We start from the raw sequence: 56,634 nt of genomic DNA, 5'->3' as shown, positions 1-56,634 counted from the left end.
CGTACCGCGCACGACATAGGTCACCTCGTCACCCGAGGCACCCCCGGTGGCGTTGAGGTCGAGCCGGTCGAGGATCCGGGTGGACTCACTGTCCTGCCAGTCGTCGGCCGTCGACGCCGTGAGGAACTCCTTGGCTGCCTGCCGGTTGTTCGCCTGCGACGTCGACGCCAGGTAGAAGTCCCGCAGCAGCAGGTCCGGCGGTTGCCCGTCGGACGGCTTCGGCAGGTTGCCGGTGTCGGGCACCGACACATAGGGCGACACCGCCTCCGGGGTCGACTCGCCGGGAAGCGTGGTACAGGCGACGAGCCCGCCCGCCATCACCGCGGCCATGAGCAGACCACCGACCTGACGCATACCGTCAGCGCGCGTCATCGTCACCCTCCTCCGAATCCGTACCGGACGCCGAATCCATGTCCTCCGCCTCCTGCAGGGCGGTACGGAGCTCCTCCTCAGTCAACCCCTCGAAGGCGCTGAGATCGACCCCGAGGTTCTCCACCGAACCGGCGGTGACGTCGACCGAGTCGAACCGGTCCACCGGCGCGGCGGAGTTAGCAGGCTCACCGTCGGCACCGGTGCCTTCGACGACACCGTCGGCGGAGTCACCGGCCTCGCCGCCGTCCACCCCGTCCGAGGTGTAGACGGTGTCCGCCGCGGACTCCTCCACCGGGCCGGCCACCGAGAGCCCGTCCGACACCTCCCGGGTGCCCGTCACGACGTCGGCGGCACTCTCGTCGCCGGCGGTCCCATCGGCGACATCAGCAGCATCGAGGACCGTCGCATCCCCGCCCCGGTCCACCTCCAGCGGCAGCGGCGACGTCCGGACCTCCTGACCGGGACGGCGCGGCAGCGTCAACCGGAAACAGGCACCGACCCCCGGCTCGCCGGTCGCCTCGAGACGTCCGCCGTGCAGCTGGGCGTCCTCCTTGGCGATGGCCAGGCCCAGCCCGGTGCCACCGGTCTTTCGTTCACGGGACGGGTCCGACCGCCAGAAACGGTTGAACACCAGGTCCGCCTCGCCCGGCTTCAGACCCATACCGTGGTCGACGACAGTCACCGCCAACGACTCCGCACCGCGACGCATCGTGACCCGCACCGGCCGGCTCTCACTGTGGTCGATCGCATTGGCCAGCAGGTTACGCAGGATACGCTCGACCCGTCGCGAGTCGACCTCCTCCATCACCGGCTCATCCGGCAGGTCCAGCTGGATCTCGCAGCCGACCTCCTCCGCCAACGCCCGCAGCTGCCCCATCGTGGACTTCACCACGCCGCGGACGTCGATCACCTCACGGGAGAGGTTCGCCACGCCGGCGTCGTGGCGGGAGATCTCCAGCAGGTCACCGAGCAGCATCTCGAACCGGTCCAGTTCCGCGTTCATCAGCTCCGAGGCCCGGCGGGTCACCGGGTCGAGGTCCTCGGAGTTGGCGTGGATCAGGTCGGCGGCCATCCGCACGGTGGTCAGCGGCGTGCGCAGCTCGTGCGAGACGTCGGAGGTGAACTGCTGCTGCAGGGAACCGAACTCCTCCAGCTGCCGGATCTGGTACGACAGGTTCTCGGCCATCTCGTTGAAACTGATCGCCAGGCGGGCGACCTCGTCCTGGCCGTCCACCGCCATCCGCTCACGCATATGCCCCGCCGCGAACCTCTCGGCGATACGCGAGGCGGTACGCACCGGCACCGTCAGCTGCTGCGAGAAGACCCAGGCGATGACCACGAGGAGCACGAGCAGCACCACCGCACCGGCGAGCAGCAGACCGCGCATCAACGCCATCGTGGACTCCTCGTTGTCCAGCGGCATGACCAGGTAGAGCTCCAGGCCCTGGATGTCGGACCCCACCGGTGTACCGATGATCAACGCCTTGTAACTGCCGGCGGCACCGGCCACGGTGGTGTACTGCACCGACACCTGCCCCTGCCGCACGAAGTCACGCAGCGTGTCCGGCACCGGCGTGACCTCGGGGCTCGAGATGTCCCCGCCGGTCAGGTCGGAGGCGATGATGACCGGTTCGTACACCGTCCCGGCCGTCCCCTGCTCCGACTCCGAGGAACGGTCGCTCAGGGCGGCTCGCGCGTTGTTGATCCGCATCTGCGGCGACATCGCCGAATCGGTGTTGCGGATCTGCTCCTCGACGATGCTCCGGGCGCGGTCGATCTCGTCGGTGGCGGCGTTGTACTTGGCGTCGAGCAGCTGCTGACCGACGAAACTGGTGAGCACGAAACCGAGTGCCAGGATCACCAGCAGCGACGAGGCGAAGACACTGCCGATGACCCGGAGCTGGATCGACGTGCGCCAACGCTGCGAGAGCTTCTCGGCGAACTTGCGCACGAACCTGACCGGCCGACGCAGGAAGATACGCAGTGCGTCGACGAAACCGATGTCCCCGAGCTCACCGCGGGGGGCACGGCGGGGGTCGGCAGGAGCACCGGAGTCGCCGGGGCCGCCGGAATGACCGTCGGCGCCGCCGAGCCACCCGGTGCGCGACCGTCCGCGTCGGCCCTCACCGCCGTCTTTACCGTCTCTGCCGTCTCTGCCGTCGTTGACCACGGGCAGCTCCGGCCGTCCGAGACCGCCGCCACCGTGAGGTCTGCCGGCGTCGACACCGGTCTCGTCCCGTCGCCCGTCCCCTGACGTGGATGCCATGGGTCGCTGTCCGCCCTACTCCCCGGTCTTGTAACCGACCCCTCGGACGGTCTGGATGATCGCCGGGTTGTCGGGGTCCTTCTCGACCTTCGACCGCAGCCGCTGGATGTGGACGTTCACCAGGCGGGTGTCGCTGGACTTGCGGTACCCCCAGACCCGCTCCAGCAGCTCCTCACGGGAGAAGACCTGGCGGGGCCGGGAGGCCAGGGTGGTGAGCAGCTCGAACTCGATCGGGGTCAACGAGATCGGCTGGCCCTTACGGGTGACCTGGTGCCCACCGAAGTCGATCGTGAGGTCGGCGACCTTCACCGACTCCGGCACCTCCTCCGGGGACCGACGCAGCCGGGCACGCACCCGCGCCACCAGCTCCTTGGGCTTGAAAGGCTTCGGCACGTAGTCGTCGGCCCCGGTCTCCAACCCCAGGACCACGTCCACGGTGTCCGTCTTCGCCGTGAGCATCACGATGGGGACCGTCGAGAACTCCCGCACCGCACGGCACACGTCGATGCCGCTCATGCCGGGGAGCATGAGGTCGAGGAGGATGAGGTCCGGGTCCTCCTTCTCGGCGGCCTCCACGGCCTGCGGGCCGTCCCCCACCACAACCGTGTCGAAACCCTCGCCCTGCAGGACGATCGTGAGCATCTCCGAGATTGCGGGGTCGTCGTCGACGACGAGAACTTTCTCTGCCATGGGGTTCAGTCTCTCACAAACCCGCCCGGCAGGTGGCCTACGCCCCGTCGACCGCCCCGTCGCCGGCCCCGTCACCGCCGAGGACGACCGTGTCGACGAAGGTGCTGACGGCGTCCTCCAGGTCCGCGGGGTCGCCGGAGTTGTCCAGCGTCCACCAGGGCGACCGCCACTGCGCCGCCGCGAGACCGCGGTAGGCCTCGAGGGTGCGTGCCTGGAGGCCGCCGTCACGCTCGTAGGCGTCGGCCGCGCGGGTGTCGTCGCTCTCCGCACGGCGGGAGACCCGCCCCGAGGCGACGTCGTCCGGGACGTCGACGAGCACCTGCACGTCGGGAACCGGACAGCCGAGGTCGGTGAACTCGAGGTCGTCGACCCACTGCACCACCTCGCTGGCGGCGGCGTCGCTGCCGTCGACGCCCTGGCGCGCCGCCGAGTAGGCCGCGTTGGACGCGACGTAGCGGTCGAGCAGCACGACGTAGCCGTCGGCGTCGAAGTCGGCGAGGTCCGCGGCGACCTCCGCACGGTCCAGGGCGAACAGCGTCGCCATCCCGTGCACGGAGTCGACGAGGTCACCCATCTCCCCGTGGAGTGCCGCGGCGGCGAGCTGGGCGTGCACGGACTGCTCGTAGCGGGGGAACGCCACCCGTGCCACCGGGATCTCCCGGGACAGGAGCTCCGCCTCCAGAGCCGAGACGCAGGTGTTCTTGCCGGCGCCGTCGATCCCCTCGAATGCGATGATCATCAGTAGCGGTAGTGCTCCGGCTTGAACGGGCCCTCGACATCGACACCGATGTACTCGGCCTGTTCCTTGGTCAGCGTGGTCAGCTCCCCGCCGAGGGCCTCGACGTGGATCCGGGCGACCTTCTCGTCGAGGATCTTCGGCAGACGGTAGACCTCGTTGCCGTAGCGGTCACCGTTGGTGAACAGCTCGATCTGGGCGATGGTCTGGTCGGCGAAGGAGTTCGACATCACGAAGCTCGGGTGGCCGGTGGCGTTGCCCAGGTTGAGCAGGCGCCCCTCGGACAGGACCACGATGCTCACCAGCTCGGCGCCGTCACCGTCGGTGCGGGGGAAGGTGAACTCGTCGACCTGGGGCTTGATGGTGGTCCGGGCGACGTCGTCGCGGTGCAGCAACGCCGCCATGTCGATCTCGTTGTCGAAGTGGCCGATGTTGCCGAGCAGGGCGTGGTTCTTCATCTTCCGCATCTGCTCGAAGGTGACGATCCCCAGGTTGCCGGTCGAGGTGATCACGATGTCCGCCTCGCCGATGGCGTTGTCGACGGTGACGACGGGGAAGCCGTCCATCAGCGCCTGCAGGGCGTTGATCGGGTCGGCCTCGGTGACCTTCACCCGCGCGCCCTGGCCCTTGAAGGCCTCGGCCACGCCCTTGCCCACGTCACCGTAACCGCAGACCAGCACCGCCTTGCCGCCGACGAGCATGTCCGTGGCACGGTTGATGCCGTCCAGCAGGCTGTGGCGGGTGCCGTAGCGGTTGTCGAACTTGGACTTGGTGACCGCGTCGTTGACGTTCATCGCCGGGAACGGCAGGGTGCCCTGCTCGGCGAAGTGGTACAGGCGGTGCACACCGGTGGTGGTCTCCTCGGTGACACCCTTGACGGCCTTGGCCGCCTCCGTCCAGCGGGTACCGTCCTCGCCGAAGACGCGGGCGAGCATCCCCAGGAACGCCTGGTACTCGTCGGAGTCCTCGTCCGTGGGCTCCGGGACGATGCCGTTGCCCTCGAACTCGCTGCCCGTGATGACCGCCATGGTCGCGTCGCCGCCGTCGTCGAGGATCATGTTGGGCTTCCGATCGCCCCAGTCGAAGATCTGCTCCAAGCACCACCAGTACTCGTCGAGGGTCTCGCCCTTCCAGGCGAACACCGGCACACCGCGGGGGTCCTCCGGGGTCCCGGCACCGACGACGACGGCCGCGGCGGCCTCGTCCTGGGTGGAGAAGATGTTGCACGACGCCCACCGGACCTCCGCACCGAGCGCGGTGAGGGTCTCGATGAGCACGGCGGTCTGCACCGTCATGTGGATCGACCCGGCGATCCGGGCCCCGGCCAGCGGCTGCTCGTCGGCGTACTCGCGTCGCAGCTCCATCAGACCGGGCATCTCGTACTCGGCGAGCCGGATCTGGTGACGACCCGCCTCGGCGAGCGACAGGTCACGCACCTTGTACTGGAGGGGGGTGCCGTTGGCACCAGCGCCGTCGTGGATGTCGACGGACGGTGCGACGAATGCTGCCATGGGGGTGATGCTCCTCAAGCTTCAGGGGACGGGGATGACGGTCAAGCCTATGCGTCAACCCTATCCCCGACCCCGCCGATCCGCTCACGGAGGGTCGTCACTGCTCAGCTCAGCGCCTCCACCGCGGTCTCCAGGCCGTCGGGGGCGTCCTCCCCGGCGGCGTCGAGTTCCGCGTCGAGCAGCTCCAGCGCCGCCTCCTGGAGGGTGTCGGGGCACTGGCCGATGCCCGCACGGATGAAGGGGTGCTCGTCAGCAACCGACGCCGCGGTGAACGGGGCCCCGGACCAGATGGCCGCGACCGTGGCCGCGCAGAGGCCGTTGATGTAGTCGGGGTCCACGGCCCGCCCCTCGTCGGCGGCGCCGGAGTCCAGCGCCAGCGTGCAGGCGTCCTGCAGCGCCCCGAGGAGCGCCTCGCCCTCCAGGTCGTCGCAGTCGGCCAGGAAGTCGGCGTTGCCGTCGTCCGCGAAGACAGTTTCATCCCAGGTGCTCATGTCGTTCCCTCTCCAACTCGTATGGTTCACCTGAGAATAGTCTGCCCGGGTCGACACGTCTCCCCCTACTCCCCTGCCCGACCGCTGAAACACCACTAAGATCACGGTTTGATCTCGTTTTCGCACCCCGCACAGCGGGGCGACACGCCGCCACAGAGACCCCTCGGCCACCCCGCCGACCGACGGCGGGCACGCTAAAACCCCACGGCAACACCGCATTGCCGTGAAACTCCGTAACGTTCAGGGCTTCCGCTGCGTTGGGTTGGGTGATAGGGTGGCGCCTGATCGTGATCTAAACGTTATTTTTGCCCGGTCGACCACCTCGGACGAAAGGAGGGCTTCCCCGTGGACTACGAACTCGAACCCGAGCGGCCCGCAGACAGTCCCCCCACCGCGGACGACCGCTCCACCGAACACCACGAGTCACTGCTGCGGGCGGAAGCCGCCCGCGCGTCCCGGGCCAACCGCGTCCTCGGCTCGCTGGTCGTCGCCGGGTTCGCCGCCGCCACGGTCCTCGGTATCGTCACCTGGCAGAACGCCTCGTCGAACCAGGACGGCCCGGCTTCCGTCGAGGAGGCGGTGGCCGACGGTTCACTGGCGACCTCGGCCGAAGCGTCCGGCGGGGCCTCCCGGGACGAGCGCACCTCGGTCACCCCGTCCGCGGACTCCGACGCACGGGGCACCGGTCGCGTCGACCCGGCCCGGCCGGACAGGTCACCGGACGACCACGTCACCCCGTTGACCGCGGACCAGTACGCTCCGCCGAACGCGTGGAGCGGTGACCGGTTCGTCACCCCGAGCCCGTACCCTGCCGACAGTGCAGACGGTGCCGACAACGCAGACGGTGACACCGGCACCGACGGCACTGGTGGCACCGACGCCACGCCGGGCAACGGGAGCGGCGACTCCGACCTGCCCTCCATCAGCGACCTGCTGCCGTCCATCCCGGGCATCCCCACGGTGCCCGGCGGTGACGACTCCCCGACCACCGGTCCGACGGACGGGACCACGGAACCGACCGAAAGCACCGAGGACACCGAGGATTCCGGGAACTCCGACGGGGACTCCGGGACCGCGGAGGCGACGGAACCGTCCGAACCTGGCGGGCCCGCCGACCCGTCTAACGAGAACACCCCAGGCACGCTCCCCGGCAGCGGGTCGACCTCCACCGGGTCGCCGGACTCGACGGGCGACGACCGGGACGCCGTGACCGACACGACGGGCCCGGCACCCCGCTAGCGGCCGCCGACCGTCGCCACGAAGAAGTGGCCGTCCCCCCGGGCGCAGACGCCGGACGCGGACGCCGGCACCCAGGCAGCCTGCCCGGGTGCCAGCCGCAGATCCGTCTGGTCCGGACCGGTGACCTCCACCCCGCCCCGCACGTCGAGCACGATCGCCGGTCCCTCGACCTCGACCGTCCGGCCGTCGTCCACCGACCGCAGCCGGAACTCGGGGACCGGCGCGGAGAACACCCCGTCACCGTCGGCGAGCTGTACCGGGTCCGGGGTCGGGGTGAAGTCGACCACCTTCATCAGCTCAGGCACGTCCACGTGCTTGGTGGTCAGCCCGCCGCGCAACACGTTGTCCGAGTTCGCCATGACCTCCACCCCGGTCCCCCGCAGGTAGGCGTGGAGGTTGCCCGCCGAGAGGAACAGGGCCTCGCCCGGTTCCAGCACGACGTGGTTCAGCAGCAACGACACCAGGACCCCTGCGTCCCCCGGGTACTGCCCGGCCAGGTCCACCGCCGCCCCGGCGGGACCGGCCATCCAGTCCTCCGTCCCGGCGTCACGCTGCAGCAGGCCGGTGCACGCCGCCACCACCGCGTCGATCAGCTCGACCCGGCTGTGGGCAGGCAGGGAGATCCACGTGGTCACCAGGGCACGGAGCCCCTCGGAGTCACCGGCGGCACCCTTGAGCAGTTCGGTGTAACGGTCCAGTTCCGGGACGCCGAGCGCGTCGAGCAGCTCCCGGGTCTTCTCCACCGGGCGGAAACCGGCGAGCGCCTCGAAGCGGGTCAGCGCGACGAGCAGCTCCGGCTTGTGGTTGTCGTCCCGGTAGTTGCGCACCGGTGAGCCCGTGGGCAGCCCGGCGGCGTTCTCGCGGGCGTAGCCCTCCTCCGCCTGCGCCTTGGTGGGGTGCGCCTGCAGGCTCAGCGCCTGGTCGGCGGCGAGCAGCTTCAGCAGGAACGGGAGACGGCCCTCCGGGGCGGCGTCGCCGAGTTCACCGCGGGGGTCGACAGAGATCCGTTCCAGCAGGTCCGTGGAGTCCGCCGGCAGGGTGCTCGGCCCCTCCGGGTGAGCGCCGAACCACAGTTCGGCCTCCGGGCGGGGGCTCGGCGACGGTCGCCCGGTGAGCTCCGCCAGTGCCGTCCGCGATCCCCAGGGGTACGGGCGCAACCGCCCCTCCATCAACGCGATGTCCGTGCCACCGACAGCGGCACCACGGACACTGTCCGAGGACGTCGTCTCAGGCACGGATCACCTCCAGCGCCCGGTCGAGAATCTCCCGGACCCGGGCGTCGGTCGCCGCCTCCACGTTCAGACGCAGGAGCGGCTCGGTGTTCGAGGCCCGGACGTTGAACCAGGAGCCGTCCTGCAGCTCGACGGTCACCCCGTCCATGTCGTCGGTGCCGACGGTCTCCGCCGAGAACGCCTCGACCACGGCGGCGGTCCGGCCGGCCTGGTCCGCGACCTCGGAGTTGACCTCGCCGGACGCCTCGTAGCGGTCGTAGGCCTGCTTGAGTTCGGACAACGGACGGTCCTGTCCGCCGAGGGTCGCCAGCACGTGGAGGGCGGCGAGCATGCCGGAGTCGGCGTTGAAGAAGTCCGAGAAGTAGTAGTGGGCGGAGTGCTCGCCACCGAAGACGGCATTCTCCTCGGCCATGCGGGCCTTGATGAACGAGTGGCCCACGCGGGTGCGCACCGGTGTGCCACCGTGTTCACGCACGATCTCGGGCACGGCCTTCGAGGTGATCAGGTTGTGGATGATCGTCGCACCCGGGTGCTGACCCAGGTAGCGCTCGGCGATCATGCCGCAGATCGCCGACGGCGAGACGGGGTCGCCCTTCTCGTCGACGATGAAGCACCGGTCGGCGTCGCCGTCGAAGGCGATGCCCAGGTCCGCCCCCTCGGCGACGGTGAACTTCTGGAGATCCACCAGGTTCTCCGGTGCCAGCGGGTTGGCCTCGTGGTTCGGGAACGTCCCGTCGAGCTCGAAGTAGAGGTCCCGGACCGACAACGGCAGACCGGAGGCCTCCCCCAGGACGGCCGGGACGGTCAGCCCGCCCATGCCGTTACCGGCGTCCACGGCGACGGTCAGCGGACGGATGTCCAGGGGCACCAGGTCGTGGAGGAACGCGGCGTAGTCCGCCAGGACGTCACGCGAGGACGCCGCCCCGGGCTCGTCGTCGTAGGCGGGAACGCCCTCGACGAGCATGTCGGTGATCTCCGCCAGTCCGGTCTCCTGCCCGACCGGGCGGGCACCCGAGCGGCACAGCTTGATGCCGTTGTAGCGTGCGGGGTTGTGTGAGGCGGTGAACATCGCGCCCGGGCAGTCCATGGTGCCCGAGGCGAAGTAGAGCTCGTCGGTCGAGGTCAGACCGAGTGCCACCGTGTCCAGCCCCTGGCTGCGGACGCCCTCGGCGAAGGCCTCGGACAGGCCCGGGGAGCTGTCGCGCATGTCGTGGCCGACGACGACGCGGCTCGCCCCCTCCCCCCTCATGAGCAGGCCGAAGGCGGCCCCGGTGTCGCGGACGAGGTCGGCGTCGATGCCGTCACCCACGACCCCGCGGACGTCGTATGCCTTGATGACGGAGGCGATGGCCTCCCGGTTGCGCTGTGTCATGTCAACTCTCCTGGTGTTCTGCGTGGATCATTCGCCGTCGTAGTGCACTGCGCGCAGGTGGCGCTGCGGGGCACGGCCCGGAAGGTTCCGCCGCGAGGGGTGGTGGCCGGACGGCTGCGGGATGTCGGTACGCCGGACGACCCGGGACACTGGCTGACGCTGCGCCGAGGCACGGGAACCGCCGTCCACGCCGTCGGTCAGGTACGGTGCGCCGGCGCCGTCCTCCAGGGCCGCGGCGAGGGCCTGCATCTCCTCGTCGGTGAAGTCCTCGTCCGCGATGTCGCCCCCGGGGCCGGTGAACGCCGGGTCGGCGAACGCGGACAGCGGGACGGTCCCCTCCCGGGGTGCGTCCTCGGTCCGCTGCAGCCCCCAGCCTTCGGGCACTGTCAGCCTGGAGAGGTGACGGTCGCACAGATCCCAGCTGTGCGGGTCGTCCCCGGGCTCCAGGGGGTTCACGATCGCCGTGCGGGCGGCGTAGTTGTATCGCAGGGTCGCGATCGCACGGTTGCCGCAGCCGGGCCTGGAACACTGTCGGTAGTCAGTCACGGCCACCATCCTAGTCCGGTACCCGACCGGAGTGCCGGACGGCTCCTCGACCCGCCTGTCGCACCCGGTCTCCCGGCGAGTGGCGGACTAGGATCGGTGGAATGACGCGCCCCACCACCCCCGCCTCACGCCGTGAACCGGCACCGGGCCACCCCACCAAGGCGCTGGCCCGGGACACGCGCGGCCACGGTCTGCGGGGTGTGCTGATGCCGAAGCTGCCCCGGTACGCCACCCGCGCCGAGACCTTCGACGCGGCGGTCCTGGACGCCTACGCCCCGGTCCTGGAACGGTTCGGCGACCGGCTCGACGGGCTGGACGTCGCGATCGACCTCGTCCCCAGGATGAGGTTGGACTCCTCGTCCGCGCACTGGTCGGACGAGGTGGCCGCCGACGGGCCGGTGCCGTTGGGTCGACTGGTCCCGGCAGGCGTCGACGAGACGGGCTCCCCCACGCGCCCGCGGCTGATCATCTTCCGCCGGCCTGTCGAACAGCGCTCCGGTGACCGGATCGAGACCGAGGAGTGGCTGAGGTTCGTCATCGCCCGTTTGGTGGCGACCTACCTCAACGTCGACCCCGGGATGGTCGACCCCGCCTTCCGCTGGGACTGAGCCGGCGGGGCCCCGGTCAGCCGAGACGCTTCTTGAGGCGTCGGCGCTCGCGCTCGGACAGGCCACCCCAGATGCCGAAGCGCTCATCATGCTCGAGGGCGTACTCGAGGCATTCGTCACGGACACCGCAGGCGCGGCAGATGCGCTTGGCCTCGCGGGTGGACCCGCCCTTCTCCGGGAAGAATGCCTCAGGGTCGGTCTGGGCGCAGAGCGCCTGCTCCTGCCAGTCCTGTTCGACGGCGTCGAAGAGGAGGTCGAAATCCTCGGTCAGGTCCGAGAAGGCGCTGGGCGTGTAGTCGTCGACACCGCCACGGAGCAGGTCCGGGAGTTCGCCGGACACACCGGTGCCGTCCGCCCGGCCGGACCGGGTTTCGTCACCGTCCACGGCTGCGGACCCCTCCGAGAAGGGACCACGAAAGGCGTCCGCCGGGTTGTCCACCGTTGTCTCCTCACCGAAATCCGCGACGCCGGTCTTTCACCGGCCTGTGTTCACACGGAAGATTACACACGGGCAATTCCATAGCGTCAACCTTCCGACCAGGCAGATTAACCACATCAGTCACACCAGTCACACGGGTTACGTCATTTCGGGCCGCGTACGTATTCACAGCGTCCTGACAGGCACGATATGGGCAGGTATTTCCCCGGGGAGACCACTACATGTAGAAGATGAAGGGCCGCATCGGGGGTCGGAGGCACAAGATATCGAAATATTTTGATCCACGGTGGCCCCGCCCCGTCCGGGGGTCAGACGTCGCTGGAGAAACGCAGGCCTCCGTCGGGGAGCGTCACGCCCGGCCACACCCGGGCACCGCCCTGCAGCTCACAGCGGGCACCGACCACGGCGCCCTCCCCCACCACGGTGTCGCGCAGGTGGGCGCGGGCACCGATGCGGGCGCCGGCGGCGACGACACAGCGCTCCACCGTCGCCCCGGCCTCGATCTCCACACCGTCGAAGACCACCGAGGTGTCCACCCGGGCACCGGCACCGATCTCGGCGCCGCGGCCGATCACCGTGCCCCCGAGCAGCAGCGCCCCACCGGCGATGGCGGCCGACTCGTCGACCAACGCCTCACCGTTGCGTCCCGCCAACAGCGGCGACGGGGCGATGCCGCGCACCAGGTCGGAGGAGCCGCGGACAAAGTCGTCCGGGGTCCCCAGGTCGCGCCAGTAGGCCTGGTCCACGTGGCCGTACAGCCGGCGCCCCTTCTCCAGGAGGTCGGGGAACACGTCGCGTTCCACCGACACGACCCGGTTCTCCGGGATCGACGCGATGATGTCCCGCTGGAAGACGTAGCACCCGGCGTTGATCTGGTCGGTGGGCGGATCCTCGGCCTTCTCCAGGAACGCCTGCACCCGTCCGTCCTCCGCGGTGGGCACGCAGCCGAAGGCGCGCGGATCCGCCACGCGCAGCAGGTGGAGGCTGACGTCGGCGTCGTTGTCGACGTGGGTCCGCAGCACGGCGCCGAGATCCGTCCCGCCGAGGATGTCGCCGTTGAAGACCATCGCCCGGTCGTGCCGCAGGTACGGCAGGACGTTACGGATACCGCCGCCGGTGCCGAGGGGGGAGTGCTCGACGACGTACTCGATCTCCAGGCCGAGCTCTGACCCGTCGCCGAAGTGCTCCTCGAAGACCTCCGCCTTGAACGAGGTACCCAGGACCACGTGCGTCATGCCGGCGTCCCGGATCCGCCCCAGCAGATGCTGGAGGAACGGGTACCCCGCCACCGGGAGCATGGGCTTGGGGATGGAGTTGGTCAGGGGGCGCAGACGCGTGCCCTTACCGCCGACGAGGATCACGGCGTCGGTGTCGGCGGCCAGACCGTTGTGCGTGTCAGGGGTCGAGGGTGAGGAATTTTCTCGTTCGTCTCTGTTCACCCTTGGGAGGTTATCCGACCGAACTCAGTCCGACGGTGAACGGCGCGCCCGCTGCGCCAGTGCGACCGCCACGGCCCCCCTGAGTTTCAACCCCGCCCACAGGGCGAGCCGCACCGGGGCCTGCCACCAGGCCGACAGCCGGTCCGCCTGGAAACGGTAGGCGCTGTCGTGGTGGGCCGGCAGCGTGATCTCCGGGTGCTTCCCCGCGGAATGCCCCTTGGCGTGGGTGATCTCCGCCGTCGGGGTGAACACGTTCTCCCACCCGGCGCGTGCCAGCCGGTCGCCCAGGTCCACGTCCTCCATGTACATGAAGTAGCGCTCGTCGAATCCCCCGACCGCGTCGAACGCCTCCCAGCGCAGCAGCTGGCAGGACCCGGACAGCCACCCGGACGTCCGCTCCCTGTCCATCACCGCGTCGGCCAGGTAGCGGCGGGTGAACGGGTTGTTCTTCCACACCGGTGCCAGCAGCGCGTGGCCGATGCCCGCCCCCAGGGTCGGCACCGACCGGGCCGAGGGGTACACCGACCCGTCGACCTCACGGATCAGCGGGCCCACCGCACCGGCCCGCGGGTGGCGGCGTGCGGCCTCCACCATCCGGTCGACGGCACCGGGGTCGAAGACGACGTCCGGGTTCGAGATCACCAGGAACTCACCGTCGATCTCCCCGGCCTCCCGCCGGGCGCGCAGCGACTCCACCCCGGCGTTCATCCCGGCGCCGTAGCCGATGTTCCCGCCGGTGCGGAGCAGCTCGACCCCGTCACGTCGGGCGGCGGCCTCCGGGGCCCCGTCGGTGGAGCCGTTGTCGGCCATGACCACCACGGCCCCCTGGTCGGTGGCGGCGGGGACCGAGTCAAGGAAACGGGTGAGGTACTCCCCCGGCGAGTAGGTGACGGTGATGACGGCGATCGGTTTCACGGGAGTCACCCTAGCCGAAAACGGGACCCGAGTCCCCGTCGCACGCTGTCCCGCCAGTCCGGTGGTGTCTGTCCCGACCGGGCTGTCCAGGGGCCCAGGTCCAGGACGGACCACGGCGGGCGGGCCGCCGGTGTGGGCCAGTCGCGCGTGGTGCACGGGCTCACCCGTGCCGGGTCGTGCCCGGTGCAGCGGAACACCTCCCGGGCCAGGCCGTACCAGGAGACCGGCTCGCCGGAGTTGGTGATGTTGAGGATCCCGGACGGGCCGTCGAGACGTGCCAACGTCCACAGCTCCCCGGCGAGGTCGGGGGCGTAGGTGGGCCGTCCCACCTGGTCGTCGACGACGCGGGGGTCGACGCCGTTCTCCGCCAGCGTGGCCATCACCGAGACGAAGTCCCGTCCCGGGGCGTCCGGGCCCGACCAGACCCAGGACGTACGGACCACCGTCCCGCCGGCGTCGAGGACACCGTGGTCACCCTCGCTCTTGGTGCGGCCGTACTCGTTGGCCGGATTCACGGGGTCGTCGGCGCCCCAGCCGCGGGACCCGTCGGGGGCTGGTCCGGAGAAGACGTAGTCCGTGGAGACGTGGATGAAGCGCACCCCCGCCGCGGCGGCCACGCGTGCCAGTTCGGCGGGGGCGACGGCGTTGACGGCCTCCACGGTGCGCCGGTTCTGCGGGTCCTCCGCCCCGTCGACGTCCGTCCACGCGGCTGTGTTGACCATCACGTCGGGACGCCGGTCCCCGGTCAACAGGGCCGAGGCCGTCGCCCGGAACTCCGCCGTCCCGGCCGTCGCCAGGTCGAGGTCGTCCCGGGTGAGCCCGTCGGCCCCGCGGTCGACGAGACACCGGCCCACCTGGCCGTGCGCACCGGTCACCATTACCGTCACTGTGGACACCTCCCTGTCTGCCGGACGCCGGCACCGGGTGCGGCGACGTCCGGAACGAGCACGACGATCGGCGCCAACACTACGCGCCGGCGCCCGCCTGCCGCGGCCCGTGGCCTGCCCGCGGCCGGCCGGTGTCGGTCGGGGATCACCGAAACCGTCCCCGTAACTAGTAGAGTCCCCTGGTGACACCGACATCCCCCGAACACCGCCGAAAGGTCTGGAATGAGCGATTCTGACAGGTCTCCGCGCAACGGACGTGGAGAGACCCCTGGTCACGGCGGCCGGCACCACCGCCGCGACGAGGTGCCTCCGCGCCCGGAACGGCCGCGGCAGACCCCGCAGAGGTCGCAGAGGCAGGAACGTCCGGAACGGGCGGAGCGGCCTGACCGTGCCGAGCGTGCCGAGCGTGCGCAGCCGTCGCAACGTCCCCGGCACAGCCGCGCCGCCGGTGGCGCCGGTGCCGCCGGTGCCACCGCGGGCGGACGACGTCGCGCCCCGCAGCGGAGCTCGCGGACGGTCCACGGGTCCGTGGCCACCGCCCCCGGACACCGCCAGCTGGGCCCCACCCCGGTCAAGGTGGTCCTGGCGTTGCTGTCGGCGATCATGCTCGCCGGCGGCACGTACGCCTACTCCTCGGTGGGACGGCTCGGCTCCGACATCAGCCAGGCCGGCGGCCTCAACCTGGGCAACCAGTCCGACGGCGCGACCGACATCCTCCTGGTGGGCGTCGATTCCCGCACGGACGCCAAGGGCAAGGAGCTCAGCCAGGAGGAGATCGACATGCTCCGCGCCGGCGAGGAGGAGGCGACCAACACCGACACGATCATCCTGATCCGTGTCCCCGACGACGGTTCCTCGGCGACCGCGGTGTCCCTGCCCCGCGACACCTACGTCCACAACGACGACCTCGGCAACACGAAACTGAACGGGGTGTACGGCGCCACGAAGGCGCTGACCCAGGACGAACTGACCCAGGCCGCGATGAACGACGGCGAGGAGCCGGACAAGGACAAGATCGACCGCGAGTCGACGGCCGCCGGACGCGAGGCGCTGATCGGCACGGTCGCCGACGTCACCGGTATCGAGGTCGACCACTACGCCGAGGTCGGCCTGCTGGGGTTCGTCCTGCTCACCGACGCCGTCGGCGGTGTCGACGTCTGCCTCAACAACCCGGTCGACGAGCCGCTCTCCGGGGCGAAGTTCCCCGCCGGGCGGCAGACCCTCAGCGGCGCCGACGCCCTGAGCTTCGTGCGTCAGCGCCACGACCTGCCCCGTGGCGACCTGGACCGCATCACCCGCCAGCAGGTCTACATGGCCAGCCTGACCAACAGGATCCTGAGCACCTCCACCCTGAGCAACCCGAACAAGCTCAACGACCTCAGCAGCGCCGTGGAGCGGTCCGTGACCCTGGACGACGGCTGGGACGTGATGGGCCTCGCCACCCAGATGCAGGGGCTGACCGGTGGGAACGTGACCTTCCAGACCATCCCGGTGACCAGTATCGACGGCACCGGTGATCTCGGCGAGTCCGTGGTGACCATCGACAAGAACCAGGTCCACCGCTTCTTCGAGGACCTGCTCGGCGACAGCGCACCGGACAAGGGCGGGGACTCCGGCGACGGCAAGGGCAGCGAGGACGGCAGCGGCTCCGGTGGCGCCATCGAGGACTACGACCCCGCCGGGTCCACGGTGTCGGTCTACAACGCCAGTGAGGTCGGGGGGCTGGCCTCCCGCGTCGGCGACCTGATCTCCGGTGCCGGCTACGCCATGGGCGAGGTCGGCAACGCGACGGAGACCGGCATCTCCGAGAGCCAGGTCAACGTCGCCGACAAGGACGACCCGGCGGCACGCGGCCTGGCGGAGCAGCTCGGCGGGCTCGAGGTGGTCGAGGACTCCGGCCTGGAGCCCGGGGAGATCCGCGTCACCCTGTCCGGTACCTACGACGGTCCGGGGACCTCGGCGTCCGGCGTCGACGAACCGCTGCCCGCCGTCGGCGAGTCCGGCTCGGGTAGCTCGGGCGGGTCGGCGGATCCCGGGAACGTCGGCACCCCGGGTGTCGACGCCACCGGCGGTGACGTCCTCGGCCAGAACGACGGGGGCGGCGCCGGGGCCGACACCGGGTCCGGCGACAACGTCGGCGCGGTGGGCACCCCGGAGGAGTCCGACTCCTCCGCCTCGAACCGCGGCGCCATCGACGCCGGCGGCGACGGCCCGATGTGCGTCAACTGACCGGCCGCCCCTGACGGCCGTTCCCCGTCAGTAGGCCCGGCGGGTGTGGGCCGGGCCCGCCGACGCCCGGGCCCTCGGGACCGCCTCGGCGATCCGTGACGCCGACGTCGGGGCCTCCCCCTCCGGTGTCCGCGCCGCGATCGACGCGGCCACGGCATGCAGTGCGACCGCGTCGTCGGTGGGCCGCCGCGCGGTAAACCCCTCGCCGTGCCGCGCCGCACCCTCCGCCAGCAGGGCCCCGACCATCCCGGCGAGCACATCACCGGACCCCGGTGTGGCGGCCCAGGAGGTCCCGGCGTCCGTGCAGTCCACCGTGGCCCCGTCGGTCACCACGGTGTGGCGTCCCTTGAGCAGCACCACGCACCCCAGGGCCCGGGCCAACGTCACCGCCGCACCGATCCGGTCGTCGTCCGGGTCGGGGACGTCCCCGACGGCGGCCGCCAGGCGCCGGAACTCACCGGCATGCGGCGTCAGCACCGTCGCGGCCGCTGCACCACCCGGCGCCCCACGTGCGACGAGCAGGTCCCGGAGGTCCCGCCGTTCCGCGAGCAGGGTGACCGCGTCCGCGTCGACCACCAGTGGTTCCGGACGACGCAGCAGCGTGCCCAGTTCCGCCGCGGCCCCGTCGTCGGTACCGCGGCCGGGCCCCACGACCCATGCCTGCACCCGGCCGCACTCCTCCACCGACGGCGCCCACACGACCTCCGGGCACGCCCGGACGACGTCCCCCGCCGCTTCGCCGACGTACCGCACCATAGCGCTGGTGGCCCGTACCGCCGCCGTGGTCGTGAGCACGCCCGCCCCGGGGTAGGTCGCCGACCCGGCACACACCCCCAGCACGCCCCCGGAGTATTTGTCGTCGTAGGGCCCCGGCGCCCGTACCCGGGACGGCCGGGACATCGGGACACCGGCCAGGGAGGTCCCGGAGAAGTCGTACTCCCCTGCCGGGGCCACCGCCCGGCGGGTCCGGACCACGGTACCGCCGGTGCCGGCGAGCCCGGCGAGGTCAGTGAGCCCCGTGAGTTCGGCGAGCCGGGCGCCGATCGTCTGTGAGGCGTCGCCGCCCAACCCCGGGTCCGCCAGCACCACCTGGCCGCAGTAGGCGTTGACCGCGTGCGCCCGTCGCAAACCACCGAAGGTCACCGTCACATCCGCGATCACATGTGCCGGGACCCGGTCGCGCATCAGCGCCGTCGTCCCCGGACGTCCCGCCCCCCGGTTCCGCGGCTCCGGCGAATCGACGATGTCGGTCATCGGCGGGGTCGCGCCCGAGTCCGCCCCGATCCCCGAGGGGACGTCCACGCTGAGCACCGGGACCGACCATGCGCTGACAGCGGCGAAGAGCACGGCGGCACCGCCACCCAGGCCACCGCCGCCACCGATACCGAGGACCCCGTCGACGACGAGCCGCCAACGGGGCGGCGTCCGCCGCACCTCGTCCAGCTCGACGACCACACCACCGGCCTCGCGGTAGGCCGACAGGGCCGGCTCGTGCACCCGTCCCCCACGGCCCAGCAACACGGCCTCCACCGGCCACCCCTGCCCGGCCAGCACGGCACCGGCGTAGAGGGCGTCCCCGCCGTTGCCACCGGCGCCCACCGCGAGCAGCACCCGGTCCTGCGCCGGTGCGGGCACGTCCCGACGCAGCATCACCCCAGCGGCCTCCGCCACCGCCGACGCCGCCGAACGCATCAACTGGTCCGGTTCCGTCTGCGCGTCGAGCAGCGGTTGTTCCGCCCGGCGGACCTGGTCGACCGTGTACACCCGGCCACGGAGGTGCTCTTCCATCCCGCTGACATTCATACCGCCACGTTACGGGCGGCTAAGGTGTCTGCGCATGGACAACCCGGACACCCCTGCCAACCCCACCGACACCGTCGCGCCAGCCCGACACCCGCGGTGGCGGGCATGGGTCACCGTGACCCTGGTCGGTTATGCCGCGGTCGTTGTCGCGCTGACCACGCTGAAGGCGTTCTACACCATCGGCCTGCTGTGGAAACCGGAGAACCAACGCGTGCGGGACCTGCGTCCGGTTCCCTTCGGGATCATCTCCGACTCCTCCACCACCTTCGGCTGGGTGTTCGACATCCTCGGGAACCTGGCGTTCTTCGTCCCGCTGGGGATGCTGCTGATGATCCTGTCCGGACGGTGGCGGTGGACCGTCGGCGTCGCCGCCGTCTTCAGCCTGGGCATCGAGGTCACCCAGTACGTGTTCTCCCTGGGGCGCACCGACGTGACCGACCTGATCTGCAACACCGTCGGGGCAGCCGTCGGCGCCTGGATCGCCTGCTGGTTCTCCGGCAACCCCACCCGTTCACGGCAGTGGCAGACACTGCTCACCATGGTGGTCGGGCTGGCGGTTCTGGTGTTCGTGGTGCTCGTGATCCTGGGCCCGGCGCTCGGCGACCCGGACAAGGTCGTGGGGAACTGAACAGGTTAGTCTGGTCGCCATGGATCTCCTGTCCCCGATTCTCCGGACCGACGCCGCCTCTCCCCGTCTGACGACCTACACCGACGCCGGACGGATGGAACTGTCCGCCGCCACGCTGGCGAACTGGGCCGCCAAGGGCGGCAACCTCATGGTCGGCCACCTGGGCCTGGGCCCGGGCGACGTCGTCGCCGTCGACGCCCCCACCGACTGGATGCCGGCGGCACTGGTGGTGGGGTGCTGGCGCGCGGGCGTGGCGGTCTGTTCCACCTCCTCCCCCGCCGCGGGGTCCGCCGCCGCACTGCTGACCACCGACCCCGACGCCCACCCCGACTGGGACACCGAGGTCCTCCAGCTGTCCACCGACCCCTTCGGCCGGGGCGTCGCCGAAGCCGGCGGGGAGGTGGAGTTCGGCGTCACCGACCTGTCGCCGGAACTCCGGGTCCAGGGCGACCGTTACGCCGGCCCGAAGACCGGAGAGGACGCCGTCCTGCTGCACACCGCCGACGGCGGGCAGGTGACGGGCGCCGACCTGCGGCAGCGGGCGGCCGGACTGTTCTCCCCCGGGACCCGGTCGGTGACCGGACCGTGGGACGACACCGACGGTCTCGTCACCACGCTGCTGCCGTTGTTCGTCGACGGGTCCGTGGTCGTGTCCACCGACGACGACCCGTCCCGTCTGGAGCACCTCGCCGCGACCGAGCTCGGCACCGTCACCCCGCGGTAGCGGACTCCGCGGTGATGACCAGGGTGACCAGGTCGCGGGCCTGGTCCAGCGCCTCGTCACGGTCCCCGGTGAAGAACCCCTGGACCATGTAGGGCGCCATGTACTCGCCGTTGTCGACGGCGAAGTGCAGGGTGAGGTTCAGCTGGTCGCCCTCCCCGGCCCCGTCGCCGTCCTCCGGTTCGGGGGTCTCCACGATCGTGTACACCAGCAGGTCCCCGAACGGGGTCTCCCCCGCGTCCACGTCGACCAGCTCCGCCTGCGCCTCCTGCAACGCCGGCTGGATCCCCCTGATCACGTCGTCCCGGTCGACCGGCATCATCTGGCCGTCGAGCGGGGCCAGGGTGACGGCGGCGAAACTCGCCGCCGTGCGGTACCCGAAGGCCACGGTGCCCGGGGCGTCCTCCGGGACGGTGTCGAGCTCCTGCCAGTGGGCGGGCAGTGTCAGCGTGCGTCCGGAGTCCCCGATAGCGATGTCCATGGCCCTCAGGCTACCGGACGTCGGCGCGCTGGTTGCGCCACAGGCCGAGCGCCGTCATGACCACCACCCAGGCGACCAGGATCAGGTAGCACCCGGCGGTGCTGATACCCAGGTCGAGCTGGTCCATGCCGTAGACGAGCTGAGTCTGACGCTGCCCCGGGGCCACCGCCACCACGGGCCGCAGCCACTCGAAGCGGCCCGCCGCCATGACGAGCATCCCCTCGATGACCATCAGCCACACGATCGGCAGCGCCACCGCACCGACCTGGCTGCGGATCACGCACGCCAGCCCCACCGTCAGGGCGGCGAAGACGACGGCGGCGACCAGGTTCGCGACGAACTGGTGGGACTCGGCGCCGAGGTCGAGCTCCCCGCCGAAGACCACCGCCGAGAGGACGGCCAGGCCTGTCCCCAGGAGGTACGCGACGAAGATGAACACCGCGGTCACCATCACCTTCGCCAGCACCCACAGGGACCTGGCGCGTTGGCTGAGGAACGCCTGGGCGTGCATGTGGTTGCGGATGTCGCCGGCGGTGGTCGCCGCGGCGAAGACCACCGCGACCACCTGGAAGATCATGGCCCCGGTGGACAGGACCCCCCAGTCGACGGCGCGGTCGTCCGCCCCGGCGAACCACATGTAGAGCGTCACCGGTCCGAAGAGGGACCCGGTCAGCAGGATCAGGTAGACCAGGGTCGAACGCATGCTCAGGACCTTCGTGGTCTCCGAGCGGAGGCTGTTGATCAGTGCGGTCATGTCTCTCAGTTCCCTCCGGTCCGGTATTCCTGTGCCTCGGACGTCGCCGCCAGGAAGCGGGACTCGAGGTTGTCGTGCTCCACGCCCAGTGCGGTCACCGGCGTGCGGGTGGTCAACGCCAGCTCCGCCACGGCACGACGCACCGCTGCCTCGTCCGCCCCGTCGGGGATGGAGACGGTGAGGTGCGTGCCGTCGCCCGCCGCGACCTCGAACCCGGCCCCGTGCAGGGACTCGGTGAGGGTCTTGGCACCACGGGTGTCCACGGTCTCGACCTGGACGCGGCTGCCGCCCGCCAGGAACTCCTCCATGGAGTACTCGCCGATCATGCGGCCCTTGCCGATGACCACCAGCCGGTCCGCGGTGAGCTGCATCTCGGAGAGCAGGTGCGACGACACCAGCACCGAACGGCCCTCGGCCGCCAACGCCCGGATCGTCCGACGCATCCAGCTCACACCCTCCGGGTCCAGGCCGTTGACCGGCTCATCCAGGATCAGGTGCGCCGGGTCACCCAGCAGCGCACCGGCCAACCCGAGCCGCTGCTTCATGCCCAACGAGTATCCGCCGACACGCTTGTCGCCGACCGCCCCCAGCCCGACGAGGTCGAGGCAGGCCTCCACCCGGGAGTCCGGGATGCCCGCGCCACGGGCCAGCACCTTCAGGTGTGAACGGCCACTACGACCCGGGGTGAACCAGGTCGCCTCCAGCAGGGCCCCGGCCACCGCGGTCTTGTCCGCGACCGAGGCGAACTCCTGCCCGTCGAACAGTGCGCGCCCGGCCGTCGGGCGGTCCAGGCCCAGGGCACACCGCATGGTGGTGGACTTCCCGGACCCGTTGGGCCCCAGGAACCCCGTCACCGCCGCGTCCGGGACAGAGAACGACAGGTCCTTGACGGCGTCATGCCGCCCGTACCTCTTCGACAAACCTTCTACCGTGATCATGCCCCCAGTGTGCATCACGGCACCCACCGCACACATCGTGCCGTGGGACGATCCCGCAGCGCAGTAGCGCCGCCACCCGACCCCGTGGTGTCATACCGCGGTATGACACCGTGGGGTCACTCGTCGAGCACCCGTACCGGGTCGACCAGACCGTTGCTGAACGCGAAGAGCACCGCGTGGACCCGGTCCCGTGAATCCGTCTTCGCCAGGATCCGTCCGACATGCGTCTTCACGGTCGGCAGGGAGACGAACAGCCGCCGGGCGATCTCCGGGTTGGAGTAGCCGCGCGCGACGAGGACGAGGATCTCCAGTTCCCGCGGGGTCAGCGGGTCCGGGAGATCCAGCGCCTCGGCGGCCGCAGCGGCATCGACCCCCGCCTCGACCCCTGCCTCGACACCCACGTCGCCCCCTGCGTCGGTGCCGGCACCGGTGGCCGTCGAGGGGTGCCGCTGCGGCCGCGGGGCGTCCCCGCCCGCGTCCGGCCCGGCACCGCCGCGGACCTGACGCAGCAGACGGGCCGTCGCCTTCGGCGAGATCACCGCCTCCGCCTCGCCCACCGTCCGCACCGCGTCGATGAGTTCCTCCGGGTCGGCGTCCTTGAGCAGGAAGCCGCTCGCCCCGGCGGTGATCGACCCCATCACGTACTCGTCGTTGTCGAAGGTGGTCAGCACCACCACCCTGGTCGGTTCCCCCGCCGGCCCGGTGAGCCCCGCCTCCACGATCTTCCTCGTGGCCGCGATGCCGTCGAGTTCGGGCATCTGCACGTCCATGAGGATCATGTCGACGGGTTGCCCGGTGGCGAACCGCACCGCTTCGGCACCGTCCGCCGCCTGCCAGACCACGGTGATGTCCGGCTGCGAGTCCAGCACCATGCCGAACCCGGCGCGCACCAGTGGCTGGTCGTCGGCCAGCCCGACGGTGATCGCCCGTGTCGGGGATGTCTCGTCCATGCTCTCCCTGTGCTCCCTGTCGTTGATGCTCATACGCCGAGGCGGACGTCGACGCGCCAACCGCCCACGAAGGTCTCGGACGCACCCCATTCTGCCGTGCCACCGTGGATCCGGGCACGTTCACGCAGCCCGACCAGCCCCTGCCCCCGGCCGTCGTCCGAGTCCGCGGAGTCGATGAACCCGTCACCGGGGGCGTTGTCCACGGTGATGTGCAGGCTGCCGGGCACGTTCCAGTCCAGCACCACCCGGGCGCGGGTGCGGCCGGCGTGCTTGAGGACGTTGGTCAGGCACTCCTGGACGGTGCGGTACACGGTCAGACCGACCGCGACATCCACCTGGACAGGGTTTCCGAGGACGTCGTAGTCGACGGACAGGCCGGAGCGTCGGGCGTCCTCCACCAGGGCCGGCACGCCCGACACCCCGGGTGGTGCGCTGGTGTCGCGGGACCCGTCCGCCGTGTCACCGGGACTGCCGGGACTGCCGGGACTGCCGGGGGTGGGGTCGCTGCGCAGGACGCTGAGCAGCTGCCGCATCTGGGTCAGTGCGTCACGTCCGGTCGCGCTGATGGTGTCGAGTGCCTCGATGGCCTTGGCCGGGTCCTGGCGTCCGGCGTAGCGGCCGCCGTCGGCCTGGGCGATCACCGCGGTCAGGGAGTGGGCGACGATGTCGTGCATCTCGCGGGCGATGCGCGTCCGCTCGGCGACGGCGGCGAGCTCCACCCGGGCGGCGAGCGACTCCATCCGCTCGTACTGGTGCCGGGTGGTCAACCCGAGCTGCCAGAACAGCCCGATCGACACCAGGGCGAAGACACCCAGGGCGCCCACCATCGTGGCGATCTGGGCGCCCGGCACCGTGTACGCCCGGCCGTCGGCGTCGATGAAAGTCATCACCGACCAGGACGGGTACGCCGTCCACGACACGAGGCCGAGGTAGAGCAGGGCGCCGACGGACCCGCCGGTCAGGACGGCCAACCAAACACCCCGACGCCGACGGATGAACGCGGAGATGAACCATGCCTCGTAGCAGACCACGAGGTAGGCGAGGATGTAGACGCCGGACACGGTGCCTGCGGCCACGACCAGCCCGACGGTGACGGCGACCAGCCCGGTCTCGGCCCGCCACCGTTGGACCAGCAGGCCGACGTACACCAGCACGTAGCCGGCGGCGAGCAGCCACCCGGTGACCGGCGGCGCGTCGGAGAAGCTCGTCGCCAGCTCCATCGGGCCGAAGAACAGGAAGGCGGCGGACTGGATCACCAGCTGCAGCCAGAGCCCACGGTCGCGCCAGAAAGGACCGGGTTGTGCCTGGGGCGCCCGCCCCTGGGGTGCTTCGACCGTTACCGCCGGTTGTTCCATCACGGTCACAGATCCTACGTCAGTGGCCGCCTGCGGAGGATCGGCCTACGGTATGATTCCCCACCATGGCAGACGTCGAATTCTCGCATGTGGACATCCGGTACCCGGGCGCGCCCGCCCCCACCGTCCCGGACCTCAACCTCGGCATCGGCGACGGCGAGTTCCTCGTCCTCGTCGGGCCGTCCGGCTGTGGCAAGTCGACGATCCTGCGGTCCCTGGCGGGCCTGGAGCCCACCAGTGCCGGGCGGATCACCATCGGGGGACGCGATGTCACCGGCGTCGAGCCCGGCGACCGCGACATCGCCATGGTCTTCCAGGACTACGCCCTGTACCCGCACATGTCGGTGCGGGAGAACATGGGGTTCGCCCTGTCGATCGCCAAGCGGCCGAAGGCCGAGATCGCCGAGCGGGTGAACCGCGCCGCCGACCTGCTCGACCTCGGCGACTTCCTCGACCGCAAGCCCAAGGACCTCTCCGGCGGCCAGCGGCAGCGGGTGGCCATGGGCCGGGCGATCGTCCGCGAGCCGCAGGTCTTCCTCATGGACGAGCCCCTGTCGAACCTCGACGCCAAGCTACGGGTGCAGACCCGCGCCCAGATCGTGAAACTGCAGCACGACCTCGGGGTGACCACCGTGTACGTCACCCACGACCAGGTGGAGGCGATGACCATGGGTGACCGCGTCGCGGTCCTGCGGGACGGCCGCCTCCAGCAGGTCGACACCCCGCAGGCGCTCTACAACGAGCCGGTCAACGCCTTCGTCGCCGGTTTCATCGGCTCCCCGGCGATGAACCTGCTCGAACTCCCTGCCGGGGTCGACGTCCTCGACGGGCTCGGCGTCCCCCGTCCGGCGGGCGTCGAGGGGGCACTGCTGGTGGGCGTGCGCCCGGAGCACCTGGTGGCCACGCCCGCCGGCACGGGACTGCAGGGCACCGTCTCCCTGGTCGAGGAGCTCGGCGCGGACTCGAACGTCTACGCCGACACCGCGGTCGGGCAGGTGACCGCGAAGTCCGCGGCGGCGGCACAGGATCTCCCGGACCTCGGGGGGAGCGTCTCGTTCACCCTCACCGACACCGCCCGGGTGCATTTCTTCGACGCGGTGTCCGGTCAGCGGGTGAACTGACACCCCCGTCCTCCCCCGGAACCGGGGTGCGGATACTACACTCGACGGAAGAACCCACGGGGCGGCGATAAGTCGCGTGTCCGGTGGGGGTGACGTTTCCCAGATGAGTTCCGTCGGCAGTGTTCCTGCGGAGCCGTACCTACGTAGAAAGGTTCCGGCCATGGCCAACCTCTCAAAGAAGATCCTGGCCGGTGTCTCGGCCGTCGGACTCAGTGCAGCACTGGTGTCCTGTTCCTCCGACGACGGGGGCAACGGTGACGGCGGCGCCGGCGGTACCGACGGACGGGGGCCCATCACCTTCGCCATGGGCAAGAACGACACCGACAAGCTCCGGCCGGTCATCGACCGCTGGAACGAGGAGAACCCGGACGAGCAGGTCACCCTCCAGGAACTCGCCGGTGAGGCCGACGCCCAGCGCGACACGCTCGTCCAGTCGCTCCAGGCCGGCTCCTCCGACATCGACGTCATGGCGATGGACGTGGTGTGGACCGCCCAGTTCGCCGCGAACGGGTGGATCGCCCCGCTGCAGGACGACCTGGAGGTCGACACCGACGGCCTGCTGGACGCCACCGTGGAGTCCGCGACCTACAACGACACCCTCTACGGCCTGCCGCAGAACACCAACGCCCAGCTGCTCTACCGCAACACCGACATGGTGCCGGAGGCCCCCGAGACGTGGGAGGACGTCGTGACCTCCTGCGAGGAGGTCACCGCCGACAACAACGACTGCCTCATCACCCAGCTCAAGCAGTACGAGGGCCTGACGATCAACACCGGGAACTTCATGGACGGCTGGGGCGGCGGCATCCTCGACGAGGACGGGGAGACCACCGTGACCTCGGCGGAGTCCCGTGAAGGCCTCCAGGCGCTGGTCGACGCCTACGAGGACGGCACCATCGCCTCGTCCTCCACCGGCGCCTCCGAGGAGGAGACCAACCTGAGCTTCACCCAGGGGCAGAACGCCATGGCGGTCAACTGGCCGTACATGTACGGCGAGGCCGAGGCCGAGGGCTCCGCCGTCGCCGGCAAGGTCGAGGTCCAGCCGCTCGTCGGCAAGGACGGTGTCGGCGTCTCCACGCTGGGCGGCTACAACAACGCCATCAACATCAACTCCGAGCACAAGGCCACGGCCCTGGACTTCATGCAGTTCATCGTGAACGAGGAGAACCAGCGGTCCTTCGCCGAGGAGTCCTTCCCGCCGGTGCTGGCGTCCATCTACGACGACCAGGCCCTGGTCGACGAGTTCCCCTACCTCCCCGCGCTGAAGGAGTCCCTGGAGAACGCGAAGCCGCGTGCCGCGTCCCCGAACTACGACGAGCTCTCCAAGGCCGTCCGGGACAACGCCTACGCCGCCATCACCGGTGGCAAGAGCGTCGAGGACGCGACCAACGACATGGAGTCCGCGATCGCGAACGTGAGTAGCTGACACCCCCGAGACCCCACCGACAGTCACGCCCGGCTGCCGTCGCCATACCGACGGTATACCGGGCGTCCTGCGTTACCGATAAGGTTCACCCTGTGACTTCGACGACTTCCGTGAATTCCGTGACTTCCACGACTTCCGCGATCCCCAAGAAGAAGCGTGATCTCCGCGCCCTGTGGTTCGTCGGCCCCAGCCTGGCCCTGCTCGCTCTGGTCATCGGGTACCCGATCCTGCGCGCGGTCTACCTCTCGTTCCAGGCCGACCGGCACCTGGATCCGGACACCGGCATGTTCGTCGACGGCGGGTTCGCCGGCCTCGACCACTACCTGTACTGGCTGACCCAACGCTGCCTGTCCCCCACCGGCGAAGCGTCGACCTGCGCCCCGGGCAACCTGGCGACCGACTTCTGGCCCGCCCTGTGGATCACCCTCTTCTTCGTGGTCGTCACCGTCGCCCTGGAGACCGTCCTGGGGCTGTGGATGGCGGTCACCATGTCGAAGACCTTCTGGGGACGCAGCCTGCTGCGCGCCGCCGTGCTCATCCCGTGGGCCATCCCCACCGCGGTGACGGCGAAGCTCTGGCAGTTCATCTTCGCCCCCGACGGCATCGTCAACTCCCTGTTCGGCCTCGACATCGCCTGGACGACGGACCCGTGGGCCGCGCGCTTCGCGGTGATCATCGCCGACGTGTGGAAGACCGCGCCGTTCATGGCGCTGCTCATCCTCGCCGGCCTGCAGATGGTGCCGGGCGGGGTCTACGAGGCCGCCCGGGTCGACGGGGCGTCCCGGTGGCAGCAGTTCACCCGGATCACCCTGCCGCTGATCAAGCCCGCGCTGATGGTCGCCGTGCTGTTCCGCACGCTCGACGCGCTGCGGATGTACGACCTGCCGGTCATCATGATCAGCGAGTCGACGAACTCGCCGACCGCGGTGATCAGCCAGCTGGTGATCGCCGACACCAAGTCCGGGAACTTCAACTCCGCCTCGGCGGCGTCGACCCTGATCTTCCTGCTGATCTTCGCCATCGCCTTCGTGATGGTGAAGTTCCTCGGCGCCGACGTCGCCGGCACACGGAACCTGCCACCGTCGACGCGCCGCCGCCGGTTCCTGCGCCGCGGGACGGCCACGGCCGACCCCGGCGGTCACGATGGTCACGATGGTCCCGGCGACGGCCCGTCCACCCCGCAGTCCCCTGAACACACCCCGGAGGCCACCCGATGATGAAGGTCGTCCGCAACTACCTGCCCGTGCTCCTGATCCTGGTCTGGGCACTCGCGCCGTTCTACTGGATGGTCGTCACCGCGTTCCGCGACAAGGACCACACCTTCTCCACCAACCCGGTGCCCAGCCACCTGACCCTCGAGAACTTCCGGGACGCGCTCGCCACCGACGCCGGGAACAACTTCCTGCGCGCCATCGGCAACAGCCTCATCATCGGTGTGGCGACCACCGTGATCGCCCTGGTCGTCGGCGTGTTCACCGCCTACGCCCTGGCGCGGGTGGACTTCCGCGGGAAGGGGTTCGTCACCGGGATCATCCTCGCCGCCTCGATGTTCCCCGGCATCGCGCTGGTGACCCCGTTGTTCCAGCTGTTCAGCAACATCGGCTGGATCGGTTCCTACCAGGCGCTGATCATCCCGAACATCTCCTTCGTCCTGCCGCTCACGGTCTACACCCTGACCTCGTTCTTCCGGGAACTGCCGTGGAAGCTGGAGGAGGCCGCCCGCGTCGACGGGGCCTCCCGGGGGCTGGCCTTCCGCAAGGTCATCCTGCCGCTGGCCGCCCCCGCCCTGTTCACCACCGCGATCCTGGCGTTCATCGCCACCTGGAACGAGTTCATGCTGGCCAAGCAGCTGTCCACCACCTCCACCGAGCCCGTGACCGTGGCGATCGCCCGGTTCACCGGGGCCAGCGCCTTCCAGTTCCCCTACGCGGCGACGATGGCCGCCGGTGCGCTGGTCACCGTCCCGCTGGTGGTCATGGTGCTGGTGTTCCAGCGTCGGATCGTGTCCGGGCTGACCGCCGGCGGCGTGAAGTGACCGGTGACGGCCCGGACCACTCCGAGTACAGGCGCCGACGCACCGTCCTGGAGGCGCTCCTCGGGTTCCTGGCCTTCTTCACCGTCCTGGCGCTGGTCCAGGCGGTGTGGAACGTACTGCAGGACGACCCGGACGTGTGGCCGTCGCTGCTGCTGGCGGTGCTCCTGCTCGCCACGTGGGCGGTGTGGCGTCGCTGGCGCCGCTACGACTGACACCGCACCCCGGTAGCCTGGGGCCACCATGACACCACTGTTCCGCACCGCCACCGTCCTCGTCGCTGTCCTCGTCGCCGGCCTCGTCAGCCTCGCCGGCCCCCTGGCTGCCGCCACCACACCGGCTGCCGCAGCCGCGCCGGAGAACGGCCCCACCGTGACCGTCACCGACCCCGACGACGTCCTCTCCCCCTCCAGCGAGGACACCCTCGCCACGGAGACACCCCGGATCGGGCTTCCGGACCAGGTCCGGGACGTCACCTACATCGTCCTGGACTCCTCGGAGGACGGGCTGGGCACCGACGAACAGTTCAACGACGGGATCCTCGACTGGGTCGGTGACCACGAGGAACGCCTCGTCCCCGACGGCACCGGGGAGGGCGCCACCTGGGCCCCGGGGAGCCTCATCATCGCCGTGGGCATCTCGTCTCGGGGATATGGGGTGTACTGCGGTGACGACGTCTGCAGCGCCCTCGACCTCTTCGAGGGCGGCCACCTCGACCGGACGCTCGCCGACATGCGGCCCGCCCTGCAGCGCGGCAACTGGACCGTGGCGATGCTCGACGGCGCCCGCACCGCGGCCGACCCGTCCCTCGTCGTCGAGGAATCCGGCCCCTCCGGCACCCAGATCCTCGCCGGGGCCGGTGTGCTCGCCGTCGTGGGCGGCGGCGGGGCGTGGTGGGCGGTCGCCGCCCACCGCAGGAAGAAGGCCGCCACCGCCCGCGGACAGTTCGACGAGATCAGCGACCGTTACACCGACGTCGCGCTCCGGATGGACCAGATCGACGTGCGGGCGAACTCGCTGACCTCACCCGTCGCCGACGACGAGCTGCGTCGGCAGTGGCGGGAATGCCGTGACGCCTTCCTCGCCGTCGACACCGGGCTCTCCGCGACGGGCCTGTCGCAGGAGTCCGACGACAAGGCCTTCCGCTCGCATGCCGCCACCCTCGCCGACGCCCACCGGGCGATGACCAGGATGGTGCGCGCGGAGGGCACCATCGACCGGATCTTCGCCATGGAGCACGGCGACACCGGTGTGCGCCGCCGCGAACTCTCCGCACTCTCCGACGACGTCACCGCCGCCCGTGCCGGCACCACCTCGCCCGGCCTGCAGGAGATGCTGTCCGGCGTCTCCGCGCAGGTCGAGGCACTGTCGGCCGACCTCGACGCCCCGGACTTCATGGACCGGTACGCCGCCATCGTCCGCTCCTACGGGCAGGTGCTGTCCCTGGTGCGGGAGCAGGAGATGGACGGCCTGTCGACGGACGACGGGGACCGGCATGCTCCCCGGATCTACGACGCGGACTACCGGGTGGGTGCCGGGCACGGGAACTGGATCCCCTTCGCGCTCCTCAGTTCCTGGCACACGGCGGATGTCGAGGCCGCCCAGAGCGCCACGTCCTCCGGAACGAACGTGTCCTTCAGCAGCGGCTTCTCCGGCGGCGGCGGGTCGGCGCGGTTCTGACCCCCTGCGCCGTCTCAGGCCCGGCCCAGCACCCGGTGGATCATCAACGCCACGTATTCCCGCAGGTACGCCGCCGGCAATGACGGCTTCGGGGTCGGTGCGCCGAGCACCACCCCGTCGAAGGGCCGTCCGTTGCCGGCCCGCTCCTCGCGCAGCATCTCCAGGATGCGCCCGGTCCGCATCACGTGGAAGTCCGAGGTGCACACCACGATGAACGGGTGGGCCACCCCCTGCCCGGCGAGCAGGTCCAGGCTGAAGTGCAGGTTCTCCGTGGTGTCGGTGGCGGAGCGTTCCTCCAGGACCACGTCGCGGGGGAAGCCGCGGCCGGCGAGGTAGCGGTGCATCGCCTCCGCCTCCGTGACCGGCTCGTCCTCACCCCGCCCACCGGAGACGATGAGCGGCGCGGTCGTCGCCGGGTCCGCCGCCTCCAGGGTGCGCCATGCCGCGGCACCCCGGTCACACCGGCAGGACAGCAGGTCGCTGACCCGGTCGGCGACCAGCCCCGCACCCAGGACGACCACGGCGTCGGCGTCCCGTGGTGCCCGCCGCTGCCGTCCACGCCGCACCTGCAGCAGGAAGACCACCATCGACACCACCGTGACAACCCACAGCACCACCCCGGCCCCGCCGAGCACGGTGAGGACGATCAGCGCGTCGTTGACCCCCGCGCCCCAGGTGCGCCACCTGTCCCAGGCGCCGAGGGCGAGGACCGCACTGCCCAGCCCCAGTGACAGCATCAGCGCCGCCGCCACGACGGTGCTCAGGTGGAACCAGCCGCGCCCGTCGACACCGGGCAGGGCGTCGCCCATCCACCGGGCGACTCCCCACCCGACCCCGGCGACGACCAGGTGCGAGACACCCCACGCCGACCACACCGGCAGCGGGAAACCACCGCCGTGGGCGGCGACGATGAGCCACGCCCACAGGAGCTCGGCGACGAGCAGGACCATCAGTCCGTTGCCCTGCCACCGCGACCGCGACTTCACGGTCCAGGCGGTGGCCCCGGCCGCGGCCGTCACCAGCAGGGTGACGAGCAGGATCGCCGACATCGTCAGGCTCCTCCCCCGGGCCCTATTCGCCCATCAGCTGCTGCTTCAGGCGGCTGTCCTTCTCCAGGACCTCGTCACGCATGCGCTCCTGGTAGGCGACCATGCCCTCCAGCAGGCGCGGGTCGCCCACGCCGAGCATCCGGACGGCGAGCAGCCCGGCGTTCTTCGCGCCGTCGATGGACACCGTCGCGGTGGGGACACCGGCCGGCATCTGCACGATCGACAGCAACGAGTCCAGCCCGTCCAGGTTCTTCAGCGCGCGCGGGATACCGATGACCGGCAGCGGTGTCGCCGCGGCGACCATGCCCGGCAGGTGTGCGGCGCCACCGGCGCAGGCGATGATCACCTTCACGCCGGTGGAGTGGGCGTTGCGGGCGTAGTCGAGCATCCGCTCAGGCGTGCGGTGTGCAGACACCACACCGATCTCCATCGGGACCCCGAACTCCGCCAGGACCTGCGCCGCGGGCTCCACGGTCGGCCAGTCGGAGTCCGACCCCATCACGATGCCGACCAGGGGCCTGCGACCTGTGTCCGCCCCTGCGTTGTTCTCTGAGCTGTTCTCGGTAGTCACGCCGGTCAGTCTACCTGCCGGCGAGGGTCAGGCGTCCGTCCAGCGTGCGGTCACGAGGAAGTCCGACGCCAGGCGGGCGTCGCGGCGCAGGGCGTCGACGTTCTCCGCCGTCGCCTCCACACCCAGGGGCAGGGACATGTTCACGTGCCCGATCTTGCGCCGCGGGCGCCAGTCCTTGCCGTACAGGTGGATCTTCGCCGTGGGGAACCGGCGCCACACCTCGTCCATCCGCCGGGGCATCGGCATCTCCGGGTCGGCAGTGTCGTCACCGAGGACGTTCGCCATCACCGTCGTGGCGGACACCGGTGCGGTCGACCCCAACGGCCGGTCCAGGACCGCCCGCAGGTGCTGCTCGAACTGGCTGGTCACGCACCCGTCCTGGGTCCAGTGGCCGGTGTTGTGCGGCCGCATCGCCAGTTCGTTGACGATGATCTCCGGCTGCCCGGCCTCGTCGACGGTCTCGAAGAGCTCGACGGCGAGCACGCCGGTGACACCGAGCTCGTCGGCCACCTGCCGGGCCAGGGAGTACGCCTGGTCGACGACCCGGCGCCGTCCCTCCGTCTCCGCCGGTGCCGGCGCCACCGCGAGGTAGCAGATCCCGTCGGCCTGCACCGACTCCACGACCGGCCACGACGCGACCTCACCCGACGGCGTCCGCGCCACCATCGCCGACAGCTCGCGGACCAGGCGCACCTTCTTCTCCGCCATCAACGGCACCCCCTCGGCGAGGAGGTCGGCGACCAGCGCGCACAGGTCGTCGCGGGTGGCGGGGAACCACACACCCTTGCCGTCGTACCCGCCCCGACGGGCCTTGAGGCACACCGCACCGTCGGTGGCGTCCCAGAACCCCGCGGCGTCCTCCACGGACTCCACCGCCAGGAACGGCGGCACCGGGGCGCCGATCTCCCGCATCCGCCGACGCATCACCAGCTTGTCCTGCGCGTTGATCAACGCCGACGGCTGGGGCTGCACGTAGACGCCCTCGGCGATGAGCGCCTCGAGGTAGTCGTTGGGCACATGCTCGTGGTCGAAGGTCACCGCGTCCGCGCCCGCGGCGACGCCCCGGACCACGCCCTCGTCGGTGTAGGCCCCCAGCCACACGTCCGCGGTGGCCTGCGCGGCCGAGGCGCCGGTCGACCCGGCGAGCAGCCGGACGGTCAGCCCCAGTTCGATACCGGCCTGCTGCATCATCCGGGCGAGCTGCCCGTCACCGATGACGGTGACCAGCGGCATGTCCGGGGAGTGCGCCTCCGGGCGGGAATGCGTTCGGTCGGGAGTCTTCTGCGCGTCAGTCACGGTGGTTCAGTATAGCTGGCGCGGCAGGTGGACCGGGATGCGGGAATGCAGCAGCCGGGCGAAACGCCGGGCGTAGGGCACGTCGCGCAGCACCAGTGGCCGTCCGCCCCCGCGCAGGAACACCCGGACCTCGGACTTGTGCACCCGCACGTCCACGATCTGCGCCACGGGGACCTCCCCGATCCTGCTGCGCATGTGCCCGGTGGCGGTGATCAGACGGCTGTCGGTGAGGATCATCCGGCTGCGCGTGCGGAACAGCAGGTGGCGCAGGCACCGGCGCCAGCTCAACCACACCCACGCCACCAGGACGGCCCGGCGCGCCCACAGCGCGGCCGTGGCGGTGTCCGCGTCCGCGTCGCCGACGAGCGCCGGGACGTCGGCGATGTTGTCCGGCACGTAGCCGACCCAGGTGGTGGCCAGTCCGCCGAGGTAGGAGTCGACCAGCCCGACGGCGAGCCACACCAGCCCGGTGATGACGACGAGCTCCAGCACCGGGAACAGGGTGCTGCGCCGCGACGGGCTCAGTTCGGCGAGGACCTCCTCGTCCGGGGCGAAGGTGATCTTCGGCACGGCGGCGCCCCCTAGTCCTTCGCCCCGGTCGACCCGGCGCCCGAGACAGGACGCAGGTGGACGACGTCGCCGGCGGTGACCGTCCGTCGCCCGCCGTCGTCCGTCGCGACGACCAGCCCGCCCTGTCCGTCGAGGTCCACGGCGGTGCCGGTGAGCCGCTCCCCGCCGGGCAGTTCGGCACGCACCCGGGTACCGAGCGTCGCCGAGAGCTCGCGGTAGCGGTGCCGCAGCCGCTCCAGCGCCTCGCCACCGTCACGCCAGGCCCGGTCCACCTCGAGGATCCGGGAGAGCTCGGCGGCGGCGAGCGCCCGGCGGTCCTGCACGGTCTGCATCGTGGCCCCCTCCACCGCCAGGGAGGTGCCCGCCTCGACCCCCGCCCGGGCGAACTCCTCCGCCGTGATCGACGCGTTCAGCCCGACGCCGACGACGACCGCCGCCGGGTCGAGGCTCACCGCCTCGACGAGGATCCCGGCGAGCTTGCGGTAGCCGTACGGCGACGCCGGCCGCGCGTCATCGCCGGGTCCGTGAGCGGGTCCGTCAAGCACGACGACGTCGTTGGGCCACTTCAGCCGCGCGTCAACGCCGGTCCCCCGGGCCGCCTCGGCGACGGCCACCCCGATCAACAGGGGCAGCTCCCCGAGCCGCGCGGGCGGCACCTCGCCGGCCGACGGCCGCAGCAGCACGCTCATGATCACCTGGGCGCCGGCCGGTGCCGACCAACGTCGGCCCAACCTGCCACGGGCGGTGACCTGCTCCTCCGCCAGGAGCACCGTCCGGTCGGCGGTCCCCGGGTCCGCGCGGAAGGCGTCCGCCAGGTCCGTGTTCGTCGACCCCGTCGTCCCGGTGACGGAGATCGGCCCCACGCGGGAGCCGTCCGGGAGGAGGGCGGCGAGGCTGGAGGCGTCGAGGGGGGCACGGGAGTCTGTCATGGCCACAAGGATAACGCCCGCACGCGCACGGGCGACCTCTGTGGCGACGCGGGAACACTTTGCTCCTAGACTGTAGGCCATGACTTCACCCACCCCCGCCCCCCGCCAGGTCGACACGTCTACCACAGCAGGGAAACTCGAGGATCTCCGCATCCGTCTTGAGGAGACGTCGGCACCGGTCGGCGAGGACGCCGTCGCCACCGTCCACGCGGCCGGCCGCCTCACCGCCCGCGAACGGGTCGAGCACCTCCTGGACGAGGGGTCGTTCGTCGAGATCGACGCGCTGGCCCGTCACCGCGCCAACGCCTACGGGATGGACCGCTCCCGCCCCGTGTCCGACGGCGTGGTCACCGGCTACGGCACCGTCGACGGTCGGCAGGTCTGCGTCTTCTCCCAGGACGGCACCGTGTTCGACGGCACAGTGGGCGAGGTCCATGCCGAGAAGCTGGTCAAGGTCATGGAACTCGCGCTGCGTTCCGGTGTGCCCCTGGTCGGCGTGCACGACTCCACCGGCGCCCGGGTCAAGGAGGGCGTGGTGTCGCTGGGCATGGCCGCACGTCTCTACCGTCTGCGTACCCAGCTGTCCGGGGTCGTCCCGCAGATCTCGGTGATCGCCGGGCCGACGGCGGGGACCGAGGCCCACCAGCCGGTGCTCGCCGACGTGGTCGTCATGGTGGAGGGCTCCTCGTCGCTCTACCTGACCGACCCGGAGATCACCCGGCGCGTCGTCGGGGAGGACGTCACCGCCGACGACCTGGGGTCCGCGGCGACCCACGCGGCGGTCACCGGGACCTCGCACCACACCGCGCCGGACGACCGCGCGGCACTCGAGACGGTCCGGGCCGTGCTCGGCCAGCTCCCGTCCAACAACCGGTCGACGGTGCCGGCCGCCGAGGTGACCGACGGCACTGTCGGCGCTGTCGGCGCTGACGGCGCTGACGGCACCGGGGCCGCTGCCGCGCTGGACTCGGTCATCCCGGACTCGCCCCTGGCCGGCTACGACGTCAACGACGTCCTCGCCGGCATCGTGGACCCCGACTCGTTCCTGGAGCTGCAGCCCGACTACGCAGGCAACGTCCTCACCGGCTTCGCCCGCGTCGGTGGTCGCGGCGTCGGTGTCGTCGCCAACCAGCCGATGGTCCTCGCCGGTGCGTTGGACGCCGCGGCCGCAGAGAAGGCCGCCCGGTTCATCCGCACCTGCGACTCCTTCAACGTCCCGGTGGTCTTCGTCGTCGACTCCCCCGGCTTCCTGCCCGGTGGCGACGAGGAACGCGGCGGCCTGCTGCGTCGCTCCGCCTCCCTGCTGTACGCCGTGGCCGAGGCGACCGTGGGTATCGTCACCGTGGTCACCCGGAAGGCCTACGGGACGTCCTACATCGCCCTGGGCTCCAAGAACATCGGCGCGGACCTCGTCTTCGCCTGGCCGAGCGCCCAGATCTCCAACGCCGACGCGGAGAACACCGTCGCCGCCGTCCACGCCGACACCCTGGCGAAGGCGGAACGGCGCCGGAAGGACGTCGCGGCGCTGACCGTGGAGCTCACCGACGAGGTGGAGAAGACCCTGGTCAACCCCTACGCCGCGGCCGAGCGCGGTTACGTCGACGCCGTGATCCCCCCGTCCCGGACCCGCGCCCAGGTCATCGACGGCCTCGGCCTGCTGGAACGCAAGGTCATCGACACCCCCGCCCGCAAGCACGGCAACCTGCCGCTGTAGAAGCGCTGTAGAAGCACACCGGAAGCACGAGGAGCACCCGCCATGACAGCCCCGGACGCCCCGTCCCCCACCTTCACCGTCCTCAAGGGCCACCCCACCGAGGTCGAGACCGAGGCCATCGGCCGGGCACTCGGTGTCCTCGTCGCCGAGGCCGCCCGTGCCGCGGAGTCGTCCGCCGGCACCGACCCCCGTGACATCAGGCGGGCACAGGCCCGCGGCACCTCGCGTGGCCTGTGGGGCACGCCGGCCGACCAGTTCTCCCGGCCGCGTGGTGTCGGCGGGGACTTCAACCCCACCGGTTTCCGTGGCTGAGCGGGCGCGGCTGGTCCTGGCCTCCTCGTCCCCGTCGAGGCTGTCGGTGCTCCGCTCCGCGGGGGTGGAACCCGAGGTCCTCGTCCCCGGGGTCGACGAGGACGCCGCCACCGCAGAGCTGCACGCCCGGGTGCCCTCCCCCACGCCCGCCCAGGTGGTGTGCCATCTGGCGCAGGCGAAGTCGAGGGCCGTCCTCGACCAGTACGGCGACCGGGTCGACGGGGCACGCACCGTCGTCGTCGCCGCGGACTCGATGCTGCTGCTCGATGGTGAACTGCAGGGCAAGCCGCTCACAGCCGAGCGCACCGTCGAACGCTGGAAGCGCCAACGCGGGGCGGCGGCGACACTGGTCACCGGCCACGCCGTGACATGGCGCGGACAGACCGTGACCGGCAGCAGCGAGACCGTCGTCCACTTCGCCGAGGCGTCGGACCGGGACATCGAGGCCTACGCCGCCACCGGCGAGCCGCTCCAGTGCGCCGGGGCCTTCACCCTCGAGGCCCTGGGCGGATGGTTCATCGACCGGATCGAGGGCGACCCCTCCAGCGTGATCGGGCTGTCGTTGCCGCTGCTGCGCCGGACCTTCGCCGGTTTCGGGCTGCAGGTCTCGGATTTCTGGAACCGGTAGGACGTGCTCCCGGCGGCACCGGTGGGACGGATTGAGCCCTCCGGTCAGGGAACCGTCCGGAACGTGACCCGGGGACTCACGGTGCGACACCGCCCGGCGCTGCCTCCACAGATCCGGGGTTGTCCACAGGGTCCCGGGACAACCCCGCTCCACGGCATTCCCCCTCTCCCGGCCTGCGGTGTACTGGTGCGGTGGACACGACCTGGAGCACCCGTCTCGAACTGGCGGCCCGTGACGGCCGGATCCCTCCGGGCAACGGCCCCCTCTACACCCGCCGCGTCCTTCCCGCGGTCACCCCGGCGACCCGGACCAGTCTGCTCGCCTGCGGGGCGACACGGACCATGCTGGACCGTCATTTCATCACCCTGACCAGGGGCGTCCTCATGCTCCGCCCTGGGCTCACCCCGGCCGACCTGGCCGCCGACACCCGTCCGGTCCCCGGGGCGTCCGCCCTGCGCCAGGTACTCCCCCACGGGCGGGGCGACGATCCGGCGGCCTTCCGGTTCGACGGCGTCAGCCGCGCCCGCGGGCACTCCCTCATCCACCCCGGGGCGGTCGTGAGCCACTGGCAGGCGCTCGGGCTACACGGCGTCCCGCACTGGTCGGACTCCGCACCGGTGGTCCTCCTGTCGTCGGCGTCGAAGGTCCGCAACCGGGCCCAGTCCGTCGCGGCGGGGCGGAACCCCACCCGGCCGGTGTTCCGGGTACTGCCGGAGGACCTCGACCCGGTGTTCCCCGACCCCCTGTTCCCGTCGCTGCCGGTGGTCCCGGGGCCGACGGCGGCCGCGCAGTGCCTGGCGACACTGGTGAAGCGGACACACGGCTGGTGGACCCCGCACATCCCGGGATTCCGTCCGGAGGAGGTCCGCGCCGTCCAGCTGCTCGACTCCCTGTGGCAGGCCACGGTGCTCACCGGGCCGGAGGTCGTCGACGCCTGCCGTGGCACGGTCGACCGGCGTCTGGTGGAGAGGCTCGTCGCCGTCTCGGACCAGGGGGCGCAGTCCCCGGCCGAGACCGCCCTGCGTCTGGTGGTCGCCCCGCTGCTGCCGGCGGGGTTGACCTGGACATCCCAGGTGCGGGTGTGTCTCGGCGACCGTTCGACGGTCCTCGACCTCGCGTGCGAGGAACTGCGGGTGGGGCTCTACTACGACGGCGCGCACCACACCGCCGACGGGCAGCGGCTCACGGACATCGAGCAGTACCAGGACCTCCGCGACGACGGGTGGGAGGTGCTGCGGGTCGACGCCGGACTCCTGCACCGGAGACGGGCGAAGCTGCTGCGCCAGCTCGGCCGGGCGTTGGAGCGCGCACAGGGTAGACGGTGAGGCGGTGAGGGGTGAGGGTAGGACGGATTGAGCCCTCCGGTCACGCTACGGCCGTTTTCCTGACCTGTGGACTCAATCCCCGATGGGCCACCGTCGTCCGCCCCGTACCGTGCGGATTCACGGCGGATCGCCGGACGATCGCAATTCACCGGCCCGTGGACGCTAGACTTCTGGTGACGAACAAGAAAGGCGGTGCCCTCACCCGTGGGAATCGAACTGGACCCCAGCCCGAATCTTCGGCAGTACGCCCACCCCGGCAAGCTCGTGACGAGCTCCTGGCTCGGCGCGAAACTGGGCGGCCCCGGGTTGAAGGTGGTGGAGTCGGACTCCGACCCCATCCTCTACAACATCGGCCACCTGCCGACCGCCATCCGCATCGACCTGCACGAGGACCTCGGCGACCCGGTCACCCGGGACTTCCTCGACGGGGAGGCCTTCGCCCGGCTCATGGACGCCAAGGGGATCACCCGGGACGACACGGTGGTCGTCTACGGCGACGACTCCAACCTGTGGGCGAGCTACACCCTCTGGGTGTTCGAGCTCTTCGGCCATCCGGACGTCCGCCTGCTCGACGGCGGCCGTGAGGCGTGGATGCAGGACGAGCGCGAGACCTCCTACGACGCCCCGCCGGCACCGACCTCGGGCTACCCCGTCGTCGAACGGGACGACACCTCGCACCGGATCTTCGTCGACGAGGTCCGTGCCCGGCACGACGCGCTGCAGCTGATCGACCTGCGGGACGCCGAGGACTTCATCGGGGTCCGTCGCCACGGTCCGGCCGACACGGCGGACGACGAGGCGTCCGACAACGCCACCACCGGCCGGGACATCCCGGTGTGCCGGGCCGGCCACATCCCCGGGGCGGTGAACCTCCCGCAGCGGTCGACGCTGCACCCCAACCACCGTTTCCGCACGCGCGACGAGCTCGACGAGGTGTTCTCCGCCCTGGACCCCTCCGGTGCGACGGTGTCCTACTGCCACGCCGGGGAACGCGCCGCCCACCTGTGGTTCGTCCTGCACCACCTGCTGGGCTGGGAGGACGTCCGCGCCTACGACGGGTCGTGGGTGGAGTGGGGCAACATGGTGCGGATGCCGATCGCGACCGGGGGCTGAAACATTCCGTCTGTGACCGACGCTGGTTGACGTAGTAACGTCGTAGAGTCTTGTGTGAATCAAGTGTGTGACCCGTTGTTGTGAGGAGTGGACGTGCCGGTAGAGACCCGGAAGTTGTCGAAGGTGCTGATCGCCAACCGTGGCGAAATCGCCGTCCGGGTGATCCGGGCTGCCCGGGACGAGGGCATCGCCTCGGTCGCCGTGTACGCGGAGCCGGACGCTGACGCGCCCTTCGTGCGGATGGCCGACGAGGCGTTCGCGCTCGGCGGCTCGTCACCGGCAGACTCCTACCTGGACATCGGCAAAGTCGTCGACGCCGCCGTGCGCTCCGGCGCGGACGCCGTCCACCCCGGCTACGGTTTCCTCTCCGAGCGGGCCGACTTCGCCGCCGCCGTCATCGAGGCCGGACTGACCTGGATCGGCCCGTCCCCCAGCGCCATCGCCGAGCTCGGGGACAAGGTCACCGCACGCCACTACGCCACGAAGGTCGACGCCCCGATGGTGCCGGGCACCCGGGAGCCGGTCGCCGACGCCGACGAGATCGTCGCCTTCGCCGCCGAGCACGGTCTGCCCGTCGCCATCAAGGCGGCGTTCGGCGGCGGCGGACGCGGCATGAAGGTCGCGCACACCGTCGAGGAGATCCCGGGGCTGTTCGACTCCGCCACCCGTGAGGCGGAGAAGGCCTTCGGACGCGGCGAGTGCTTCGTGGAGCGCTACCTCGACCGTGCCCGGCACGTGGAGTGCCAGGTGCTGGCCGACGCCCACGGCAACTACGTCGTCGCCTCGACCCGTGACTGCTCGCTGCAGCGTCGTTTCCAGAAGCTCGTCGAGGAGGCCCCCGCGCCGTTCCTCACCGCCGAGCAGGACGAGCGTCTGCGCACCTCCGCCAAGGACATCCTGCGTGCCGCGGGCTACCAGGGTGCGGGGACCGTGGAGTTCCTCATCGGCTCGGACGGGCTGATCTCCTTCCTGGAGGTCAACACCCGGCTGCAGGTCGAGCATCCCGTCACCGAGGAGGTCGCGGGCTGGGACCTGGTCCGTGAGCAGTTCCGGATCGCCGAGGGCCGCGAGCTGTCCCGCACCACCGACCCGGAGCTGCGGGGCCACTCCATCGAGTTCCGGATCAACGGCGAGGACGCCGCGGCGGGCTTCATGCCCGCCCCCGGCACGCTGACCGCCTACCGGGAGCCGTCGGGTCCGGGTGTGCGGGTGGACTCCGGGGTGGAGCAGGGCGCCGTGGTCGGCGGCCAGTTCGACTCCATGCTCGCCAAGCTCATCGTCACCGGCGAGGACCGTGACCAGGCACTGAGCCGGGCACGGCGGGCGCTCGACGAGTACGTCGTCGAGGGACTGCCCACCGTGGTCCCCTTCCACCGGGCCGTTCTCGACGACCCGGCGTTCACCGGCGACTCGCTGGACGTCTACACCCGCTGGATCGAGGAGGAGTGGGACAACCAGTTGGCCGACGGTGCCGCCGGTTCTGACAGTGCCGCAGGTACCGACGACACTGACGGTGCTGACGGTGCCGTCCCGCCGCGGCGCCTCACCGTCGAGGTCGACGGCCGCCGTGTCGAGGTCGCCGTGCCCGGGGACCTCGTCGGCACCGCCGGCCCGCGCCGTCGGGCCCGCAGGAACGCCGGACGCCGCGAGGTCAAGGTCTCCGGCGACACCGCCGTCGCACCGATGCAGGGCACCGTGGTCACCGTCCTCGTCGAGGAGGGTGCCGAGGTCACCGAGGGTGACCAGCTCCTGGTCATCGAGGCGATGAAGATGGAGAACGCGGTGAAGGCCCACAAGTCCGGCACCGTGTCCGGGCTCGCCGTCTCCGCCGGCGACGGTGTCACCAAGTCGCAGCCCCTGCTGAAGATCCTCTGATGTCCGACCGGTTCAGCAGCTTCTTCCGCTCCGGCCGTCCAGGCAGGTCAGGTGGGCAGGGCCGGGGGTACATCCTCTCGCTGGACCAGGGCACCACCTCGACCCGCGCCATCGTCTTCGACGAGTCCGGCGCGGTGCACTCGGTCAGCCAGCTGGAACACCGGCAGATCTTCCCCCGGCCCGGCTGGGTCGAGCACGACCCGGAGGAGATCCGCCTCAACGCCCGCCGCGTCATCGCCGACGCCGTCGCCCGGGCGGACATCGGCACCGAGGACCTGGCGGGGCTCGGCATCACCAACCAGCGCGAGACGACCGTCGTCTGGGACCGCGAGACCGGTGAACCGGTGTACAACGCCATCGTCTGGCAGGACAACCGCACCGGCGACTTCTGCTCCCGGCTCGAGGCCGACCACGGAGACCTGTTCCGCGAACGCACCGGGCTGCCGGTGTCGACCTACTTCGCGGGACCGAAGATCCGCTGGATCCTCGACAACGTCGAGGGCGTGCGCGAACGCGCCGAACGCGGCGAACTCGCCTTCGGGACGATGGACACCTGGATCGTCTGGGAACTCACCCGCCGCTCCCGGCGCAGCCCCGCCAACCGACGCCACCGCGTCCTGCACGTCACCGACGTCACCAACGCGTCACGCACCATGCTCATGGACCTGCGGACCCAGCAGTGGGACCCCGAGCTCTGCGAGGCGATGGGGGTGCCGATGTCGATGCTGCCCGAGATCGTCAGCTCGTCGGAACGGATCGGGCGGGTGCAGCGCTCCGGACCGGTCAACGGCGTCACCATCGCCGGGATCCTCGGCGACCAGCAGGCCGCCACCTTCGGCCAGGCGTGCACCGAGCCGGGCGAGGCGAAGTGCACCTACGGCACCGGCAACTTCCTGCTGATGAACACCGGCACCACGCTGGAGACGTCCTCCCACGGGCTGATCAGCACCGTGGCCTACCGGCTCGGCGGTGAACCGACCGTGTTCGCCCTGGAGGGCTCCGTCGCCGTGACCGGCTCGTTGATCCAGTGGTTGCGGGACAACCTCGGTCTCATCTCGTCGTCCTCCGAGGTCGAGGGCCTGGCGCGCAGTGTCGACGACAACGGTGGTTGCGTGGTCGTCCCGGCGTTCTCCGGACTGCTCGCACCCCGGTGGGCCCCGGACGCCCGCGGCGTGGTCGCCGGCCTGACCCGCTACGTCACCAAGGCGCACATCGCGCGCGCCGCCCTGGAGGCGACCGCCTTCCAGACCCGCGAGGTCGTCGACGCCATGAACGCGGACTCCGGTGTGCCCCTGACGCACCTGCGGGCCGACGGCGGCATGGTGGTCAACTCCCTGCTGATGCAGTTCCAGTCCGACCAGCTGGGTGTGCCGGTCACCGTCCCGAAGGTCACCGAGACCACGGCCCTGGGCGCGGCCTACGCCGCCGGCCTGGCGACCGGTTTCTTCGAGGACGTCGACGAGGTCCGGCGCCTCTGGCAGGAGGAGCGCTCCTACACCCCGGCCATGGCCGCCGCCGAGCGGGACGAGGCCTACGCCCTGTGGAACAAGGCCGTCGAGCGGACCCTCGGCTGGGCGTAGCGGCGGTGCCCGGGGAGCCGCCCCTGGCCCCTGCTCTACAGCCCCTGCTCTACAATGGTGCCCATGGTGTCCATGTCCCGTGACCCCCGAGACCCCTCCGTGCGCGTCGGCGACGCCGACCGGGAGGCCGCCCTGTCGGTCCTGGCGGTCCATTTCGCCGACGGACGGATCACCCTCTCCGAGTACGACGACCGGTGCCGGGACGCCGCCGCGGCCCAGACCCGGCAGGAACTCGACGTCCTCTTCCACGACCTGCCGACACTGCCGAACCAGCCCGGCCCACCCGGTCACCCCGTCTCACCGGGGACCGACGTGTCCGTCTACTCCGCCGGGGAACTCGCCGAACAGCACCGCCGCGGCGCCCGGCCACGGGCCGGGATCATGGCGCTGACCACACTGGCGTCCCTGGGAGGTGTCATCGCGTTCGCGGGCAGTCCCGCCGCAGCGCTCATCCTGCTGCTTATCCCGGCGGTGGCGGTGCTGCTCTACGTGCTGAAGATCGGGCCCGACTCCTGGCACGCGCCCAGCCCGGAGGCCCTGGAGCGGGCCCGGGTCCGGCGTCTGCGTCGCGAGCACCGGCTGGCGCTCGAGGAACAGCAGCACACCCAGCAACTGGCGTTGGAGGAGCAGAAGGCACGCCGTAAGCTGCGCACCAGCGAGATGACCGGCGACGCGGTCGACCTCGCCCAGCAGGCGATGAAGGGCGCGGTGGACCGGTTCGGTCCCCGGCGGGGGAAGAAGGACGGCTCCGGCAGCTAGTCGACGCCGAGGACCCGGCCGTGGGTGCCGGGCCGTCCCAACCGGGCGAACTGGTCGACGACACCGGCGAACAGGCGGACACCCACCGGCAGGCACGCCTCGTCGAGCACGATATTCGGCTGGTGCAGGTCGGGCTTCTCCCCCGACCCGGTCCAGGCGCCCAGGCGCGCCATCGCACCGGGCACATGCTCCAGGTACCAGCTGAAGTCCTCGCCGCCGGAGGACTGGGGCGCCTCCTGCAGGGCGTGCGGGTCGACGTCCTTGACCGCCTGCGCCATGATCGCGGTGCAGGCGTCGTCGTTGGTGACCGGCGGGACACCCTTGGTGTAGCGGATCTCCGCCGTCGCCCCCGTCGGCGCCAGGATCTGCTCGACGAGCCGGGGGAACAGGGTGTCCAGCTCCCGCCAGACGGTGGGACTGCCCGTGCGCAACGTGCCCAGCAGGGTCGCCTCCTGCGGGACCGCGTTGAACGCCGAGCCGCCGTTCACCGCGCCGAACGTCAGGACCGTCCCGGTCCGCGGGTCGACCCGGCGCGACAGCAGCCCCGGCAGCTGGGTGATCAGCAGACCGACGGCGTAGACCACGTCGGCGGTGAGGTGCGGCCGGCTCGTGTGCCCGCCGGGGCCACGCACGACGAGCTCCACGACGTCGGTGGCGGAGGTGATCGCCCCGGTGCGCACGCCGACCTGGCCGGCGCGCAGCTTCGGTTCGGCGTGCACGGCGAAGATGTGGCTCACGCCCTCCAGCGCGCCGGCGCGGATCACGTCGGTGGCGCCGCCGTCCAGGACCTCCTCGGCGGGCTGGAAGATGCAGCGCACCCGCTGCTCCAGCCCGTGCTCCCGGTCGTACTCGGCGAGTGCGCAGGCCAGCCCCAGGACCACCGTGGTGTGGATGTCGTGCCCGCAGGCGTGCATCACCCCGGGGGTGCGCGACGCGAAGTCCAGGCCGGTGGCCTCCGTGAGCGGCAGGGCGTCGATGTCCGCCCGGAAGGCGATCGCCGGCGCCCCCGCCTCTCCCCCGATGTCGACGGTGACCCCGGTGCCGGGCAGCCGACGCGGCGTGAGCCCGGCGTCCGTGAGCCGGTCGACGATGAACTGCGTGGTCCCGGTCTCCTGGTGGGACAGTTCCGGGTGGGAGTGGAGATGGCGGCGCCACCCGATCACGGTGTCGTGGTTGTCGACAGTCCAGGCGGCGACGGCGTCAACCACCGGGACGGTGTCGGCGGAACCAAGAGTGCTCACTGAAGCGGTGCTCCTTAGCGAAGATGATCGGGGTGGGGCTCGTGAAAGCCGTTCCCCGCCATCTTAGCCGCGCCACCCCCGTCGTCCCACCGCGGGGCGTACCCGGCCCCCGGGACACCGGCTCCGTCCTATGCTGGTCCCATGCCTGACTCAGTGCCCACGACACAGACTGCACCAGAAACCACGGCAGGAACCACGGCAGACACCACGGGCCTCGCGGCGACCGCGGCCGCGGAACTCGCCCGCCGGACCGGACGGGACGCCCACGACGTCGCCGTCGTCCTCGGTTCCGGATGGCGCCCGGCCGCCGACGTCCTGTGCGGCGCAGGTCCCGGCTCCGGTGACGCCGCACCGTCCCCGACGGTGACGGAGTTCCCCATGTCGGACCTGCCCGGGTTCCTGCCCCCGACCGCCGCCGGCCACGGCGGGACGGTCCGCAGCCTGGAGATCGGCGGACTGCGGGTCCTGGTCCTGCTGGGACGGACCCACGCCTACGAAGGCCACCCGGTGTGGCGGACGGTGCACGCGGTGCGGACGGCCGCGGCCGCCGGGGTACGCCGGGTCGTCCTCACCAACGCCGCGGGCGGGCTCGTCGACGGCATGACCGTCGGTGAACCGGTGCTGATCGGCGACCACCTGAACATGACGGGGCGCACGCCCCTGGTCGGCGCCGACTTCGTCAACCTGGTCGACGCCTACTCCCCCGACCTGCGGTCGGTGATGCAGGACCTGCGCCCGGGGATGCGCGAGACGGTGTACGCGATGATGCCGGGGCCGCAGTACGAGACGCCGGCGGAAATCCGGATGCTGCGCACCCTCGGCGCCGGTCTGGTCGGCATGTCCACGGTGTACGAGACCATCGCCGCCCGCGCGGAGGGCCTGGAGGTGCTCGGCCTGTCGCTGGTGACGAACCTGGCTGCCGGGATCACCGGGGAACCGCTGGACCACCGCGAGGTGCTGGCCGCCGGCGCCGCGTCCGCCACCGAGGTGGGGTCACTGCTGCGGACCCTGCTGGAACGGCTCGGCGCGACGGAGGTCGGACGATGAGTGCGCACCTGAGGTTCGGGACGGCGGGACTGCGCGCCCCGGTGGGCCCGGGCCCCGACAGGATGAACGTGTCGACGGTGACCCGGGCGAGCGGCGGGGTGGCCGCGTGGCTGCAGGCCCGGCACACCGGGGACTCACCGGTGTCCGTCGCCGTCGGCTACGACTCACGCTACGGATCCCACGCCATGGCGCGCGCCGCCGCCGAGACGTTCGCGGGGGCGGGGTTCGACGTGACGCTGATCGCCCACCCCTCCCCCACGCCCGCGCTGGCGTGGACCGTGAAACACCGTGGCCTCGACGCCGGGGTGCAGATCACCGCCAGCCACAACCCCCGGGAGGACAACGGCTACAAGCTCTTCCTCGCCGGCGGGTCGCAACTGGTCAGCCCCGCAGACCGCGAGATCGAGGCCCTGATCGACCGGCAGCCGGAGGCACCGGACGTCCCGCGTTCCCCCACCGTGTCCCTGGACCTCGGCGCGGTGGACGGGTACGTGTCCGCCGTCGCCGCCCCGCTGTCCTCCGGCGACGGGCAGGTGCTGGCGGCGCGGCGCGACCTCAAGGTGCTCTACACCGCACTGCACGGGGTCGGCGGCAACACCCTGGAGGAGTCCTTCCGCCGGGCCGGCTTCCACCGCCCCGACACCGTCGTCGCCCAACGCTGGCCCGACCCCGAGTTCCCCACCGTGGACTTCCCGAACCCGGAGGAGCCCGGCGCTTGCGACCTGCTGCTGGCCCAGGCGTCCGCCGCCGCACCCGACGAACGTCCCGACCTGCTCATCGCGGTGGACCCGGACGCTGACCGGTGCATGGTCGGCATCCCCGACACCCGTGACGGCGCCGGTACGGGGTTCCGGATGCTCCGCGGTGACGAGACCGGCCCCCTGCTGGCGCAGCGGGCGGTCGACCTGCACCCCCACGGCGACGGGCCGGCACCCGTCGTCGCCACGACCGTGGTTTCGTCCGGCCTGCTGGGACGCATCGCCGCCGCCCGCGGGTGGGACTACCGGGAGACGATGACCGGGTTCAAGAACCTCGCACGCGCCGCCGACGACGCACCGGCCGACCTGGCCTACGCCTACGAGGAGGCGATCGGGACGTGTCCCTTCCCCGGTACCGTCGCCGACAAGGACGGCTTCGCCACCGCCCTGCTCGCCGCCACGTGGGCCGCCGAACTCAAGGCCGACGGCTCCTCCCTGCAGGACGAGCTCCGACGTCTGGACGACGACTTCGGGCCGGTCCGCACCTCCCAGGTCCCGGTGCGTTGCGCGTCCGCCGCCGACGCCGCCCGGCTCGTGGCCGACTGGGCGCAGACACCCCCGGCGGAGCTCACCGGCGGCACACCGGTCACGGCCGTGCCGCTCGACGGCACCGACCCGGCGTCCGGGGTGCGGTTGACCTGGAGCACGGGGGTTGCAGGGGCTGCCGGGACGCAGCTGGACTGCCGGGTGATCGCCCGCGCCTCCGGGACCGAGCCGAAGGCGAAGTTCTACCTGCAGGTCGCCGGGGAGGCAGGGACCGACGTCTCCGCCGTCGAGACGACGCTGGCGCGCCTCGTCGCCGCCGTCCGGGGCTAGATCCGGGCCTGGATCTGCGGCAAGACCTGGGGCTAGGAGTTCCCCGCGACCGTCGCGGGGTCCGTGAGGTCGATGTTGCGCGGGCCGTAGAGGCGGTCGCCGGCGTCACCGAGGCCGGGGACGATGTAGGAGTTCTCGTCCAACTCCGGGTCGATCGTCGCGGTGACCAGTCGCTTCACCGGGTAGCCCGAGGTGCGGACCACCTCCACACCCGGCACGGCGGCGACCATGCAGACCACGACGATGTCCGTCGCGCCACGCTCGGCCACCAGCCGCAACGCATGCAGCAGGGAGCCGCCGGTGGCCAGCATCGGGTCGACCAGGAAGACCGTCCGCCCCGACAGGTCGTCCGGGAGCGCTTCGAGGTAGGGCACCGGCTCGTGGGTCTCCTCGTCCCGTGCCATCCCGAGGAACCCGACCTGCGCGTCGGGGATCATCGACAGCGCAGGGTCGATCATCCCCAGCCCGGCGCGGATGATCGGGACAATGATCGGTGGGTCGGCGAGCCGTCGGCCCGTCGCCGTCGCCACCGGGGTCTGCACGGAGAACTCCGTGGTCTCCAGGTCACGGGCGGCCTCGTAGACCAGCATCGCCCCGAGGTCGGCCAGGGCGCCGCGGAAGGCGACGTTGTCGGTGCGGGCGTCCCGCATGATCGTCAGGCGGGAGGCGGCGAGGGGGTGGTCGACCTCGACGACCTCCATCGGCGCCGCCGCGACGTTCCGGGAGGATCGCTCCGACTCCGCTCGCTCTGCTGCCGCTGCTGGCTCTGGTGACTCTGCTGACACTGTCATGATGTCCAAAATAACCCACGTACCCGGGAACCTCCGAGCCCCCGCGTGAGTCTCTCTCACCATGGCAATCGTAATCGCGTCCCAGTACAGCTCAGCGGCGGGGCTGACCGCCGACAGCGAGGCCCTCGGCAGGGCGGCGTCCCGTATCGGTGAGGTCGCCGACCGACTGTCCTCGACCGGTCCCCCGCATCCCGCGGTCCTGCGTGCCGGTATCCCCCAGGCCGCGCGGCTGGAGGCGGCGCTGGCCCGCGCCCGCCAGCGGCAGGCGGACGGGCTGGCGGCGTTCAGTGCGTTCTACCGCGCCAGCGCAGCCACGCTCTCCGACACGGCCGCCCGGATGGGCGGGGCTGAGGAGGACGCGTCCATGGCGTTCCGGACGCTGCGGACGGGTGGTGCGGCGTGACGGATCTGCTCGCCCTCGTCGAACCGGTACGCAGGCTCATGCCGGACGTGGCGGAAACCGGCCACCACCCGCTGTCGCCGTTGTTGGGGGCCGGGGCGGGGCCGCCGGAGGAGCTCGTGACCGAGTTGGCGCGGCACCTTCCCGCCGGGGTGGACGACGCACTGCGCGGTGCCGCCGGCACCGCGGCGGTGCACAGTCTCCTGGCCGCCGGTGCCGACGCCGGTGAGCTGCTCCGGGCGTCCGCCGAGGTGGAGTCGGTGGCGCAGGACGCGGCGGCGGCCGTCAACCGCGCCGGCGCCGACATCCTCGACATCGCCGAGCAGTGTCTCCGGCAGCTCGTCGGGACCGTGGCCACCGCTCCCCTGTCCCCGGCGACCCCGGCGGCGGCCCTGGAGATAGCCTGCACGCACCTGGTGCGGGCGCAGGCGCGGCTGGACGCGCTCGGCACCGAGCTCGACGTCCTCCTCGCGAAGGTGCAGACGGTGGAGGCGTCGCTCCCCACGGCACCGCCGTCCCCCACTGCTCCCGCCGCGCCGGCGGGAGCGGACGGGACGGCGGGAGCGGTGGTCGGCGGAACTACCGACGGTACTGACGGCGCAGACGCTCCGGAGGGCGGGGACCCCGGGGCCCCCGTCGCGGGTGCGCCCACCCCGGAGGCGGCGGCCGCGGTGAACGCCGCGAAGAGCGCGTTGGGCACCCCCTACGTGTGGGGCGGGACGTCGCCGTCGTCGGGCCTGGACTGCAGCGGCCTGACCCAGTGGGCGTACGGCCAGGCCGGTGTCGACCTGCCGCGCACCGCCGACCAGCAGGCGGTCGGGGCGCGCGTCAGCGCCGACGAACTGGCGCCCGGCGACCTGGTGGTCTGGGACGGGCACGTCGCGATGGTCACCGGAGACGGTCAGATGATCGAGGCCGGTGACCCCGTCCAGATCAACCCCGTGAGAACAGAGAACATCGGTATGGGGTTCCTCGGTTTCTACCGCCCCACCGCCTGAGGAGGAGACTCGGATGCCCACCAACCGCGGCCTCGCCCGCATCACGACCACACCCCCGGTGCCGGACTACAACGTCCAGCAGTTCCTCGGTGAACCGCCGCCGACCGTCCCCGCCGTCCTCCGTGCCGACCTGTTCTCCGCCTCGGGCGCACACGGAGGTCCGGTCATCGACCGCAGGCGTCCGCCCAGCTAAAATAAGTCGCCATGGCAGACAACGGAATCGTGACCCTCGAGCTCGAGACAACCGCCGGAACGTTCTACACCCTGTGGGCACCAGGTTGGGTGTCCCGAGGGGAACAGTGGCAGGCGTTCCTCGGTGACGACTCCGGTGTCTTCGCGTTCGAGTCACCCGCGGCGCTCCTCGCCGGCATCACCGCCTCGTCCGCCCATGACCTGGCGGAGCACCCGGACTGGCCGGCGTTCATGGACCGGGCCGAAACCAAGGTGACGCCCCGCAAAGGTGGCAGTGTCAGCTTCATCGACCTGCCCAACAGGCTCGCGGGCCGGCCGTCCTTCGAGAATACCCGGACCGTCTCGAACGCCTTCCAGGTCCTGCGGTCCCTCGGCACGGTCTGCGGTATCGACCGGGTGAACCGCTGGTTCCGCTCGTACTCCCTGTTGTCCAACGTAAGCCGCGGGCAGGACCACTACGCCGGCGAGAACGGTCTCGCCGAATGGTCGAGCGTGGGGTACACCGTGCGGGACAACTGGGTGGAGCTCCTCGACGCCGTGGACAGTGCACTGGTCACCCCGGATCTCGGCGACAACGCCGCCTCGCTCATCGCCGACGCCCAGCGCCGTATCGACGATGCAGCCGCCCGGGAGGAGCAGGCGGACGCCCCCGGCGCGGAGCCCGCCGACGGCGACGCCCCGGGGGCCGCCCCGGCTGTGGTGGACGGCTCTGGCGAGGCTGCCGGTAAGGATGCCGGCGACGACGCCGTCGACCCCTACGATTCGACGCCGTGGGGCAACGCCGGTATCGACCCGATCCGGATCACCGTGGACGGCACGACCGTCTACACGCTGCGGTGCTACGTCGGCAACCGGTCCCCGGTCTTCCTGGGCCGCCTCGGGGAGATCAACACCTTCCCCTCGTCCCGTTCCCTCGTGCGGTGGATCGTCGACGCGAAGGACCACGACCTCGCCGAGATGGAGACCTGGGGCGACCTGGTCACCCTCGCCAACGCCGGTGAGCTGGAGGTCACGGTGCACCCGTCGAACGTGTACGGGTTCACCGGGCTGCGCAGCGACATCGTCGACGGCGTCGACGCCGTGGACACCGCGCAGCTGGGCCGTGCCTACGAGCTGCTGGCTGACGCCGCCGACTGGGCGAAGGACGACGGAGTCAACAAGGTGCTGCTGGCGTACCCGCGTCTCCAGGACTACATCGCCTACATGCTCGGCTCCCCGTCCGCGGCGACTCCGACCGCACCGTTCGACGAGGAGGCCAACGGCTGGACCCGGCTGGAGGAGAACCTGACGAACCGCTTCACCAAGTTCTAACGCCGTCCCTCCTCCCCGGGCGCCGCCCGAACCCCCTGCCACGCCGTGGCTGAGAGCGCTCCGGGAGGGCTCCGGGAGGGGCTGCAGGCGCCGACGGGGTCACGGCCCCCAGATGGTGTCGTCGTACCAGAAGGACTCGAACTGCGCGAGGGGATCCCCACCGCGATCACCCTCGAACCACACGTCGGTGCCATGGAAGAGGACGACACCGCCGTCCACGCGGGCAGTGTAGATCCCGTTGACGACGTCGACGTCGCCGCCCATCACGACGTCACCCTGCGCCGGGCCACTGCCGGGCCAGTCCGCGAAATCTCCCCGCATGTAGAGGGAGCCGTCGAGGTCGGAGACACACACCACGACCGCCGATCCACCACCTTCCCCGGCGTAGACCCAGGTGTCGAGACCGTCGCACCCGGCATGCTCGTAGTCGGTGTAGCCGGTGTAGCCGAGCCCGGGCGGGAGCTCCTCCCCCGGCACCGCATCATCCATGGCCGGGCTGTCGCCGTCGTCGACGAGGTAGTCGTCCACCGCCTCCGACGACGAGCCCGCCGGAGCCTCCGCCACCTGTTCCGGCGCATCGCGGCTGATGAACCACAGGCCGGCCGCCCCGGCGGCGATGAGCACCACGAGCACACCCAGAACCACCGCAACGACCGTCCTGCTCTGCGACGACGTCACGGCTTCCGCCGTTGCACCCGCCGGAGCGCCCGCTGGCGGGTATGTCGGCGGGTATATCGGTGGGCTCGTCGGCGGGTGCTGCTCTCCTCCACCGCGCCCCCAGGAATCCCTGTCCATCGTCGACCACCTTCCAGTGCCCCCTTCGGCACACGTCGCATCTTCCGTCACTGACCCGTACTTGTCCCGTCCCGGTGCACGTTAGTGCCCACGGTCCGGATGCTCTTCACCGGGCGCCAGGTGATCCCGGCCGAAAAAATGTCTTGCCGAACATACTATCGAATGATAGCGTAGATAACCAGACGACGAAGAGCACTGGGCGGGACTTCGGAACTCATGTTCGACAGAGAGGGGCGGGACATGTCGCAGCAGCAACCTCCGGCACCACCGGTCGGATCCACAACCGACCTGCTGGATGCCCTGGACCGGATGGCCGACGCGGTCGAGGACATCATCGCACACGGTCCGGACACCTGGGGCCGTCTCTCCAGTGACGACCGGCTGCAGGCGGCAGACCGGATGGAGCGCTCCCGCAAGAAGCTGACGGTCGCCGACGCCGCCTTCCTGTCGAGCCACGAAGCCGAACTACCGGCGGGGCCGCAGCGTCAGGCCCGCGCGGTGAGCCAGATCTTCACCACCACACTGCGCGATGCACGCAACCGCCTCGCGGCATGGACCCGCGTCGCCGAACGGCCGGACCCGTGGGGCGCCGACCCCACCGCCACCCATCCGGACCACATGCCCCAGTTGACTGCTCTGGTCACCGACGGTGGCCTCGACGCCCTCGGGGTGGAGAAGGTCGACAAACAGATCCGCGCACTGCCGGCGCAGGTCCAGGACGAGATCACGCGCGTCGCCGACGGCCCGGTGGCTGACCTCGCCCGGAAGCAGGGGCCGGACGTACTCGATGCCCTACGCTCGTTCCTGCTCGATCTCGTCGGGGCAGAAGAGCCCTACACGGAGAAGGACCACGCCAGGATGCGCTCCTTCACCATCGGACAGCAGGGGTGCGACGGCATGACGCCTGTCCGGGGACTACTGACCCCGGAACTCGCGGCATCGCTCCAACGTCTGATGGCGGACTACGCCAAAACCGGCGATCTCGTCGAGGACGCGGACACGGCCCTGGACGACCGGCTTCCCGAACAGCGTCGTCACGACGCGCTCAGCGCCGTCGTCCATCACGGGTACGGGCGCGGCCGCGCGCTGACACCGGGACGCGGTGCGACGACGATCGTCGCCGTCATGCCGGTCGAACAGCTGGTCAGCCGGTCAGGGACCGCACTGACCGACGTGGGGACCCATGTCCCCGCAGCCACGCTGCTCAACCGGCCCGACGTGGACCTGGACACCTACCTCCAGGTCCTGGATGTCGAGGGCAGGACACTGACCTTCGGCCGTTCCCGCCGGCTCGCTGACCTGCACCAGTACCTCGCACTCGTCGGCGAGGAGGGGATCAGTTCAGCACCGGGGTCGGACTCCGCGCCGGCCCACTGCCACGTCCACCACATCAACGGGTGGAGCGCCGGTGGCCCCACCGACCTGGACAACCTCACCTTGGCCTCCCCGAGCATGCATGCCCAGGTGGACGACTCCCGCGAACACGAGGACCGCTGGTGGACCCTGAAGGCCCCCAGGGGCTCAGGCAGACGGGTCGACTGGATCCCTCCGGTGACCGTCGACCCCGAGCGTCGTCCAGCCCACAACGACCACCCCACGACACGACGCCACCCGGGTGACGCCCGGCGACGGGTGTTCAGGGACAGTGCCGAACCCCCGTAAGAGACCCCGCACCGCAACACCGCATCACCGCATCAGCACGGACTCGAGTAGGAGGTGTCGTCATCCAGGAGACGCGCATTGCTGCCCGGCGTGGACACGGCGGCGCGACACAGTGCTGCCCGGTCGTCGCCGTAGTCCACGACAACGGGATGCACCGTGGTGCCGTCGACCGTCGCGCGCAACGAGGGGCAGTGTCCCGGGTCCAGCAGGACGGCGCCGGGGTTGGCGGACACAGCACCGTCGACCTCGGAACGGAACGACGGGCTGTCCCCCATCACCGAGGAGACGATGAGCACTCCCCGACCGTCACAGGGCATCACGGCGCCGGCGGGCTCACCCGCCGTCGACCTGCCGGACGGACCGTCGCCGTCCGCCGCGCTGCCGTCCGTGGACCGCTCTCCGGGCTCGCCACGGTCAGCGCGGTCACCACGGTCAGCGGTCACGGTGACCGTCGCATCCGCCGCGGTGACGGTGGTCCATGCCGGCGCAGCGGTCTGCCCGCCATTCCCCGGGCGCCACAGAAGGAACGCCACCACGGACGCCGCCACCGCGACGACGGCCACGACGACCAGCACCGCGGTGCCTCCCCCACCCAGGACGCGGTGTCGGGATGTCACCGCGGTTCCTCGTGGGTGGTCCGTCCCGTGCCCGGCGTCGTGGTTCCTGTCGCCGGCAGCCACGGGTACCCCGCCCGGACAGCGAGGTAGCCACCGAGGAGCAGGAGGAGAACGCCAGCGACCAGGACCACGTACTCCCCCGGACCGGTCGACGTCGTGAGTGCGTCCAGCAGCCTCTGGACGAGCGCCGCCTCCTGCTCACCCATGCCCGAGGCGTCGCCGCTGAACATCCTCTTCTCGAGCCCCATCCCGGTCACCAGGCCGTAGACCGCGTATGCGGCGAGCCCCGCGCCCGAACCCGCCACCACCAGTGCCGCGATCCGGCGCAACGCGGTGAAGGCGATCAGCACGGCACTCGCCAGTGCCAGGAACAGCAGCACGACGCCGGTGGACAGGAACGCGGGTTCAATCCGAGACTCCTGCAGCCCGACCGCCTCGAAGGTGCTCACCATCGTGCCGAAGCCCGAGAGGGTGAAGAACATGTCGGCGTCGCCGGACCCTCCCGGCGCCGCACTGACGGCCATCCGTGCCCAGGGAAGCGCCAGGCCGACAACCGAGACGAGGGAGAGGACCACCGTGATCAACGCGGCGATCAGCGGGTGGGTCACCAGCGCGTGCACGTAGCGGCGCTTCGTCATGCCGCCGTCAGGCTCCTCGCGCAATCTACTTCCCCGCCGGCGGGTTCGGCGCCACGATCTTCCGGACGCCCCAGACGATCTCGTTGACGCTCGTCCAGAACGCGACGTGGGCGAGGGTGAACACCGTCGCCTTCATCACGGCCAGCCCTGCGTTCAGGTCGTTCGCACCCGCGGTCAGCAACACGATCAGCGGGTAGATCATACCCACGGCGATGACCGCCAGAATCGACAGGTAGACCTTCGACTCACTGCGGGTACGGTCACCGACACCCCAGGTGGTCACGTCCAGCTGGGGCGTCGGCCGCTGCGACCGCGGCGCGGGCTGCTGGTGCGGCTGGTGCGGACCACCGGCGAATCCACCGGCCGGCCCCTGCTGCCAGCTGTTCGCCGACTGCGCCGGGCCACCGGTCATCTCACCGGGTGCCCCCACCGACAGGTCGCCGGCGGGACGGTCGGGCACGTCGTCGGCCTCCGGGCCCTGGGCCGCTGCCTCTCCGGGGGTCTGCTCCGGAACCGCAGGCGTCACACGGGTCACCTCGGTGTCCGGGGCGGAGCCGGCACCGCCGTCGACCGAGTGTGCGCGGGTGACGTCGGAGGACGGGCCGGCCGGCTCCGCGCGCGTCATGTCCGGGAGCGGCTCGTAGGACGCGCTGTAGTTGTACGACGGCGACCCCGCCGCCGCAGCGGGTGCCACACTGGGTGCCGCGCCCGGCACTGCACCGGGCGACTGGGAGTCGGCGAGGTCGTGCAGCCAACGGATGTTCACCACGTCGTCCTCCGGCCCGT

At 71.1% G+C, this 56,634-nt stretch carries 56 protein-coding genes (2 of these 56 cut by a window edge); 26 read left to right on the top strand and 30 right to left on the bottom strand.

Features of this window, described 5'->3' with window-relative positions; translation table 11 throughout:
* The 6 genes from MUN33_RS04735 to MUN33_RS04710 all read right to left on the bottom strand — a co-directional run.
* On the bottom strand, positions 1–372 hold the 5' portion of the coding sequence (locus MUN33_RS04735) for an LpqB family beta-propeller domain-containing protein (RefSeq protein ID WP_244803739.1). Its footprint begins 1,380 nt before the window's first position; only the first 372 of its 1,752 coding nucleotides appear in the window; its start codon is at positions 370–372; its stop codon lies beyond the left edge, outside the window.
* Complete coding sequence (gene mtrB / locus MUN33_RS04730; RefSeq protein ID WP_244803738.1) at positions 359–2,638, bottom strand: MtrAB system histidine kinase MtrB; 2,280 nt, start codon at positions 2,636–2,638, stop codon at positions 359–361. The genes MUN33_RS04735 and mtrB overlap by 14 nt, the downstream gene beginning before the upstream one ends.
* A gap of 15 nt (positions 2,639–2,653) precedes the next feature.
* Positions 2,654–3,328 (bottom strand): MtrAB system response regulator MtrA, encoded by a 675-nt coding sequence (gene mtrA / locus MUN33_RS04725; protein ID WP_244803737.1) that lies wholly within the window; start codon positions 3,326–3,328, stop codon positions 2,654–2,656.
* Between the two features lie 37 nt (positions 3,329–3,365).
* Positions 3,366–4,067, bottom strand: coding sequence for a dTMP kinase (locus tag MUN33_RS04720; RefSeq protein ID WP_244803736.1), 702 nt, complete (start codon positions 4,065–4,067; stop codon positions 3,366–3,368).
* Complete coding sequence (ahcY, locus tag MUN33_RS04715; RefSeq protein ID WP_244803735.1) at positions 4,067–5,575, bottom strand: adenosylhomocysteinase; 1,509 nt, start codon at positions 5,573–5,575, stop codon at positions 4,067–4,069. Before ahcY ends, MUN33_RS04720 begins: the two co-directional genes overlap by 1 nt.
* Before the next feature lie 104 nt (positions 5,576–5,679).
* Positions 5,680–6,066: a DUF4259 domain-containing protein gene (locus MUN33_RS04710; RefSeq protein ID WP_244803734.1), complete on the bottom strand. Its 387-nt coding sequence runs from the start codon at positions 6,064–6,066 to the stop codon at positions 5,680–5,682.
* 345 nt (positions 6,067–6,411) lie between these two features.
* On the opposite strand from MUN33_RS04710, the gene MUN33_RS04705 reads away from it, so the two are divergent.
* Positions 6,412–7,305 (top strand): hypothetical protein, encoded by an 894-nt coding sequence (locus MUN33_RS04705; protein WP_244803733.1) that lies wholly within the window; start codon positions 6,412–6,414, stop codon positions 7,303–7,305.
* Here the strand turns inward: MUN33_RS04705 and manA are convergent.
* From manA to MUN33_RS04690, 3 genes are read right to left on the bottom strand one after another with little or no spacing between them, the layout of a single operon-like run.
* Positions 7,302–8,540, bottom strand: coding sequence for a mannose-6-phosphate isomerase, class I (gene manA / locus MUN33_RS04700; protein WP_369414922.1), 1,239 nt, complete (start codon positions 8,538–8,540; stop codon positions 7,302–7,304). The two genes, MUN33_RS04705 and manA, sit on opposite strands and share 4 nt — an antisense overlap.
* Positions 8,533–9,909, bottom strand: coding sequence for a phosphomannomutase/phosphoglucomutase (locus tag MUN33_RS04695; RefSeq protein ID WP_244803732.1), 1,377 nt, complete (start codon positions 9,907–9,909; stop codon positions 8,533–8,535). The genes manA and MUN33_RS04695 overlap by 8 nt, the downstream gene beginning before the upstream one ends.
* 27 nt (positions 9,910–9,936) lie before the next feature.
* The gene (locus MUN33_RS04690) at positions 9,937–10,464 is read right to left on the bottom strand and encodes a DUF3499 family protein (protein ID WP_244803731.1); all 528 of its coding nucleotides are present in this window, start codon (positions 10,462–10,464) and stop codon (positions 9,937–9,939) included.
* 197 nt (positions 10,465–10,661) lie between these two features.
* Between MUN33_RS04690 and MUN33_RS04685 the strand changes: the two genes are divergently transcribed.
* Complete coding sequence (locus tag MUN33_RS04685; RefSeq protein WP_244803956.1) at positions 10,662–11,063, top strand: metallopeptidase family protein; 402 nt, start codon at positions 10,662–10,664, stop codon at positions 11,061–11,063.
* Positions 11,064–11,079: 16 nt separating this feature from the next.
* Here MUN33_RS04685 and MUN33_RS04680 read toward each other — a convergent pair whose 3' ends face one another.
* The 4 genes from MUN33_RS04680 to MUN33_RS04665 form a co-directional block, all read right to left on the bottom strand.
* Positions 11,080–11,334, bottom strand: a complete 255-nt coding sequence (locus tag MUN33_RS04680) for a WhiB family transcriptional regulator (RefSeq protein WP_174411431.1) — start codon at positions 11,332–11,334, stop codon at positions 11,080–11,082.
* Positions 11,335–11,810: 476 nt separating this feature from the next.
* Positions 11,811–12,884, bottom strand: coding sequence for a mannose-1-phosphate guanylyltransferase (gene manB, locus MUN33_RS04675; RefSeq protein ID WP_244803955.1), 1,074 nt, complete (start codon positions 12,882–12,884; stop codon positions 11,811–11,813).
* Between the two features lie 81 nt (positions 12,885–12,965).
* Positions 12,966–13,856, bottom strand: a complete 891-nt coding sequence (locus MUN33_RS04670; protein WP_369414921.1) for a glycosyltransferase family 2 protein — start codon at positions 13,854–13,856, stop codon at positions 12,966–12,968.
* Positions 13,857–13,861: 5 nt separating this feature from the next.
* The gene (locus tag MUN33_RS04665; RefSeq protein ID WP_244803729.1) at positions 13,862–14,734 is read right to left on the bottom strand and encodes an SDR family oxidoreductase; all 873 of its coding nucleotides are present in this window, start codon (positions 14,732–14,734) and stop codon (positions 13,862–13,864) included.
* Between the two features lie 231 nt (positions 14,735–14,965).
* Here MUN33_RS04665 and MUN33_RS04660 point away from each other — a divergent pair, with 231 nt between their 5' ends.
* Positions 14,966–16,972 carry an LCP family protein gene (locus tag MUN33_RS04660; protein ID WP_244803728.1) on the top strand — a complete coding sequence of 669 codons (2,007 nt, stop codon included), beginning with the start codon at positions 14,966–14,968 and terminating at the stop codon, positions 16,970–16,972.
* A gap of 27 nt (positions 16,973–16,999) precedes the next feature.
* On the opposite strand, the gene MUN33_RS04655 is transcribed toward MUN33_RS04660, so the two are convergent.
* Entirely contained in the window at positions 17,000–18,760 is a 1,761-nt protein-coding gene (locus MUN33_RS04655) for a bifunctional ADP-dependent NAD(P)H-hydrate dehydratase/NAD(P)H-hydrate epimerase (RefSeq protein ID WP_244803727.1), read from the bottom strand.
* Positions 18,761–18,809: 49 nt separating this feature from the next.
* On the opposite strand from MUN33_RS04655, the gene MUN33_RS04650 reads away from it, so the two are divergent.
* Positions 18,810–19,403, top strand: coding sequence for a VanZ family protein (locus MUN33_RS04650; RefSeq protein ID WP_244803726.1), 594 nt, complete (start codon positions 18,810–18,812; stop codon positions 19,401–19,403).
* A gap of 19 nt (positions 19,404–19,422) precedes the next feature.
* Positions 19,423–20,127 carry a TIGR03089 family protein gene (locus MUN33_RS04645; RefSeq protein WP_244803725.1) on the top strand — a complete coding sequence of 235 codons (705 nt, stop codon included), beginning with the start codon at positions 19,423–19,425 and terminating at the stop codon, positions 20,125–20,127.
* Here MUN33_RS04645 and MUN33_RS04640 read toward each other — a convergent pair.
* The 5 genes from MUN33_RS04640 to MUN33_RS04620 form a co-directional block, all read right to left on the bottom strand.
* Positions 20,114–20,605, bottom strand: a complete 492-nt coding sequence (locus MUN33_RS04640) for a hypothetical protein (protein WP_244803724.1) — start codon at positions 20,603–20,605, stop codon at positions 20,114–20,116. The genes MUN33_RS04645 and MUN33_RS04640 overlap by 14 nt on opposite strands.
* A 10-nt stretch (positions 20,606–20,615) precedes the next feature.
* Positions 20,616–21,359, bottom strand: a complete 744-nt coding sequence (locus tag MUN33_RS04635) for a DUF2705 family protein (RefSeq protein ID WP_244803723.1) — start codon at positions 21,357–21,359, stop codon at positions 20,616–20,618.
* Between the two features lie 5 nt (positions 21,360–21,364).
* Positions 21,365–22,297 (bottom strand): ABC transporter ATP-binding protein, encoded by a 933-nt coding sequence (locus MUN33_RS04630; RefSeq protein WP_244803722.1) that lies wholly within the window; start codon positions 22,295–22,297, stop codon positions 21,365–21,367.
* Between the two features lie 116 nt (positions 22,298–22,413).
* Positions 22,414–23,247 carry a response regulator gene (locus MUN33_RS04625; protein WP_244803721.1) on the bottom strand — a complete coding sequence of 278 codons (834 nt, stop codon included), beginning with the start codon at positions 23,245–23,247 and terminating at the stop codon, positions 22,414–22,416.
* Positions 23,248–23,276: 29 nt separating this feature from the next.
* A complete protein-coding gene (locus MUN33_RS04620) occupies positions 23,277–24,602 on the bottom strand; it encodes a histidine kinase (protein ID WP_244803954.1) in 1,326 nt (441 codons plus the stop codon).
* Between the two features lie 65 nt (positions 24,603–24,667).
* Here MUN33_RS04620 and MUN33_RS04615 point away from each other — a divergent pair, with 65 nt between their 5' ends.
* From MUN33_RS04615 to MUN33_RS04590, 6 genes are all read left to right on the top strand, one after another.
* On the top strand, positions 24,668–25,723 hold the full coding sequence (locus tag MUN33_RS04615) for an ABC transporter ATP-binding protein (RefSeq protein ID WP_244803720.1): 1,056 nt from the start codon (positions 24,668–24,670) through the stop codon (positions 25,721–25,723).
* 160 nt (positions 25,724–25,883) lie between these two features.
* On the top strand, positions 25,884–27,149 hold the full coding sequence (locus tag MUN33_RS04610; RefSeq protein WP_244803719.1) for an ABC transporter substrate-binding protein: 1,266 nt from the start codon (positions 25,884–25,886) through the stop codon (positions 27,147–27,149).
* Positions 27,150–27,289: 140 nt separating this feature from the next.
* Positions 27,290–28,366, top strand: a complete 1,077-nt coding sequence (locus MUN33_RS04605) for a carbohydrate ABC transporter permease (RefSeq protein ID WP_244803953.1) — start codon at positions 27,290–27,292, stop codon at positions 28,364–28,366.
* Positions 28,366–29,184, top strand: a complete 819-nt coding sequence (locus tag MUN33_RS04600; RefSeq protein ID WP_244803952.1) for a carbohydrate ABC transporter permease — start codon at positions 28,366–28,368, stop codon at positions 29,182–29,184. Before MUN33_RS04605 ends, MUN33_RS04600 begins: the two co-directional genes overlap by 1 nt.
* A complete protein-coding gene (locus MUN33_RS04595) occupies positions 29,181–29,396 on the top strand; it encodes a hypothetical protein (protein WP_244803718.1) in 216 nt (71 codons plus the stop codon). Before MUN33_RS04600 ends, MUN33_RS04595 begins: the two co-directional genes overlap by 4 nt.
* Before the next feature lie 28 nt (positions 29,397–29,424).
* Positions 29,425–30,861, top strand: a complete 1,437-nt coding sequence (locus tag MUN33_RS04590; RefSeq protein ID WP_244803717.1) for a DUF5129 domain-containing protein — start codon at positions 29,425–29,427, stop codon at positions 30,859–30,861.
* 14 nt (positions 30,862–30,875) lie between these two features.
* On the opposite strand, the gene MUN33_RS04585 is transcribed toward MUN33_RS04590, so the two are convergent.
* The 5 genes from MUN33_RS04585 to MUN33_RS04565 form a co-directional block, all read right to left on the bottom strand.
* A complete protein-coding gene (locus tag MUN33_RS04585; protein WP_244803716.1) occupies positions 30,876–31,910 on the bottom strand; it encodes a YdcF family protein in 1,035 nt (344 codons plus the stop codon).
* A gap of 22 nt (positions 31,911–31,932) precedes the next feature.
* Positions 31,933–32,409 (bottom strand): 5-(carboxyamino)imidazole ribonucleotide mutase, encoded by a 477-nt coding sequence (gene purE, locus MUN33_RS04580; protein ID WP_244803951.1) that lies wholly within the window; start codon positions 32,407–32,409, stop codon positions 31,933–31,935.
* 99 nt (positions 32,410–32,508) lie between these two features.
* Positions 32,509–33,777 carry a 5-(carboxyamino)imidazole ribonucleotide synthase gene (locus MUN33_RS04575; protein ID WP_369414920.1) on the bottom strand — a complete coding sequence of 423 codons (1,269 nt, stop codon included), beginning with the start codon at positions 33,775–33,777 and terminating at the stop codon, positions 32,509–32,511.
* Positions 33,778–33,783: 6 nt separating this feature from the next.
* Positions 33,784–34,347, bottom strand: a complete 564-nt coding sequence (locus MUN33_RS04570; RefSeq protein WP_244803715.1) for a PH domain-containing protein — start codon at positions 34,345–34,347, stop codon at positions 33,784–33,786.
* 11 nt (positions 34,348–34,358) lie between these two features.
* On the bottom strand, positions 34,359–35,276 hold the full coding sequence (locus MUN33_RS04565; RefSeq protein ID WP_244803714.1) for a biotin--[acetyl-CoA-carboxylase] ligase: 918 nt from the start codon (positions 35,274–35,276) through the stop codon (positions 34,359–34,361).
* Positions 35,277–35,355: 79 nt separating this feature from the next.
* Between MUN33_RS04565 and MUN33_RS04560 the strand changes: the two genes are divergently transcribed.
* The 8 genes from MUN33_RS04560 (at position 35,356) to MUN33_RS04525 (ending at position 44,582) form a co-directional block, all read left to right on the top strand.
* On the top strand, positions 35,356–36,990 hold the full coding sequence (locus MUN33_RS04560) for an acyl-CoA carboxylase subunit beta (protein ID WP_244803713.1): 1,635 nt from the start codon (positions 35,356–35,358) through the stop codon (positions 36,988–36,990).
* Between the two features lie 42 nt (positions 36,991–37,032).
* Positions 37,033–37,302, top strand: a complete 270-nt coding sequence (locus MUN33_RS04555; protein ID WP_244803712.1) for a hypothetical protein — start codon at positions 37,033–37,035, stop codon at positions 37,300–37,302.
* Positions 37,295–37,930, top strand: coding sequence for a Maf family protein (locus MUN33_RS04550; protein ID WP_244803711.1), 636 nt, complete (start codon positions 37,295–37,297; stop codon positions 37,928–37,930). Before MUN33_RS04555 ends, MUN33_RS04550 begins: the two co-directional genes overlap by 8 nt.
* A gap of 191 nt (positions 37,931–38,121) precedes the next feature.
* Positions 38,122–39,255 (top strand): endonuclease domain-containing protein, encoded by a 1,134-nt coding sequence (locus MUN33_RS04545; protein WP_244803710.1) that lies wholly within the window; start codon positions 38,122–38,124, stop codon positions 39,253–39,255.
* 204 nt (positions 39,256–39,459) lie between these two features.
* Entirely contained in the window at positions 39,460–40,368 is a 909-nt protein-coding gene (locus MUN33_RS04540) for a sulfurtransferase (protein ID WP_244803709.1), read from the top strand.
* A 93-nt stretch (positions 40,369–40,461) separates the two neighbouring features.
* Positions 40,462–42,243 (top strand): acetyl/propionyl/methylcrotonyl-CoA carboxylase subunit alpha, encoded by a 1,782-nt coding sequence (locus MUN33_RS04535; RefSeq protein ID WP_244803708.1) that lies wholly within the window; start codon positions 40,462–40,464, stop codon positions 42,241–42,243.
* On the top strand, positions 42,243–43,823 hold the full coding sequence (glpK, locus tag MUN33_RS04530) for a glycerol kinase GlpK (protein WP_244803707.1): 1,581 nt from the start codon (positions 42,243–42,245) through the stop codon (positions 43,821–43,823). Before MUN33_RS04535 ends, glpK begins: the two co-directional genes overlap by 1 nt.
* A 63-nt stretch (positions 43,824–43,886) precedes the next feature.
* Positions 43,887–44,582, top strand: a complete 696-nt coding sequence (locus MUN33_RS04525; RefSeq protein WP_244803706.1) for a DUF1707 SHOCT-like domain-containing protein — start codon at positions 43,887–43,889, stop codon at positions 44,580–44,582.
* Here MUN33_RS04525 and MUN33_RS04520 read toward each other — a convergent pair.
* Positions 44,579–45,823 carry an amidohydrolase gene (locus MUN33_RS04520; RefSeq protein WP_439647830.1) on the bottom strand — a complete coding sequence of 415 codons (1,245 nt, stop codon included), beginning with the start codon at positions 45,821–45,823 and terminating at the stop codon, positions 44,579–44,581. The two genes, MUN33_RS04525 and MUN33_RS04520, sit on opposite strands and share 4 nt — an antisense overlap.
* Before the next feature lie 141 nt (positions 45,824–45,964).
* Between MUN33_RS04520 and MUN33_RS04515 the strand changes: the two genes are divergently transcribed.
* Together MUN33_RS04515 and MUN33_RS04510 are read left to right on the top strand one after the other, a co-directional pair.
* Complete coding sequence (locus MUN33_RS04515; protein WP_244803705.1) at positions 45,965–46,870, top strand: purine-nucleoside phosphorylase; 906 nt, start codon at positions 45,965–45,967, stop codon at positions 46,868–46,870.
* Positions 46,867–48,444: a phospho-sugar mutase gene (locus MUN33_RS04510; protein ID WP_244803704.1), complete on the top strand. Its 1,578-nt coding sequence runs from the start codon at positions 46,867–46,869 to the stop codon at positions 48,442–48,444. Before MUN33_RS04515 ends, MUN33_RS04510 begins: the two co-directional genes overlap by 4 nt.
* 32 nt (positions 48,445–48,476) lie before the next feature.
* Here the strand turns inward: MUN33_RS04510 and upp are convergent, their stop codons facing one another.
* On the bottom strand, positions 48,477–49,145 hold the full coding sequence (upp, locus tag MUN33_RS04505; RefSeq protein WP_244803948.1) for a uracil phosphoribosyltransferase: 669 nt from the start codon (positions 49,143–49,145) through the stop codon (positions 48,477–48,479).
* A gap of 151 nt (positions 49,146–49,296) precedes the next feature.
* On the opposite strand from upp, the gene MUN33_RS04500 reads away from it, so the two are divergent.
* Genes MUN33_RS04500 through MUN33_RS04485 form a run of 4 tightly spaced genes read left to right on the top strand, consistent with a single transcriptional unit; the run spans position 49,297 to position 52,136 of the window.
* Entirely contained in the window at positions 49,297–49,638 is a 342-nt protein-coding gene (locus MUN33_RS04500) for a hypothetical protein (RefSeq protein WP_244803703.1), read from the top strand.
* Entirely contained in the window at positions 49,635–50,633 is a 999-nt protein-coding gene (locus MUN33_RS04495) for a C40 family peptidase (RefSeq protein ID WP_244803702.1), read from the top strand. The genes MUN33_RS04500 and MUN33_RS04495 overlap by 4 nt, the downstream gene beginning before the upstream one ends.
* A gap of 13 nt (positions 50,634–50,646) precedes the next feature.
* Positions 50,647–50,826 (top strand): hypothetical protein, encoded by a 180-nt coding sequence (locus MUN33_RS04490; RefSeq protein ID WP_244803701.1) that lies wholly within the window; start codon positions 50,647–50,649, stop codon positions 50,824–50,826.
* Positions 50,827–50,837: 11 nt separating this feature from the next.
* Positions 50,838–52,136: a SatS C-terminal domain-containing protein gene (locus tag MUN33_RS04485; RefSeq protein ID WP_244803700.1), complete on the top strand. Its 1,299-nt coding sequence runs from the start codon at positions 50,838–50,840 to the stop codon at positions 52,134–52,136.
* Between the two features lie 99 nt (positions 52,137–52,235).
* Here MUN33_RS04485 and MUN33_RS04480 read toward each other — a convergent pair whose 3' ends face one another.
* Entirely contained in the window at positions 52,236–52,781 is a 546-nt protein-coding gene (locus MUN33_RS04480) for a hypothetical protein (protein WP_244803699.1), read from the bottom strand.
* A 366-nt stretch (positions 52,782–53,147) separates the two neighbouring features.
* Between MUN33_RS04480 and MUN33_RS04475 the strand changes: the two genes are divergently transcribed.
* On the top strand, positions 53,148–54,593 hold the full coding sequence (locus MUN33_RS04475) for an HNH endonuclease signature motif containing protein (RefSeq protein WP_244803698.1): 1,446 nt from the start codon (positions 53,148–53,150) through the stop codon (positions 54,591–54,593).
* A gap of 32 nt (positions 54,594–54,625) precedes the next feature.
* On the opposite strand, the gene MUN33_RS04470 is transcribed toward MUN33_RS04475, so the two are convergent.
* The 3 genes in view from MUN33_RS04470 to MUN33_RS04460 are tightly spaced (at most 25 nt apart) and all read right to left on the bottom strand, a layout consistent with a single transcriptional unit that may run on beyond the window.
* Positions 54,626–55,210, bottom strand: a complete 585-nt coding sequence (locus MUN33_RS04470; RefSeq protein ID WP_244803697.1) for a hypothetical protein — start codon at positions 55,208–55,210, stop codon at positions 54,626–54,628.
* Entirely contained in the window at positions 55,207–55,848 is a 642-nt protein-coding gene (locus tag MUN33_RS04465) for a hypothetical protein (RefSeq protein WP_244803696.1), read from the bottom strand. The genes MUN33_RS04470 and MUN33_RS04465 overlap by 4 nt, the downstream gene beginning before the upstream one ends.
* 25 nt (positions 55,849–55,873) lie before the next feature.
* Positions 55,874–56,634: the 3' portion of a hypothetical protein gene (locus MUN33_RS04460; protein ID WP_244803695.1), read on the bottom strand. The gene runs 202 nt beyond the window's last position; only the last 761 of its 963 coding nucleotides appear in the window; the start codon falls outside the window, past its right edge; it ends in the stop codon at positions 55,874–55,876.

The organism is Corynebacterium kalidii (assembly GCF_022869005.1).
Lineage (GTDB): Bacteria > Actinomycetota > Actinomycetes > Mycobacteriales > Mycobacteriaceae > Corynebacterium > Corynebacterium kalidii.
Note: the sequence above shows the minus strand (reverse complement) of the source record. Positions and strands in the feature narration are given on the sequence as shown.

Excerpts from the sequence above, each read along its gene's own strand:
- mtrB (WP_244803738.1), bottom strand. The coding sequence starts at position 2,638 with ATGGCATCCACGTCAGGGGACGGGCGACGGGACGAGACCGGTGTCGAC.
- mtrA (WP_244803737.1), bottom strand. The coding sequence starts at position 3,328 with ATGGCAGAGAAAGTTCTCGTCGTCGACGACGACCCCGCAATCTCGGAG.
- MUN33_RS04720 (WP_244803736.1), bottom strand. The coding sequence starts at position 4,067 with ATGATCATCGCATTCGAGGGGATCGACGGCGCCGGCAAGAACACCTGC.
- ahcY (WP_244803735.1), bottom strand. The coding sequence starts at position 5,575 with ATGGCAGCATTCGTCGCACCGTCCGTCGACATCCACGACGGCGCTGGT.
- MUN33_RS04710 (WP_244803734.1), bottom strand. The coding sequence starts at position 6,066 with ATGAGCACCTGGGATGAAACTGTCTTCGCGGACGACGGCAACGCCGAC.
- MUN33_RS04695 (WP_244803732.1), bottom strand. The coding sequence starts at position 9,909 with ATGACACAGCGCAACCGGGAGGCCATCGCCTCCGTCATCAAGGCATAC.
- MUN33_RS04690 (WP_244803731.1), bottom strand. The coding sequence starts at position 10,464 with ATGGTGGCCGTGACTGACTACCGACAGTGTTCCAGGCCCGGCTGCGGC.
- MUN33_RS04685 (WP_244803956.1), top strand. The coding sequence starts at position 10,662 with ATGCCGAAGCTGCCCCGGTACGCCACCCGCGCCGAGACCTTCGACGCG.
- MUN33_RS04665 (WP_244803729.1), bottom strand. The coding sequence starts at position 14,734 with ATGGTGACCGGTGCGCACGGCCAGGTGGGCCGGTGTCTCGTCGACCGC.
- MUN33_RS04660 (WP_244803728.1), top strand. The coding sequence starts at position 14,966 with ATGAGCGATTCTGACAGGTCTCCGCGCAACGGACGTGGAGAGACCCCT.
- MUN33_RS04655 (WP_244803727.1), bottom strand. The coding sequence starts at position 18,760 with ATGGAAGAGCACCTCCGTGGCCGGGTGTACACGGTCGACCAGGTCCGC.
- MUN33_RS04650 (WP_244803726.1), top strand. The coding sequence starts at position 18,810 with ATGGACAACCCGGACACCCCTGCCAACCCCACCGACACCGTCGCGCCA.
- MUN33_RS04645 (WP_244803725.1), top strand. The coding sequence starts at position 19,423 with ATGGATCTCCTGTCCCCGATTCTCCGGACCGACGCCGCCTCTCCCCGT.
- MUN33_RS04640 (WP_244803724.1), bottom strand. The coding sequence starts at position 20,605 with ATGGACATCGCTATCGGGGACTCCGGACGCACGCTGACACTGCCCGCC.
- MUN33_RS04635 (WP_244803723.1), bottom strand. The coding sequence starts at position 21,359 with ATGACCGCACTGATCAACAGCCTCCGCTCGGAGACCACGAAGGTCCTG.
- MUN33_RS04630 (WP_244803722.1), bottom strand. The coding sequence starts at position 22,297 with ATGATCACGGTAGAAGGTTTGTCGAAGAGGTACGGGCGGCATGACGCC.
- MUN33_RS04625 (WP_244803721.1), bottom strand. The coding sequence starts at position 23,247 with ATGGACGAGACATCCCCGACACGGGCGATCACCGTCGGGCTGGCCGAC.
- MUN33_RS04620 (WP_244803954.1), bottom strand. The coding sequence starts at position 24,602 with ATGGAACAACCGGCGGTAACGGTCGAAGCACCCCAGGGGCGGGCGCCC.
- MUN33_RS04615 (WP_244803720.1), top strand. The coding sequence starts at position 24,668 with ATGGCAGACGTCGAATTCTCGCATGTGGACATCCGGTACCCGGGCGCG.
- MUN33_RS04610 (WP_244803719.1), top strand. The coding sequence starts at position 25,884 with ATGGCCAACCTCTCAAAGAAGATCCTGGCCGGTGTCTCGGCCGTCGGA.
- MUN33_RS04600 (WP_244803952.1), top strand. The coding sequence starts at position 28,366 with ATGAAGGTCGTCCGCAACTACCTGCCCGTGCTCCTGATCCTGGTCTGG.
- MUN33_RS04590 (WP_244803717.1), top strand. The coding sequence starts at position 29,425 with ATGACACCACTGTTCCGCACCGCCACCGTCCTCGTCGCTGTCCTCGTC.
- MUN33_RS04585 (WP_244803716.1), bottom strand. The coding sequence starts at position 31,910 with ATGTCGGCGATCCTGCTCGTCACCCTGCTGGTGACGGCCGCGGCCGGG.
- purE (WP_244803951.1), bottom strand. The coding sequence starts at position 32,409 with ATGGGGTCGGACTCCGACTGGCCGACCGTGGAGCCCGCGGCGCAGGTC.
- MUN33_RS04565 (WP_244803714.1), bottom strand. The coding sequence starts at position 35,276 with ATGACAGACTCCCGTGCCCCCCTCGACGCCTCCAGCCTCGCCGCCCTC.
- MUN33_RS04560 (WP_244803713.1), top strand. The coding sequence starts at position 35,356 with ATGACTTCACCCACCCCCGCCCCCCGCCAGGTCGACACGTCTACCACA.
- MUN33_RS04555 (WP_244803712.1), top strand. The coding sequence starts at position 37,033 with ATGACAGCCCCGGACGCCCCGTCCCCCACCTTCACCGTCCTCAAGGGC.
- glpK (WP_244803707.1), top strand. The coding sequence starts at position 42,243 with ATGTCCGACCGGTTCAGCAGCTTCTTCCGCTCCGGCCGTCCAGGCAGG.
- MUN33_RS04525 (WP_244803706.1), top strand. The coding sequence starts at position 43,887 with ATGGTGTCCATGTCCCGTGACCCCCGAGACCCCTCCGTGCGCGTCGGC.
- MUN33_RS04515 (WP_244803705.1), top strand. The coding sequence starts at position 45,965 with ATGCCTGACTCAGTGCCCACGACACAGACTGCACCAGAAACCACGGCA.
- MUN33_RS04510 (WP_244803704.1), top strand. The coding sequence starts at position 46,867 with ATGAGTGCGCACCTGAGGTTCGGGACGGCGGGACTGCGCGCCCCGGTG.
- upp (WP_244803948.1), bottom strand. The coding sequence starts at position 49,145 with ATGGAGGTCGTCGAGGTCGACCACCCCCTCGCCGCCTCCCGCCTGACG.
- MUN33_RS04500 (WP_244803703.1), top strand. The coding sequence starts at position 49,297 with ATGGCAATCGTAATCGCGTCCCAGTACAGCTCAGCGGCGGGGCTGACC.
- MUN33_RS04490 (WP_244803701.1), top strand. The coding sequence starts at position 50,647 with ATGCCCACCAACCGCGGCCTCGCCCGCATCACGACCACACCCCCGGTG.
- MUN33_RS04485 (WP_244803700.1), top strand. The coding sequence starts at position 50,838 with ATGGCAGACAACGGAATCGTGACCCTCGAGCTCGAGACAACCGCCGGA.
- MUN33_RS04475 (WP_244803698.1), top strand. The coding sequence starts at position 53,148 with ATGTTCGACAGAGAGGGGCGGGACATGTCGCAGCAGCAACCTCCGGCA.
- MUN33_RS04465 (WP_244803696.1), bottom strand. The coding sequence starts at position 55,848 with ATGACGAAGCGCCGCTACGTGCACGCGCTGGTGACCCACCCGCTGATC.